General features: G+C 29.2%; 48 protein-coding genes, 3 tRNA genes and 1 riboswitch (1 of these 52 running past the window's edge). Of the genes, 20 read left to right on the forward strand and 31 right to left on the reverse strand.

The genetic code is table 4. The features are described from left to right. Positions 1 to 738, forward strand: a 738-nt coding sequence (locus ACXYRO_RS02235; protein WP_458614187.1) for a restriction endonuclease subunit S, incomplete at its 5' end; no start/stop codon positions are given. Further along, positions 738 to 4,157 (forward strand): DEAD/DEAH box helicase family protein, encoded by a 3,420-nt coding sequence (locus tag ACXYRO_RS02240; protein WP_458614188.1) that lies wholly within the window; start codon positions 738 to 740, stop codon positions 4,155 to 4,157. The genes ACXYRO_RS02235 and ACXYRO_RS02240, both read left to right, overlap by 1 nt. Positions 4,158 to 4,306: 149 nt before the next feature. Here the strand turns inward: ACXYRO_RS02240 and ACXYRO_RS02245 are convergent, their stop codons facing one another. From ACXYRO_RS02245 to ACXYRO_RS02285, 9 genes are all read right to left on the reverse strand, one after another. Next, on the reverse strand, positions 4,307 to 4,777 hold the full coding sequence (locus tag ACXYRO_RS02245; protein ID WP_458614189.1) for an MPN499 family protein: 471 nt from the start codon (positions 4,775 to 4,777) through the stop codon (positions 4,307 to 4,309). 2 nt (positions 4,778 to 4,779) lie between these two features. After that, on the reverse strand, positions 4,780 to 5,640 hold the full coding sequence (locus tag ACXYRO_RS02250) for an HAD family hydrolase (RefSeq protein ID WP_458597275.1): 861 nt from the start codon (positions 5,638 to 5,640) through the stop codon (positions 4,780 to 4,782). Further along, on the reverse strand, positions 5,621 to 6,340 hold the full coding sequence (locus ACXYRO_RS02255; RefSeq protein WP_458597274.1) for an L-ribulose-5-phosphate 4-epimerase: 720 nt from the start codon (positions 6,338 to 6,340) through the stop codon (positions 5,621 to 5,623). Before ACXYRO_RS02255 ends, ACXYRO_RS02250 begins: the two co-directional genes overlap by 20 nt. Then, positions 6,330 to 7,205: an L-ribulose-5-phosphate 3-epimerase gene (locus ACXYRO_RS02260; RefSeq protein WP_458597273.1), complete on the reverse strand. Its 876-nt coding sequence runs from the start codon at positions 7,203 to 7,205 to the stop codon at positions 6,330 to 6,332. The genes ACXYRO_RS02255 and ACXYRO_RS02260 overlap by 11 nt, the downstream gene beginning before the upstream one ends. Further along, positions 7,180 to 7,836: a 3-keto-L-gulonate-6-phosphate decarboxylase UlaD gene (locus ACXYRO_RS02265; RefSeq protein ID WP_458614190.1), complete on the reverse strand. Its 657-nt coding sequence runs from the start codon at positions 7,834 to 7,836 to the stop codon at positions 7,180 to 7,182. The genes ACXYRO_RS02260 and ACXYRO_RS02265 overlap by 26 nt, the downstream gene beginning before the upstream one ends. A gap of 8 nt (positions 7,837 to 7,844) precedes the next feature. Next, the gene (locus ACXYRO_RS02270; protein WP_458597271.1) at positions 7,845 to 8,315 is read right to left on the reverse strand and encodes a PTS sugar transporter subunit IIA; all 471 of its coding nucleotides are present in this window, start codon (positions 8,313 to 8,315) and stop codon (positions 7,845 to 7,847) included. Between the two features lie 2 nt (positions 8,316 to 8,317). Then, entirely contained in the window at positions 8,318 to 8,605 is a 288-nt protein-coding gene (locus tag ACXYRO_RS02275) for a PTS sugar transporter subunit IIB (RefSeq protein ID WP_458597270.1), read from the reverse strand. 100 nt (positions 8,606 to 8,705) lie between these two features. After that, entirely contained in the window at positions 8,706 to 10,496 is a 1,791-nt protein-coding gene (locus tag ACXYRO_RS02280) for a PTS ascorbate transporter subunit IIC (RefSeq protein ID WP_458597269.1), read from the reverse strand. An 18-nt stretch (positions 10,497 to 10,514) separates the two neighbouring features. After that, positions 10,515 to 11,570, reverse strand: a complete 1,056-nt coding sequence (locus ACXYRO_RS02285; protein WP_458607588.1) for a phospho-furanose lactonase — start codon at positions 11,568 to 11,570, stop codon at positions 10,515 to 10,517. Positions 11,571 to 12,036: 466 nt separating this feature from the next. Here ACXYRO_RS02285 and ACXYRO_RS02290 point away from each other — a divergent pair, with 466 nt between their 5' ends. Beyond that, positions 12,037 to 13,410 carry a M17 family metallopeptidase gene (locus ACXYRO_RS02290; RefSeq protein ID WP_458614191.1) on the forward strand — a complete coding sequence of 458 codons (1,374 nt, stop codon included), beginning with the start codon at positions 12,037 to 12,039 and terminating at the stop codon, positions 13,408 to 13,410. A 58-nt stretch (positions 13,411 to 13,468) separates the two neighbouring features. On the opposite strand, the gene ACXYRO_RS02295 is transcribed toward ACXYRO_RS02290, so the two are convergent. After that, positions 13,469 to 13,545: transfer RNA gene (locus tag ACXYRO_RS02295), tRNA-Arg, on the reverse strand. Positions 13,546 to 13,811: 266 nt separating this feature from the next. Between ACXYRO_RS02295 and ACXYRO_RS02300 the strand changes: the two genes are divergently transcribed. Beyond that, a complete protein-coding gene (locus ACXYRO_RS02300) occupies positions 13,812 to 13,961 on the forward strand; it encodes a hypothetical protein (RefSeq protein WP_458597266.1) in 150 nt (49 codons plus the stop codon). A 6-nt stretch (positions 13,962 to 13,967) separates the two neighbouring features. Here the strand turns inward: ACXYRO_RS02300 and ACXYRO_RS02305 are convergent, their stop codons facing one another. Both ACXYRO_RS02305 and ACXYRO_RS02310 read right to left on the reverse strand, forming a co-directional pair. After that, positions 13,968 to 14,192 carry a hypothetical protein gene (locus tag ACXYRO_RS02305; RefSeq protein WP_435130285.1) on the reverse strand — a complete coding sequence of 75 codons (225 nt, stop codon included), beginning with the start codon at positions 14,190 to 14,192 and terminating at the stop codon, positions 13,968 to 13,970. Next, positions 14,185 to 15,042 carry a DegV family protein gene (locus ACXYRO_RS02310; protein ID WP_435130282.1) on the reverse strand — a complete coding sequence of 286 codons (858 nt, stop codon included), beginning with the start codon at positions 15,040 to 15,042 and terminating at the stop codon, positions 14,185 to 14,187. The genes ACXYRO_RS02305 and ACXYRO_RS02310 overlap by 8 nt, the downstream gene beginning before the upstream one ends. A gap of 103 nt (positions 15,043 to 15,145) precedes the next feature. Here ACXYRO_RS02310 and ACXYRO_RS02315 point away from each other — a divergent pair, with 103 nt between their 5' ends. From ACXYRO_RS02315 to rsmI, 9 genes are all read left to right on the forward strand, one after another. Then, positions 15,146 to 16,756: an MAG5620 family putative phospho-sugar mutase gene (locus ACXYRO_RS02315; protein ID WP_458614192.1), complete on the forward strand. Its 1,611-nt coding sequence runs from the start codon at positions 15,146 to 15,148 to the stop codon at positions 16,754 to 16,756. Positions 16,757 to 16,780: 24 nt separating this feature from the next. Beyond that, positions 16,781 to 18,127 carry a histidine--tRNA ligase gene (hisS, locus tag ACXYRO_RS02320; protein ID WP_458614193.1) on the forward strand — a complete coding sequence of 449 codons (1,347 nt, stop codon included), beginning with the start codon at positions 16,781 to 16,783 and terminating at the stop codon, positions 18,125 to 18,127. Between the two features lies 1 nt (position 18,128). Continuing rightward, entirely contained in the window at positions 18,129 to 19,829 is a 1,701-nt protein-coding gene (aspS, locus tag ACXYRO_RS02325) for an aspartate--tRNA ligase (protein WP_458614194.1), read from the forward strand. Between the two features lie 385 nt (positions 19,830 to 20,214). Next, positions 20,215 to 22,194 carry a DNA polymerase III subunit gamma/tau gene (dnaX, locus tag ACXYRO_RS02330; RefSeq protein WP_458614195.1) on the forward strand — a complete coding sequence of 660 codons (1,980 nt, stop codon included), beginning with the start codon at positions 20,215 to 20,217 and terminating at the stop codon, positions 22,192 to 22,194. Positions 22,195 to 22,205: 11 nt separating this feature from the next. Then, positions 22,206 to 22,496, forward strand: coding sequence for a YbaB/EbfC family nucleoid-associated protein (locus ACXYRO_RS02335; protein WP_435130268.1), 291 nt, complete (start codon positions 22,206 to 22,208; stop codon positions 22,494 to 22,496). 5 nt (positions 22,497 to 22,501) lie between these two features. Beyond that, positions 22,502 to 23,092: a toprim domain-containing protein gene (locus ACXYRO_RS02340; RefSeq protein WP_458597260.1), complete on the forward strand. Its 591-nt coding sequence runs from the start codon at positions 22,502 to 22,504 to the stop codon at positions 23,090 to 23,092. Positions 23,093 to 23,101: 9 nt separating this feature from the next. Continuing rightward, the gene (gene tmk / locus ACXYRO_RS02345) at positions 23,102 to 23,749 is read left to right on the forward strand and encodes a dTMP kinase (RefSeq protein ID WP_458597259.1); all 648 of its coding nucleotides are present in this window, start codon (positions 23,102 to 23,104) and stop codon (positions 23,747 to 23,749) included. Between the two features lie 9 nt (positions 23,750 to 23,758). Further along, positions 23,759 to 24,610 carry a hypothetical protein gene (locus ACXYRO_RS02350; protein ID WP_458614196.1) on the forward strand — a complete coding sequence of 284 codons (852 nt, stop codon included), beginning with the start codon at positions 23,759 to 23,761 and terminating at the stop codon, positions 24,608 to 24,610. Then, positions 24,603 to 25,325, forward strand: a complete 723-nt coding sequence (gene rsmI / locus ACXYRO_RS02355) for a 16S rRNA (cytidine(1402)-2'-O)-methyltransferase (RefSeq protein ID WP_458614197.1) — start codon at positions 24,603 to 24,605, stop codon at positions 25,323 to 25,325. The genes ACXYRO_RS02350 and rsmI overlap by 8 nt, the downstream gene beginning before the upstream one ends. Before the next feature lie 28 nt (positions 25,326 to 25,353). Here rsmI and ACXYRO_RS02360 read toward each other — a convergent pair whose 3' ends face one another. The 5 genes from ACXYRO_RS02360 to ACXYRO_RS02380 are packed head-to-tail and all read right to left on the reverse strand — an operon-like array spanning position 25,354 to position 30,223. Next, positions 25,354 to 27,312, reverse strand: coding sequence for an MIP family Ig-specific serine endopeptidase (locus ACXYRO_RS02360; protein WP_458614198.1), 1,959 nt, complete (start codon positions 27,310 to 27,312; stop codon positions 25,354 to 25,356). 11 nt (positions 27,313 to 27,323) lie between these two features. Next, the gene (locus ACXYRO_RS02365) at positions 27,324 to 28,058 is read right to left on the reverse strand and encodes a type III pantothenate kinase (RefSeq protein WP_458597255.1); all 735 of its coding nucleotides are present in this window, start codon (positions 28,056 to 28,058) and stop codon (positions 27,324 to 27,326) included. 30 nt (positions 28,059 to 28,088) lie between these two features. Continuing rightward, the gene (locus tag ACXYRO_RS02370; RefSeq protein ID WP_458614199.1) at positions 28,089 to 28,919 is read right to left on the reverse strand and encodes an alpha/beta fold hydrolase; all 831 of its coding nucleotides are present in this window, start codon (positions 28,917 to 28,919) and stop codon (positions 28,089 to 28,091) included. Then, the gene (locus tag ACXYRO_RS02375; RefSeq protein WP_458614200.1) at positions 28,919 to 29,902 is read right to left on the reverse strand and encodes a lipoate--protein ligase; all 984 of its coding nucleotides are present in this window, start codon (positions 29,900 to 29,902) and stop codon (positions 28,919 to 28,921) included. Before ACXYRO_RS02375 ends, ACXYRO_RS02370 begins: the two co-directional genes overlap by 1 nt. 3 nt (positions 29,903 to 29,905) lie before the next feature. Beyond that, entirely contained in the window at positions 29,906 to 30,223 is a 318-nt protein-coding gene (locus ACXYRO_RS02380; protein ID WP_435130242.1) for a hypothetical protein, read from the reverse strand. Positions 30,224 to 30,432: 209 nt separating this feature from the next. On the opposite strand from ACXYRO_RS02380, the gene ACXYRO_RS02385 reads away from it, so the two are divergent. The 6 genes from ACXYRO_RS02385 (at position 30,433) to lpdA (ending at position 37,821) form a co-directional block, all read left to right on the forward strand. Beyond that, positions 30,433 to 31,392 carry a phosphate acetyltransferase gene (locus ACXYRO_RS02385; RefSeq protein ID WP_458614201.1) on the forward strand — a complete coding sequence of 320 codons (960 nt, stop codon included), beginning with the start codon at positions 30,433 to 30,435 and terminating at the stop codon, positions 31,390 to 31,392. 78 nt (positions 31,393 to 31,470) lie between these two features. Continuing rightward, a complete protein-coding gene (locus ACXYRO_RS02390) occupies positions 31,471 to 32,850 on the forward strand; it encodes an FAD-dependent oxidoreductase (RefSeq protein ID WP_458597251.1) in 1,380 nt (459 codons plus the stop codon). 43 nt (positions 32,851 to 32,893) lie between these two features. Further along, on the forward strand, positions 32,894 to 34,006 hold the full coding sequence (pdhA, locus tag ACXYRO_RS02395) for a pyruvate dehydrogenase (acetyl-transferring) E1 component subunit alpha (RefSeq protein WP_435130234.1): 1,113 nt from the start codon (positions 32,894 to 32,896) through the stop codon (positions 34,004 to 34,006). Then, on the forward strand, positions 34,006 to 34,998 hold the full coding sequence (locus ACXYRO_RS02400) for an alpha-ketoacid dehydrogenase subunit beta (RefSeq protein WP_435130232.1): 993 nt from the start codon (positions 34,006 to 34,008) through the stop codon (positions 34,996 to 34,998). Before pdhA ends, ACXYRO_RS02400 begins: the two co-directional genes overlap by 1 nt. 29 nt (positions 34,999 to 35,027) lie before the next feature. Next, positions 35,028 to 35,963: a 2-oxo acid dehydrogenase subunit E2 gene (locus ACXYRO_RS02405; RefSeq protein ID WP_458614202.1), complete on the forward strand. Its 936-nt coding sequence runs from the start codon at positions 35,028 to 35,030 to the stop codon at positions 35,961 to 35,963. Between the two features lies 1 nt (position 35,964). Continuing rightward, complete coding sequence (gene lpdA, locus ACXYRO_RS02410) at positions 35,965 to 37,821, forward strand: dihydrolipoyl dehydrogenase (RefSeq protein WP_458614203.1); 1,857 nt, start codon at positions 35,965 to 35,967, stop codon at positions 37,819 to 37,821. Positions 37,822 to 37,906: 85 nt separating this feature from the next. On the opposite strand, the gene ACXYRO_RS02415 is transcribed toward lpdA, so the two are convergent. The 3 genes from ACXYRO_RS02415 to ACXYRO_RS02425 form a co-directional block, all read right to left on the reverse strand. Then, the gene (locus tag ACXYRO_RS02415; protein WP_458597249.1) at positions 37,907 to 38,965 is read right to left on the reverse strand and encodes a zinc-dependent alcohol dehydrogenase family protein; all 1,059 of its coding nucleotides are present in this window, start codon (positions 38,963 to 38,965) and stop codon (positions 37,907 to 37,909) included. A 225-nt stretch (positions 38,966 to 39,190) separates the two neighbouring features. Beyond that, a tRNA-Arg gene (locus tag ACXYRO_RS02420) sits at positions 39,191 to 39,267 on the reverse strand. 9 nt (positions 39,268 to 39,276) lie between these two features. Next, positions 39,277 to 39,351 (reverse strand) — tRNA-Cys (locus ACXYRO_RS02425). Positions 39,352 to 39,677: 326 nt separating this feature from the next. Here ACXYRO_RS02425 and ACXYRO_RS02430 point away from each other — a divergent pair. Then, entirely contained in the window at positions 39,678 to 42,515 is a 2,838-nt protein-coding gene (locus tag ACXYRO_RS02430; RefSeq protein ID WP_458614204.1) for an amidase domain-containing protein, read from the forward strand. A gap of 36 nt (positions 42,516 to 42,551) precedes the next feature. Here the strand turns inward: ACXYRO_RS02430 and ACXYRO_RS02435 are convergent, their stop codons facing one another. The 11 genes from ACXYRO_RS02435 to hinT all read right to left on the reverse strand — a co-directional run. Then, on the reverse strand, positions 42,552 to 43,061 hold the full coding sequence (locus ACXYRO_RS02435; protein ID WP_458597247.1) for an adenine phosphoribosyltransferase: 510 nt from the start codon (positions 43,059 to 43,061) through the stop codon (positions 42,552 to 42,554). Between the two features lie 86 nt (positions 43,062 to 43,147). Then, a complete protein-coding gene (locus ACXYRO_RS02440; protein WP_435130212.1) occupies positions 43,148 to 44,317 on the reverse strand; it encodes a nicotinamide mononucleotide transporter in 1,170 nt (389 codons plus the stop codon). Next, a complete protein-coding gene (locus ACXYRO_RS02445) occupies positions 44,310 to 45,683 on the reverse strand; it encodes a dihydrolipoyl dehydrogenase (protein WP_458614205.1) in 1,374 nt (457 codons plus the stop codon). Before ACXYRO_RS02445 ends, ACXYRO_RS02440 begins: the two co-directional genes overlap by 8 nt. A 125-nt stretch (positions 45,684 to 45,808) precedes the next feature. Next, positions 45,809 to 46,264, reverse strand: a complete 456-nt coding sequence (locus tag ACXYRO_RS02450; RefSeq protein ID WP_458614206.1) for a hypothetical protein — start codon at positions 46,262 to 46,264, stop codon at positions 45,809 to 45,811. Further along, positions 46,252 to 48,660: an ATP-binding cassette domain-containing protein gene (locus ACXYRO_RS02455; protein ID WP_458614207.1), complete on the reverse strand. Its 2,409-nt coding sequence runs from the start codon at positions 48,658 to 48,660 to the stop codon at positions 46,252 to 46,254. The genes ACXYRO_RS02450 and ACXYRO_RS02455 overlap by 13 nt, the downstream gene beginning before the upstream one ends. Next, positions 48,653 to 49,702, reverse strand: coding sequence for an ABC transporter ATP-binding protein (locus ACXYRO_RS02460; protein ID WP_458614208.1), 1,050 nt, complete (start codon positions 49,700 to 49,702; stop codon positions 48,653 to 48,655). Before ACXYRO_RS02460 ends, ACXYRO_RS02455 begins: the two co-directional genes overlap by 8 nt. 8 nt (positions 49,703 to 49,710) lie before the next feature. After that, positions 49,711 to 51,066, reverse strand: a complete 1,356-nt coding sequence (locus tag ACXYRO_RS02465; protein WP_458614209.1) for an ABC transporter permease — start codon at positions 51,064 to 51,066, stop codon at positions 49,711 to 49,713. Then, positions 51,067 to 52,227, reverse strand: a complete 1,161-nt coding sequence (locus ACXYRO_RS02470) for an ABC transporter permease (RefSeq protein ID WP_458597242.1) — start codon at positions 52,225 to 52,227, stop codon at positions 51,067 to 51,069. A 55-nt stretch (positions 52,228 to 52,282) separates the two neighbouring features. Then, a complete protein-coding gene (locus ACXYRO_RS02475; RefSeq protein WP_458614210.1) occupies positions 52,283 to 55,282 on the reverse strand; it encodes an OppA family ABC transporter substrate-binding lipoprotein in 3,000 nt (999 codons plus the stop codon). 1 nt (position 55,283) lies between these two features. After that, positions 55,284 to 57,125 carry an oligoendopeptidase F gene (gene pepF, locus ACXYRO_RS02480; RefSeq protein WP_435130189.1) on the reverse strand — a complete coding sequence of 614 codons (1,842 nt, stop codon included), beginning with the start codon at positions 57,123 to 57,125 and terminating at the stop codon, positions 55,284 to 55,286. A 95-nt stretch (positions 57,126 to 57,220) separates the two neighbouring features. Further along, a riboswitch (Lysine riboswitch) is annotated at positions 57,221 to 57,387 on the reverse strand. Between the two features lie 187 nt (positions 57,388 to 57,574). Next, on the reverse strand, positions 57,575 to 57,671 hold the final stretch of the coding sequence (gene hinT / locus ACXYRO_RS02485) for a histidine triad protein HinT (RefSeq protein WP_435130186.1). 221 nt of this gene lie beyond the right edge of the window; 97 of the gene's 318 nt are visible here — the last part of the coding sequence; its start codon lies beyond the right edge, outside the window; its stop codon occupies positions 57,575 to 57,577.

Here is a 57,671-nt window from a genome sequence, read left to right on the forward strand (position 1 = left end):
ATCTCCCAACTTTTCACTTCTTTAGACTCCATCCTTTCACTTCATCAGCGTAAGTATAATTTTTTAATGAACATTAAGTCAACTTTGCTATCAAAAATGTTCCCTGATCAAAACTCAAAATTTCCCAATATTCGCTTCTCAGAATTTACTCACGCTTGAGAACAGGATCTTTTGGGAGAGTTAGGAAAATTTTATAGTGGTTTGAGTGGTAAAACAAAAGAAGATTTTGGAATTGGTAATGCAAAATATATAGATTATTTAAATATACTAAATAATACATTTATAAATTTGAATGAACTTAAATCAACAAAAGAAGATGAAAAACAAAATTTAGTAAAAAAAGGAGACATTTTTTTTACTATATCTTCTGAAACACCAGAAGAGGTTGCGATGTCTTCTGTTATATTAGAAAATGTTGAAAATACCTATCTAAATAGTTTTTCTACAGGATTTAGATTTAATGAAAATTTTAAAAATATAATAGAGTTTTTTGGTTTTTACTTTAGAAGTAAAAATTTCAGGGACAAAGTATTGTTACTTGCACAAGGTATTTCTAGATTTAATATAAGCAAAACGGGTTTAAAAAACTTACAATTGACATTTCCACCTTCTCTCCCTGAACAACAAAAAATCTCCCAACTTTTCACTTCTTTAGACTCCATCCTTTCACTTCATCAGCGTCAGTTACAAATAATTAAAAACATTAAGAAAAAATTATTAGAAAGGATGTTTATATAATGGAAAAATTTAATAATGAACTTGAATTTGAAAAATCTTTAATACAAAAACTTAAGAACTACGGATGAAATAACGAAAAAATCCAAAACTCAAATATTAAGGATACCCTAGAAAATATTTCAACTAAAGACTTAGAAGAAAACTGAAGAAATATTTTATTCGAAATAAATAAAGCCACTCTTAAAAATGTTCCCTTAGATAATGATGAATTCGATGAATTAAAAAACATTATCTTTAAATCAAGTTATAAAATCAAAGACTTTTTTGCTTTTTTACAAGGTGAAACAGTATCAATAAAAAGAACCAATCCAGAACTTTCAGAAGAGGATAAAAAAGAATCAGTTAACCTTAAAATATTCAGTAATAAAGAAATAAGAGGTGGAGATACTATCTATCAAACTGCTAGACAAATTAATATCGAAGGTGTTAGAAAAAGAATTGATGTTTTATTATTAATAAACGGATTACCTTTATTTTGTCTTGAATTGAAGCAAATTGCATCAGGAATTCAAGATGCTAAACATCAACTTATTAATTACGGAAAAGCAGGAGTATTTAATACAGGTGTATTAAATTTTGTACAAGTTATTGTTGCAATGACTGAAAATAATATGGAGTATGCAGCAAGAGTTGATGATTTTTATGAATTCGATATTAATTCATTTAGATATTGAAAAAATCATAACAACCAAATTGTTCATCAACTAGATGAAATAATTAGTTTGTTCTTTAAAATACCAGAAGCACATAATCTTATTTCAAATGGAACAATTATTAAAGATAACAAGTTGTTTATAACTCGTAATTACCAATTTTATGCTATTCGTTCTATTTTGGACCAAATTGAAAAAATTAAGTCAATAAAAGATAATAAATGTGGATTTATTTGACACACAACCGGATCAGGAAAAACTTTAACCAGTTTTCAAACAGCAAGAGTGTTATTGAAGCGAAAAATTGTTTCAACTGTTATTTTTGTAGTTGATCGGATGGATTTACACAAACAGAGTTTCGATGAATTCTGAAAATTCAAAAAAAGCGACGAAGATAAAATCGAAGTAAAAAAGGCACTTAGCATTTTAGACTTAGAACGAAAGCTTAAGAAGATTTCGCAAAAAAGTAATATGTTCGCTACTATTATTATTACATCAATTCAAAAACTCTCAAAAATTACAAAAAACTATTTTTCAGATAAAGATAAAATTGCTTTAATCTTCGATGAAGCACATCGCAGTGTTTATGGAGAAATGATTGCAAAAATACAAGAAGTATTTACCAATGGAATCTTTATCGGTTTTACTGGAACACCGATTCAAGATGTAAATCAAAAAAATGATTTAACAACTGAACAGGTTTTTGGTAAACAACTACATCAATATACCATCAAAGATGGATTAGAAGATGGAAATGTATTAAGATTTTACAATCACTATATCGATTTTAAACAAAAATACTTACCTATGTTTTTCTATAACTGTGTTGTAGCTAATAAAAATAATCCAAATAAAAAATTCTCTGCTAATGAAATAGAATTATTAATTGAAAATAAAGAAATATCTGCAAAGGATGTGAAGATTTGAAATTTAATCAAACATAAAGGTAATCTGCAAAATAAAGATGATACCCTAACAATTGAAGAATGATTAAAAGATAAAGGTTACTATGATAACAAATATTTTAAAATGTTAGTTGCTCATGATATACTAAAAAATTGAAACAGTACTAGTGGTAATCGTAAATACTCTGCTATTTTAGCTACCAAAAGCATTAAGGATGCTATTGAGTATTTTAAAATTTTTCAAAAACTCAAGAAAAAATATGATAACTATGTTGAGAAATTTAAGGTAACGGCTCTTTTTGATCCCAATCTTGACTCCTCTGAACAAGTATATGGACAAAATAATAACGAAATAATTAAAAAGTTCGCTATCAAATTTATCCAGGAACCTAAAAACTATATATATGAATTTAAAGAACTTATCAATGCCGTTGCTAAAACAAAATATACAGATAAAGAATTAGAAAAGATGAATGATGAGTTAAATTCACAATACCAAGAAAACAATTGAAATGATCCTAATGATATTACATACTATATTAAAAACAAACTCAACTTTAATTCCGACAAAGAAAAAGCTTTGAATGAAATTTATCAAAAGTTTGAACAAGATTATAAAAATAACAATCTTGTTCAAACCAGCAATTTAAAAGATAATTTTAAAATAGTTGTTTCTGATATTTTCAAAAAAAGAGATCCGAATAAAAAGGTGGTTTTGGATTTATTAATTGTAGTAAACCAAATGCTTACTGGTTATGATTCGAAATACATTAATACTGTTTTCTTTGATAAAATCCAAGAAAACGAACAACTTATTCAATCTATGTCACGGACAAACCGCTTAGATAATAATGATAAACCATTTGGTTCTATATACTTCTACCGTCAACCTGAAATAATGAAAATTAATTTAGAAAATGCTCTTAAAATATATTCAGGTGTAAAAGAAGAAGATATAAGTTATGATAAAGAGGATGTTTTATTAGAAGCAGTTAAAAAAGATTATGCACATATTTTTGGTATTTTTTCACAATGAAATGAACCTACCTTTGCACAAGTTCCGTTTTTTGATTTAAAAAATCCTGATGAAACTTTAAGAACTCAATTAAGAAGTTTTATCAAACATTATGCACAAATGCGAAAAAACATTACTGCATTATCAATTTTAAGAGTCGATGTTTATGATAAGCTAAAAGGTATAATCAATAAAAATAATATCGATAAATTATCATTGAGATTTAAAGAAATTGATCGTAGTGTGCTAAAAAGCACATCGATAAACAAAAATGAACTTGAAGATTTAACATTAAACGAATCCGATATAGAATGAGCATCAAATGCTAATGTATATGAGCAAATTATAGATTGAAAGTATTTTGATAAATACTTCCTTAATCATAATTACAAAAAACAAAATGAATATGATAAATATCTAAAAAACGAAGAATCCAAATTTAACGAAACACTAGCATATCTTGATCCAGAAACAAAAGGGATAATCTTAAAAATTAAAAACATGTTTGATAGTGGACTTCTTAATACAGAGATAATTAAACTGCAAGGAACAGAAGGTCTTGCTAATTCAATTAAAAGCAAAGAAATTAGAGACAAAAAACAAGCATTCAAGGATACTTATCATATATCAAAAGATAATAAAATTGAACGCATCTTTGATGAATTATGAGATCTAGAAGAATCTAGATGAAGCGAAAATGGTAGATTGGGTAAAATCTACGAACATATCAAAAAAATAGACTCTCCAGAATTTGAAAAATATATAAAAAACAAGCAAGGAAACTTTAGGGTATACAATATACAAGCACAGTTCCGTGAAGATTTAAAGAACAAGAAAATTGGTTAAAACACCCGAGAGGGTGTTTTTTGTATCTTGCTTCTTAGTTCTTTTCGTTACCTAGCTTGAATCTAGAACCTGGACTGCTATAACTACTGCTTTATTCTGCAAGCATCAATAAAATATGCTTAGCACAAATTAATTGCACTAAGCATATCTTATACATTTGAAAGAACCTCAAAACCTCATCTGGTTCATTGAACATATAATATTTTTAAACCTTTAACATTCTTTTGATAAAAGTCTTCAAAGTATTGCTTGGTAAAAAAGAAAGTTCTTCCATAATATAAATTTTTTATTGTCTTTATGTTAAAACGAATGATAAGATTTTCAATGATTTGATAGTCTATATAATCTTGTTCATCCATCTTTTCAACTTTATTGCGGTGTAATTGAAAGTCAAAACCACGAATTCGCATTAGCTTATTAAACAAATAAAAATCCTTATCAGAATTAAATGAAAAAATAATATTAGTGTTTTCTCATTGATTATATTTAATAATATCCTCTAAAGATTTAGCATGTTTGATAACAAAATTACGTGATTTTGGTGTCAAAACTTTTCATATTGGAGGAACAACTCAGTATCCGTTTTCCATATGATTAATTTTTATATATTTAACTTTCATTCTTATTCCAACATATTTAAAAAGTTTGCTATCCCTTGTTCATCATGTGAATTTGTGATAAATGTTGCTTTTGATTTAACATCATCTCGTGCTTGACCCATTGCAACTGAATATTTAGCAACTTCAAACATCGAAACATCATTATCTTCATCACCAAATACCAATGTTTTATTTAAATCGATGTTATATTTATCTGCTAAAATCTGCAAACTTTTTCCTTTAGAATTATTGATTGGCATAATATCATAAACATGTACTTGCGAGTTGATAATATATACATTGTCAATCTTTGAAATTTTCATCGCTGAAATATCAGTATTTTCAGCTGTACTATCACGCTTGATAACTAAGAACTTTAAAATATCATGTTCATCTGTGTTAAAGTTTGAATTTTGATGATTTAAATCATAATAGTCGAATGCAAATTGATTTTCTTTTTTGCGTTTAGCAATTGTGTCTTCTAATCAAGCAAATCAACTTGGTTTGCTTGCATTTTTATGAAAACCATAAATTTGATTACATGTATACACCAAAAATACTACACCTGATGCTATCAATGCTTCAAAAACTGCCTTAGCAGATGCTTTATTTATAGGATTTTTATAAACAATTTGATCATTTTGAAAATCGTAAATAAGTGAACCATTGCAGCAAATTGCAGGATAATCGCAATCTAAATTAAAAAACTCTTCTTTAGCTAAATAATGTGGTCTTCCTGTGATAACTGAGTATTTTTTACCAAGACTTCGCATTCTCTGGATGCCTTGATATGATTGTGGTGTAATATTTTTGTGTGAATCAAGTAAGGTTCCATCTAAATCAAAAAACAAATACTCAAAATCACTATTTTTTAATTTGTCCATAATATGCATTTGGTCCATGTTTGCGAAAGTGATGCTTGTTTTGTAAAGTCTGATTTGCAGGACCTTTATCGGGAACTAAAATTAAAGTGTGTAATGCCATTTTAGCAACTTCTTCCAAGGTAAGTGCTAAATTAACTGCATCTTTTGGATTTTTAATCGATCAAACAAATGGACCATGCTCTTTAACCAAGGTCGCACTAGTAGATTCAAAACTTATGTTGTTTTTAGTGAAATGTTCGATGATAACTAACCCTGTATTATGCTCATATGCACCATTTATTTCATCATCTGTTAGTTCTCGGGTGCAAGGAACGGAACCATAAAAATTATCAGCATGAGTAGTTCCAAAACACTTAATTTCCTTACCTGCTTGTGCAAAACCAACAGCATAAGGTGAATGGGTGTGAACGATACCTTTGATATTCTTATTTGCTTTATATAATAAAGTATGAGTAGGAGTATCTGATGATGGATTAAGTTTAGAATCTATTACATTATTATCCATATCAACCACTACCATATCATCGGCACTCATAGTTTCATATGAAACACCCGATGGCTTGATTACCATATATTTGCGATCTTCTGTTATTCCCGAAACATTTCCTCAGGTATGAATTGCGAGCTTATATTGATATAATAACATATTAGCTTGATAAACTTCTTGTTTAAGTTTTTGAATTTCGGCTTTATTCACCATTTGCTTCCTTTCATTGCATTTGATAAAATGCTTTTGCTTGTTTTAGCAATTCAATGTTTTCTATAGCAGTTTCATCTGGGTGGTTTTTTGATCACATTTCAATTAAAATCGGAACATTTAAGTCGTTTTTAGTTAACTGCTTTAATGAATGTACAAAATCAACACTTCCTTGTCCTCATGGAACTTCTTTGAATTTATTAGGTAAGGTGTCTTTAAAATGAAAACCAACGATTTTATCTGCACCCAAAAAGATTTCATTTTCTATATCTTTGGTAAATTGATTTAAGTTTCCTAAATCAGGATATATATAAAAATTAGGTGCATCGATTTGTTTTAAGAATGCTAAACATTTTGAAATAGTTCCTGCAAATGGTGTATCCATTGTTTCAAAAGCAACTGTTACAGAATATTTTGATGCAAGTTTAGCAACCTTTTTCATCCCTGCGATAAATCATTGCTTGGTTTGTTCATCCGAATCTTCATAATAAACATCGTAGGCAGCTAATTGAATAGTTCGAATACCAAGTTTTTTAGCCAAAATTAATGCTTTTTCCATTATCAGCAAGGCATGTTCACGAATTTTTAAATCATGTGATCCGAAAGGAAATTTACGGTGTGCTGACAAACACATTGAATTAAAGTAAAAATCTTTTTCTATCAAAAGTTTTCTTAATTCATTGATTTGTGTATTATTTCAATCTAATCTTTCAAGACGAAAATCTGATTCATCGACACTGAATTCAATAAAATCAAATCCTGCTGCCTTGGCAATATCGATTTTTTGACTTCAATCAAATTTATTATTGATTGCTTTTTCATAAATACCTAAAAAACGGGTTTTAGTTTCAGTATTTTTTAAATTCATCTTTGAATTCCTTTGCTGCTTGCTGTGGATCTTCAGCATCGCGAATCGATCTTCCAGCAATGAAAATGTATACTGGAATACCTTTAAAGAGTTTAATATCTTCAACTGTTACACCCCCTGTAACAGTTACTTTAAACCCCATATTAGCAAGTTTTGCGACTGTATCAATGTCTTTTTGACCTCATTTAACTCCAGCGGCTTGAGCATCACGGGCACGGTGTCAGACTATTTGTGGAACACCTGATGCTTGTCATGCCTCAACTTGATCCCATCTGAAGTTAGTAGTCATTTCAACTTGTATTTCTTTTTTAGTATCGAAAGTTTGTGAATATTTAACTAAATCAGCCATTGTTGCATTTTCAGCAGCACATATTGCAGTTGTAAAGTCTGCGCCTAATTCGAAGAACATTTTTGCAAATACTCTTCCTGCATCAGCAATTTTTCCATCAGCGACAATAATTTTATCTGGGAATGCTTTTTTGATTTCTGAAATAGCTTTTTTTCCTTCGGAAGCTAATAAAATAGTTCCAACTTCGATTACATCTATGTATTTTGCAGCTTTTGATGCTGACTCGATTGCTTCTTTAATTGTTAAGTTATCTAATGCGATTTGTAGTAGTGGTAATGCCATATTTTCCTTTATGCTTGTGCATCTATTTTGCTAATAATATCGATGACTTCTTGATTACTTTTTGCATTCATAATTGCTTCAATATTTGAATCTTGTTCAAAAATTCTAACAATTTGTGGTAATGCTTCTGATGTATGAACATCAGCTGATGTTGCTGCTAAAGCAACTAATAATGAAACTGGACGCTCGTCATTTTCAAAGTAAACTGGTTGTTTTAAAGTTACTAATGAAAATGAATTTTGTAAAACTCCAGCTTCGCTTTGGGCATGAGGGATTGCAAGATGGTTTGCAATAATATAATATGGTCCATATTTTAAGGTACTTTCAATCACAGCATCGTAGTATCTTGGTTCAACAAGCTTTTTATCAATTAAAGGTTTAATTGATAAATAAACTGCTTCTTTTCAGTCTTTTGCATGTAAACCTACATTAACTGTTTGATATTTTTTAAGTATTTCTAATAAATTAATTTTTTCCATAATTATAAACCTAGTGCTTTTTTAAGAGCTTCTCTAATTTCGTTTTCATCCATCAAATTTGTAACACCAACAATTTTTGCACGTTGGTTGTGATTAAACATTTCTGAAAGATGTTTTGATGAAATAATAATATCTACAGAATTTGTCATTCCTGTTGATTGGCCCATTGATAAAGCATCAACAGTTGCGCTTACTCCAAGTTCTTTCATAATTTTTTGAACTTTAAGTTTAATTATCATGCTAGTTCCCATTCCATTACCACATGCTGCGATAATTTTAAGTGTTTCCATAAGTATCTCCTAAATAATATAATAATATGTTTTTTACCTATATCATAGATAAAAAGATGTTTTTTTGAAAAAAGATTAGCACAAGGCTAATCTTAGTAAATTAGCTGTTAACTAATTTTGGTTGTAACTTAAGTATTTTTTGTAAAAATGTTTTTTTGGTTTGTGATCCATTATCTACAATTTGTCCTAATGCCAATAATCCAATTATTGCTAATATAACTAAAATTCAGGCAAGGATGAAATTATATGAAGAAATTCACATTAATAAACCAAAGAATAAGTTTCAGTCTGCCATACCAATATAACCATTTGCAACAGGTGAAACAAAACCACTTTTATCTATACCATCAGCAAATTGTGAGTGTTGTGTAATAATTGATTGGTATGAATTATCAATTGCTCTTGTCGCAATCGAAATAATTACAATTTCCAAGAAACCAAAGATTCCAGGAAGAAGTAATGCGGCTCTTCATCCACCTGATGCATTTGCATATACACCCAATGATCCCGAGTTAAAGAATAAGGTGATAAATAATGGTATTGCAATATTAAAGAATTTTTGGTTTGGAATTGCTGACAATCCACCAATAATTGCTACTGCGATAAATTGCCCAATTACCCCTGAAATAAATCCAAATGTAACAGAGTTGATTGAAAATCCATAAACTGCAGCTACATCGACAGCTACAACTGCACCAGGAATTATTTTTTCACTAATTCCATGGAATGATTGTTGTAGTTCTGTAATGAACATTCTAACCCCAGTAATAATTGCAACTAATGATGCAACTATTTTCAATGCTCCACCAAGGATATTTAACCCAAAGTTAGCACCACCAAATGAATTGTTTCATATTGCATAATTTGAGGTAAATTTAATGTGATCTGGAGCGATAACACTAAACGGATTAACAGATAACAATACAATAAATAATACTAAGAATAATAGCAAGATAATAATTGTTTGTGTAAAAATGTTATCTTCAAAGATTTTAAGATATGAAGGAAGTTTTTTGTTTTCAGCTGAATCTTCTTTTTTACCAAAAAATCTACCTAATTTATATGTTGTAGCGATTGCAAGCATTTGTTGGTGTCCAACTGCAAAACCTGCATTTTGTGTTACAGCATTTGTTCCTTTTACAGTTGATGCAGAACCAACTGCTCAGTAAATTCCTAAGAAAATACCTGACATAATTATAATTCCTGCTTGTTCACCTGCTGATAAAGCACCTGTAAAGATACGCATATCTTGGAATAAGATAATGTATAAAATGGTTGTAACAACAGCTGATTGTTGAATCATAACATGTCCTGTTATCATTAAACTATTTGTGTTTGTTCATCTTTTTAATGCTACCATAACAATATTTACAGCAAATCCAAGGATGAATGCAAATGAGATTAATGAAACATAATTATTTCCTAAGAAAGCTTTTTCAAAGAATGTATTTGAACTTGCTAATGCAAAATACGGATCTAATGGTACGATTCCTGCACCTTGACCTATATTTTTAACTCCTTCAAATACGGGTTTAGCTAAGGAAACTAAGGTTCCTGAACCAATTTGTAATAAGATAAATCCAATAACGGTTTTTAAAAATCCGATTACTGATTCACGAAAACCTCTTCCGATGGTTAGATAACCTACAAATGTAAGCGAACCTAATAACAATGCAGGTTGCTTAAAGAAGTTATCCATATAAACTTTGTTAAACATGAAAAGGAAGGCATCACCAGCAGCTTTTGGTGTTCATGGTAACACCTTTGGATCATTTGGTTGTGCTGATTTAACCAACATTGATACTAAAATAATGAAAACATTGATTAAAGCAAATATTGATCACCCAATGATTAATCCTTTCCTTTTCTTAGAGTCAATTTTTTTAATCATATTTGTCCTTAAATAAGGTTATTTTACTTTTAATAGTTTTTTTAATTCTAAGACTCTAGGATTTACTTTAGTAACATCGTATTTTCTTGGTTCATCAAAAGCCAAGATTTCTGCTGGGTTGTTTACTAACATATCTTGAATTGCTTCTTCGCTAACTCCAACTTGTTTAAGAAGCGGAATAAATCTATCGAATAAGTATCCCAGACCAAAAGTTTCTTTACCTCTTTCGGCTCCATAGTGTCTTTGATATAACACTCTACCAGCATCTAATGCAAGTGTAATGTGTTTTTGATACCCCTTGTCAACTAAATATTTGATGTTTTCTGCTAATGTTAAATCTGTGTAATATTTAACTCTATCAGGTCCATCAAAACATAAAGTTACCCCAAGTTCTGAAATAATTTTCTCATAGTAAAGTCTGTCAGGATTTTTATTTAAATGTGATAATTGAATTTTTCTTGGATTTGCTCCAAAATCAATTAAATGTTGTGCGGCTTCATATGCCATAGTTCCTAATTGTGTATGTACTAAAATTGGAGCTCCGGTCTCGATACTTGAACGAGCCGCAACCTCTAATGATTTAAGTTCAAGTCTATCAATAGCAGCATATCCTGTACCTGCTTTAATAATTCCTGCCTTTGCATTAGATCTTTTTACAACTGGTCCACTGTAGTTGTATTCATCCATACCAACTTCAATTTCTGCTTTAACCATTTCAACGATATCATCAATTGGTGCTAAAGCTAATCATGAAGCTCCCTTATCATAAAATGCTGCTTTATGAAAACCAGTAGCCATAATAATATGAGCTTTGTTTTTTAAAGCATTCGCTATTTCTAGCATCTTATGAACATCTCTACCTACATTGGGTGGGTCCATAGTAACCATACTTTTACCACCTTTTGCAATGTATTCATCCATTTCTTTTAATGCTGCATCGACTGAGAGCATAACAAAGTCAGGATGTTCGTGTGCTTCAGGACCATAATTTTTAATTAAATGATCATGGCAATCCACAACACCTAATTCTTTAGGATCAATATCACCTAAAACTGTTCTTGCGAATTTTTTCATTTATTCTCCTTTTAATATTATGAAATGTATTTTTATCATAAAACATTTTTTCATTTATTCTTGTAAAATATATTTATTTTAGTTTAAAAATATCTAAATACGGAAAAAATTGCGTATTTTTTCCATAAATTATTAAATTCTTGATAAAGCATATTTAAAAAAATTACAAAATGAAAAAAATAAATTTTTATTTTGTAGTACTGTAAAAGTAATAAATTTCTTTTTCAACTGTATATAAGGGAGAAAAGTTAGATAAAATTTGTAAATTATGTTCCTAAAATATAAAAGTTTTTATCTTTATTTATGAAATTCATTTCATAAATAAAGATAATTTATTCATTTTTTCTTTTTTTAATTCCTAAACTGATGACAAACTTACACAAGATAACAACTACATCAACAAACAAATACAATTTATAAGTGTAAAATAAATATTTTGATATAATCAAAACCAGAAAGGAAATAAATGGTAAAAGTAGAAAATACAAGAAATTCATCAATGCTTTTAAAAGCTGTTTTTAAAGGTGACAGTTATCCAAAAACCTTAGTTGAAAAAGAATCGGTTGTAACTGAATACTTTGACAGCAATGAAGCATTAGTTTATTTTGGAACAGAAGAAAAATATGACTATAATGTAGTCTCAAAATTCGCTAAGGGATTATTCGCATCACAAGTTCGCAACTTACAAATTGATCTCGATTCATTTGTTCGTGGAAAGGTTTGTATCCCTTGTGTTGTAGATGCGTTTACAAATGCATATAAATATGTAAATGCAGATATTTACAATGCAAAAACTTCTAAAAAACCAGAAAAATTTGCAGTAAGTTTTTTATCAACAACAGAGCCACAAAGATATGAACAAAAACTTTATAGCGCAAATGTTTTAGCAGATGCAGTTAATTACGCAAGAAACTTACAAATTATGCCACCTAACATTTGTAACTCTGAATATTTAGCTAAAACTGTTGTTGAAGATTTAACTAAATATGACAATTTAAAAGTAACAGTATTAAACAAAGCACAAATCCAAGAACTTGGAATGGGATTACTTCTTTCTGTTAATCGTGGAAGTATGTATGAACCTAGAGTTGTTGTGATTGAATATAACGGGAATCCAGATTCAAAAGCCAAAACAGTTTATGTAGGAAAAGGAATTACCTTTGATTCAGGTGGATATTCACTAAAGCCAAGTCGTTCAATGCTTGGAATGAAATTTGATATGTCTGGTTCTGTATTTGTAGCAAGTGCATTGAAAGCAATCGCTCAATTAAAACCTAAAACCAATGTTGCTGCTGTAATGTGTATTACAGATAACCGAGTAAATGGTGATGCATCATTACCTGATTCGGTATGAACCAGTATGAATGGAAAAACTGTTGAAATCAATAATACCGATGCTGAGGGAAGATTAGTAATGGCAGATGGGTTAACATATGCAGTTAGAAATCTGAAAGCAACAAGACTTGTGGATGTTGCAACTTTAACTGGAGCAATCCTTGTTTCGCTCGGAAGTACCTATACCGGAGTTTGAGCAACAACTGATAAAGCATGAGATGATTTAAAGGATGCGGCAGAATCTCAACATGAACTAGTATGAAGAATGCCTCTTGATGAAGCATTTGCTAAGGAAATTAAAAATTCAGTTGTAGCTGACCTTAAAAACACTGACTTATCTGGTGCAGGTGGTGGAAGTTGTTCAGCAGCAATGTTTTTAAAAGAATTTACCGAAGGGATTGAATATATTCATTTAGATGTTGCTGGGACAGCAGAACAAGGTGGAAAACCAACTGGTGCAATGGTTAAAACATTAGTTCAACTAGCGCTTAATGCAACTGAGTAATTAAAAAACCATCAATTATGATGGTTTTATTTTGCTCTATATAAAAAGTATAAAAAAATGGCGATCACGAGAGGATTCGAACCTCTGACCACAAGCTTAGAAGGCTCGTGCTCTGTCCATCTGAGCTACGCGACCACTAGTATTTATTTTATCATAATTTGATTGTAATTTAAATTATTTGATTATATTTTATAATTTTTTGTTCATGTTTTTTCAGCTATTTTCATAATTATTATTTTTCTTCTCTTTTCAATAATTCTTATTATATTGAATATCATTTTTAATACAAAATAATTATGTGTATAAACATAATTATAATTGAAAATTAATATATCAAAGCATACTTCTAATATTTATGATAACTTATTGTTGATACACAATATAATTAGCTTCAATTATGAATGAATATAAAATATCTTGATGAAAATGAAAATGTAAGTATTAACCAAAATATCTCAAACGATAATACAATTGAGTTTTATGAATATCTAAAAGATTTATATCTAAATACTACTAATAAACCAAAATTATCTATAATAAAAATAGCATAATTTCTGCTATTTTACATGCACAATAATTTGTCAAATAATTATTCCTACAATTACGATTAAAAGCAAAATTGAAATAATTGAAATTACATATATTCAAGTATTTCTACGATATTTTTTTATTGCTTCTTTAGGTAATGTATTTTCTTTAATAATTGAATTTACTAATGTAGTATATTGAAGATCTATTTTATCTTTTGTGTCTGTATTTATATTTGTTTGTTTTTTACTCATTTTTTTCTAATTCTACCATCACAGATACTGCAAATGCTTCTGGACCAGTATGTGCTGCAATAGGTAATGGAGTTGTTATTTGTGTGCTTGCCTTGATAAATTGATCAGATGTAATTGCTTGATTAACTTCATCATTAACACCTGAAATTAAATCAACATAATATTTAGCATTTTTATCTATGTTTTTTAAGCTATCTATAAACTCATTAACTAAATCAAATGCCTTAGCAGTAGCATTTTTAAAGTTTCATTTTGTTGCCACTGATTTAACTTTACCTTCTTCGTTATAACTTAATACAGGGTATACTTTTAATTTAGATAAAAGAAATTTTTTAATACCAGACAACCTACCACCATTAATTAAATATTCTAAACGATAAGGAACAATAAATGTTCTTGATGTTTCATTAATATTATTTAATGTTTCAAAAAGTTGGTTAATGCTCGCACCGTTTTCATACATTTTTTTAAGATGTGCAACTGTTCGAACAATTTGATTGCCAAACAAGTGATTTTCCATTATATGCACATTTGACAGTTCCATTGAAATACTACGAGCTTGCATAAAAGTGTTAGATAAATGCTGTGAGATACCTAAATAAATCACATCATCATAGTTTTTTGCTGCATCTTGAATGATTCGAGTCATCTTGTCTATTTTTGGTAATGAAGTTTTAATTTTAGATGTAACCGATATCTTTTTTAGTATTTCTAGATTTGATACATATCCATCCTCAAAACTTTCTCCATCGATTTCTACTTGTAAAGGTAAAAATTTATAACCTAGTTCATCTGCTTGTGCAACTGATAAACCAGAAAAAGAATCTACTATTATTCCCAATGTTTTCATATGATAATTATATTTAAAAAATATAAAGATATAAAAACAAATTCAAAAATTTTGAGCAAATGAAATATGAATAAATTTATGATAAAAATATATAATATCAAAGATGAAATTTAGTGAGCAGAAAATCAAAAATTGACATTCTTTTTATTATAACGAAGGAATTGAAATAATTTCACTTCCTGATTTTTTCAATCATATAAGACTTGCTAATTCTAATCCTGAATATAAAGTAAAAGCAACTAATTTAGGTATCGAATTTAACTGTGATAATCCTTTTTCAATGCATTGTTTTAACATATATACACTAATAGCAATTACCAAGAGTTTGTTGATAAATATTAAAAAGCGCAATAAAACTCTTTTGTTAGGACACTCTGAAGGTATTGATGCAAAAATATATGAGTTATTTAAGCGATCTTTTTCACATAAAAGCATAAAGCTACTCGAATATAATACTAATGTTATAAATGAATTTATTATTATAAACACAACATTAGGTATTGATGTTGATTATTATATTTATTTATATAAAAATCCATTTAATAATAATTACTACATTAAAATTTATCATGATTTATTTTTAATTTCTGTAAACGAACAAAAGCAACTGTTAAATAATGTTTTTGAATTTGATAAACAAATTATATTGCATAATTTTTATAATTTGTTTATCTTAAAAATAGATAAATTTTTATCTTTTTACAAATTAAAACTTGAAAATCAAAAACATCTTTTCCTTGAAAATCAAATTGATCGCAATAATTTAAATATTAAAATTGCTATAAACAATCCTGCTGATAACAATATCTTACAGAGTTTGCTAAATTCGCTAGGTTTTAATGTAAAAGAAGCTTCAAATCTAAGAATCCAAGAACGAAGTAAAAATTTATTTTGAATTTTTTTTAAATGAAACCTTTTTTCCTATCAAAAATCTAAAACTGATTTTCTAATTACTTCTGATAAAAAAAATCGTTATAATTTTTTTTTCAATATTAATGACAGATATATAAAAATAAATAACGAAGAATTAATTTATTTTTATATTAACTATTTCTTTTTACAGTGAAAGAATGAAAATAAACTTCAGCAAAATAAGGTTATAATAACACATAGTGTTAGTAAAAATATCATTAATTTATTAAATAACTTTAATATTCCTTATGAATTTGCTGAAAAATCTGATACTAAAAATGTTTTATTTGCTAATATTTTAGAACATTTTGGTGCAAATAATAATCAAGCATTAGAATTTAGTAATTTACAGTTCATTATCAATATTTGTCAGATGTTGCTTTCTTATAAAAATAACAATAATTTACTTGATTATAAATACTTGAAGATGCGTAATTATTTTAAAAATACTATATATATAGTTAAAAAAATCAAAATACCTTTTTTTAAATCAACTAATCTTGCTACATTTTTTCAAGTAAATCAATCCATATCAAGAAATTATCGAATATCTAAAATGGAACAACTAAATGCATATAACACCTATAGTTATGAATTTTTAAACCTTGAAATCCAAAATAAAAAGCAGCAAGTTTTCAATATCTGCATATATTATGATTTTAATCGAGAAAGTTTGATATTTAAGCAAGAACATAATTTTGAATACACACAAATTGAATATTATTTAAATAAATTTAAAGGTTCGCATCTAAACAACATAATCATTAAATATGTAAAGAAATATCTTAACAAACAAAATTAAAGTAAAATATAATAAAGGAGAAATATGATTTCTAAAGTAAAGGGAACAAAGGATTATGATATTGTAGAATATCAAATTAAAGACTTAGTAAACTTGGTATTTTCAGATATATGTGCAAATTATGGTTTTAAAATGATTGAAACACCAGTACTTGAAACATCTGAATTATTTAAACGTTCTGTTAATGAATCAGAAATTGCTAAAAAAGAAATGTATGAATTTTTAGATAAATCGAATCGTTCATTATGTTTGCGTCCTGAAGGAACTGCATCTTTTGTGCGTGCTTTTATTGAAAATAAGTGATATACATTAGTAAACGAAAAATTCGCATACAATATGCCAATGTTTCGCTACGAACAACCACAAAAAGGACGCTATCGACAGTTTTATCAAGCAGGAATTGAGTTTGTTGGTCCTAAATCATATTTAAAAGACTTCTTAGTTGTGCAAGTTGCTATTGATATTTTAGAAGCATTAGATATAAAATATGTGCTTAAAATTAACTCAATTGGAGATAAACAAACTAGAGCAAATTATGAAAATGCCTTAACTGAATTTTTAACAAAATACCAATCTCAATTAAGCGAGATTTCGCAGCAGCGTCTTAAAGATAAAAAAGTTCTTAGAATTTTAGATGACAAAGTTGATTCTAAACTACCTTTTATGCATAAAGCTCCAAATATTCAAGATTATTTAAGTAAAGAATCGAAGTTATATTTTGAAGAAATTAAAGGTATTCTAGATTTTTATGAGATTGAATATCATATTACACCTGAACTTGTAAGAGGACTAGATTACTATGATGAATTTGTTTTTGAAATAACAGTAAAATCCGATAAAGCAGGTTCTCAGGACACATTAATCGGTGGTGGTCGTTATTCAAATTTAGTCGCTGAATTAGATGGTCCAGATGTATCAAGTGTTGGTTTCGGATTCGGAATAGATCGTTGCATTGAATTAATTCGAGAAAATATTATTAAAAATACAGAACCGTTACAACAAATGCAAAATCAAAAAGTCGATATTTATTTTGCTGCATCAGTAAGCAACGAAAATCTAGAAAAACTTTTTCATTTAGCTCACTACGATTTAAATGGATTAACTAATTTTTATCATATGGATTTTCATCTAATGAAATCCAAAAAAATATATGAAAAAGCAAAAAAATTAAATGCAGTTTTTTTAATTACAGATGACAAATTACTACCTCATAACTCTTTTTATATCAAAAATCTTATAACAGGTGATAAAATGCAATTTTATTTAAATAGTGATGGTGTTATTGATTTACTTAAATTTATCAATGATGCAGATGTTTTTGAACCCGAAGTAGTGAGTGATTTTATTGCTCAATATGAAAGTGAAGTATAGTATGAATAAGACAATTAAAAATAATGAGTTAAATATCCACAATATAGGACAGCAAGTAACTTTATATGGTTGAGTTGCAAATAAACGTCGTTTTGGTGAATTAAATTTTGTTGATTTACGTGATAAATACGGTATTACTCAACTGGTTTTCAATCAAGCAATTAACTTTGCAAAAGAAAGTGTTTTAGAAATTACAGGACAAGTTGTTAAACGTAAAGATCCAAATCTTCAAATACCAACAGGGCAAATAGAAGTAGTGGTTTCAGAATATAAAGTTTTATCAACTGCAAAAGAATTACCATTTCAAATCCGAGATGATATCGATGTCAAAGAAGAAATTCGCCTCAAACATAGGTTTTTAGATTTACGGAGACCAATAATGCAAAAAACAATCGCTTTAAGAAATAAAGTGATTTTTGCGATGCGAGAATATTTGCAAAATAACGAATTTTTAGAAATTGAAACACCTATTCTATCTAAAGCAACCCCTGAAGGGGCACGCGATTTTTTAGTTCCCACACGTGATTTAAATTCTTTTTATGCACTGCCACAATCACCACAGCTATTTAAACAACTGTTAATGATTTCGGGTTTTGAAAGATATTTTCAAATTGCTAGATGTTTTCGTGATGAAGATTCAAGAAAAGATCGACAACCAGAATTTACCCAGTTAGATATAGAAACATCTTTTTTGGATGTTGAAATTTTTCAAAGGATAGTTGAAGAAATGTTCCAATATTTAATGAAGAAAGTTATGAATGTTGATATTAAAATACCATTCGATCGTGTCAGTTATGATGATTGCATCAGAAATTATGGTAGTGATAAGCCGGATTTTCGATATGAGCAAAAAATAGTTGATATTAATAGTTTTTGTAATAATTCTTATTTTGATATCATCAAAAATGCTCCTGCAAAAAGACTCTTGAAAATAAATGAAACACTAAACAAAAAACAACTTAAAACATTAGAAGAGATCTCAAAGAAAAATAAGGCAAATGCTTTATTTTACTTGGTGGTAGAGCAAAAAATAGTTACAGCAAGTAATTTTGCTTCAAAAGCAGGCAATTCAGTTGAACAACTCTTAAAAGAGTTTAATTATGCTGATGGAACATATTTAATTGTTGCTAATACCTTTGAAAATGCTTCACAAGCACTTGGTGCGTTACGGGTAGAACTAAACACCTGATTTAATTGAGCTAGAGATGAATTTAATTTTAAATGAATTACTAAATTTCCAATGTTTGAATATGATGTAGAAAACAACAAATGAGCAGCTGCACACCATCCTTTTACACAATTTGATCACGATTTATCGCAAATCGATGTAATGGATAAATCTGATATAAAAGCTAAAAGTTATGATTTAGTATTAAATGGTTATGAATTAGGTTCGGGTTCTGCACGTATTTATGATAAAGATGTGCAAGAAAAAATGTTTGATTTAATCGGTTTGGATAAGCAGGCACAAGAAAGTAAATTTGGTTTCTTTTTAAAGGCTTTAGATTACGGAGTTCCACCACATTGTGGAATCGGACTCGGTATCGATCGAATCGTTATGATTTTAGCTAATTTAAACACAATACGCGATACAATTGCATTCCCTAAGAATTCTAAGAATCAAGATGTTTTCACTAATGCGCCTTCATCAGTTGAAACTCAACAACTAGATGAATTGTTTTTGCAAGTAAAATCAAAATAGTAAATTAATAAATTAAAAATGATTTGTTTTTACTTCTTTTTTTGGTAAAATTAAAGAACTTGTTTTAAAATAAACTTAATATATAATAAAAAGGAAATTTATGCGTAAAGAAGTTAGACTTAAAAACAAAATGATCGCAGAAAAAAGAGCTAAAAAACTTTCTAAAGAATATGCAAGAGATTTAAGAAGACAAGAAAGATTAGCACAAGCACAATAATTTAACCCAAACGGGTTTTTTTAAACTTTTTTACTTACTTATCAAGGATTTATAGCAATTTATGAAAACAATATAAATTATTTTTTCTTGTTATTTTTATAGTTTTTTATAAACTTAATAAATTTAATTTATAATTTATAAAATACAAAATAAAAGCAAAGGAGGATAATGGAACATAAGGCACTTTATCGAAAATATCGACCTAAAACTTTTGCTGATGTTATAGGTCAAGAACATATTATTGAGACATTAAAAAACATACTTAAGACTCACAAAATACATCATGCTTACTTATTTAGTGGCCCAAAAGGAACTGGTAAAACGTCAGTTGCTAAAATATTTGCTAATGTACTAAATTGTATGCATACACACGATTTGACTCAGGCTTGTGAAAGTTGTTTAGCAAACTATAATGATAATTTTGACATTATTGAAATGGATGCTGCTTCAAACAATGGAGTTGAAGAAATTCGTGATTTAAAAGAAAAAGTTGAACAGGTTCCTATCAATGGGCACTTTAAGGTATACATTATCGATGAAGTGCATATGCTAACTAAAAGTGCCTTTAATGCTTTGCTTAAGACACTTGAAGAACCTCCAAAACATGTGATATTCATCCTTGCAACTACTGATCCACAAAAAATTCCTTTAACAATTTTATCTAGGGTTCAAAGATTTAATTTTAAGCGAATTAACGAACAACAAATCGTCAAGCAACTTAAAAGTATTTTGATAAAAGAAGATATTAAATTCGAAGAAAATGCTCTTAAAACACTTGCTTCTCTTGCTTCTGGGGGGATGCGTGATGCACTTTCACTTGCTGAACAAGCTAGTTCATTTAATGATAATAAAATCTTATTAGAAGATGTGGTAAACAATTTTGGTTTGATGTCTTTGCAAAAAATTATTGATTTAATTATTTATTTAAAAAACAACGATATAATTAATATTTTAAAATTGATTCAGCAAATGCAAGAAGATGGAATTGATCCAAAACATTTTCTAATATCAATTTTAGAAGTTTTAAAGGAATGAATTATTTTTTCTAAAACTTACGATATGCAAATATTGCATCATATTAATCAAGATGATTTTTATAAACTTCCTTTAAATAATGATTTAGCAGTTAAAATATCAAAGAATATTTATGATATTTTAACTAAAATAACAAAAAGCGAAGAACCTTTTAAACTAATTGAAACAGGATTTATTAATATAGTTGATTTGGATAATTCACCTAAAATTAAAGCAAATCACACTCAAAATCAAGGAAAGAAAATACCTGAAAAAAATGATGAAATAAATTTTATTAATCAACCATATAAAGAACAGGTAACTGAGTCCCCTATTTTAGAAGAAAATAAACTAAATGAATTATTCACAGGTGATGATTTCTTAAAATCCAAGTTTAATAATCTTGAAGTTGAACCTAAGACAAATGCAGATATCAACTACACTGATGTAGATGAAACAATGCAGCATACAAAAGAATTGTTACTGAAAACTAATGAATTTATTCTTTCATCTAACGAACATAACGGAAACAAAGAAGATTTAGAAAGTAATATACTTACTGATATTGATACATCAGAACAATTATTTAACAATACAATTGAGATTAATATCCCACATAATCATCAACCGATCAAATATCAGTGAGAAGGTGAAGACGAAATGGAAAGTATGCTGAATTTAGTTTTATGAATCCAACAAGATCGTAACAATCGCAGCACAAAAGATGTTTATAACAAACTAAAACAAGATGCTGAATTTACTAATAATCGAGTAGATTTAAATCGTTTTTTTGAATGATTTAGAGTAATTGATATTTTAGTAGCAACAAAAAATGCAATTATTTTTCAGTGTAATGATGATAAAATGATTGAATTATTAAATAAAAATAAATATAAAGTAGATTTTCAGAAGTTTATAGATTATGTTTATGGTGATGGATATAAATGATTATATTTTGTAAATTCTAATGATCGTGAAAATATTAAAAAACTTGTCACTGAATATCGTAGAGGTAATTATAAACTCAAAAATCCTATACATCAACCTGAAAAACTTATTAATGTTATTCCGAACGATCGCGAAGATCAAATTGAAGCTTCGAAATATATCTATAAAAAAACTTGAAAATCATAGAAAGGCAAATTATGAATGCAGATTTTATTAAAAGAGTAAAACAATTACAAAAAGAAATGCAAATTAAACAAGATGCATTTTCAAAACAAGAATTTGAGGTAGAAAAACAAGGGATTAAAATTGTGGCTACTGGTGATATTCAAATAAAAAGTATTGATATTGATCCAGTTTTAATAGATCCAGATGACAAGGAACTACTTGAAGATTTATTAATCGTTACAATTAATGCTTTAGTTGACAAAATCAATGAAGAACAAGATAAAATAGCACCAAAAGAAATGCCTGGTGGGCTTCCTTTTTAATTACTATGTTTGATTCAGATGATATAATAAATCTTTCTCAAAAACTAAGTAAAATACCAGGATTTAGTAAAAAAACAGTTGAAAAATTTATCTACTGGATTTTTGAAAATGATCAAAGTAGTGTTAATTTACTCGCAAATGAAATTAAAAAAATTAAGGAAAAAACTAAATTTTGTCCAAATTGCACTAGTATATTAACAGAAAATCAAGAATGCAAAATATGCACAGACTTCGATCGCAAAAACACTCTTTTAGTTATTGAAAGTCTTGCTATTTTAAACAAGATAGAAAAATCAGGTATATACTTCGGTAAATACTTTGTTTTTGATAAAAAAATCGAAAATGAAATACAATACAATCAAAGCATTACAGAGATAAAAAAATTTTTAGACTATGCGCAAACCTTTGATGAAATTATTTTAGCACTTTCTCCTACTTTAAAAGGTGAAATTGTAACTAACATACTTAAACAATCATTAAAAGAAAAAGGTTTAAATGTTTCACAAATAGCAATTGGAATACCATTAGGTGCTTCAGTTGATTATATCGACGAAACTACCTTAAAATTCTCAATAAAAAATCGTCAAAATGAATAGAGGACATTTATGTTTATTACATTCGAAGGATTAGACGGAAGTGGAAAGACCACTATTTTAAACCTACTTATTCAATATTTCAAAGAAAAATATCCAAACTTACCTTTTATTTCAACACGCGAACCAGGTGGACATAACATCCCTGAAGCAGAGCGGATTAGAGATATTATTCTTGATAAAAATAGTGATTTATCCCCTGTTGCAGAAGCGATGCTATATTCAACTAGTCGCAGGATTCATCTTGAGAAAGTTATTTGACCTGCATTAGAAAAAGGTGAGTTAGTGCTTTGTGATCGCTATATTGATAGTTTCTATGCTTATCAGGGGTTCGCACGTAAGTTAGGATATGATTTTGTTAAACAACTAACAAATTTAATTATTGATAATGCAATACCTGATTTGACTATTTTCTTTGATATCACACCTGAAAAAAGCAAGGAACGCCGTGATAAAAATCGTTTAGTTCAAGATCGTCTCGATAATGAAAAAATGCAGTTCCATCAAGATGTTTATTTAGGTTATCAAAAACTTATTTCCGAAAATCCTTCAAGATTTATTATTGTTGATGGTTCTGAAAATGCTGATGTAGTATGCAAAGAAGTTGTTGATAAACTCCATCAAAATCCTAAATTTTTAAGTTATATAAATAATAAATAAATAATAAAAATGTACCAAATACTAACTAAATTCGATGAGTTAAATAAAAAAAATAAATTGTCACATTTATACCTTTTTAAAACTAATTCAGATAATGTTAATATTTTTTTATTGCAGCTTATTAACATCATTAATAATACTAAATTTGCACCAGACACAGATTTAAGCAAACTTACAAATAATATTTATTTAATCGATGGAAGCAAGGATATAATTAAAAAAGATGATGTTCAAGCAGTAATTTATCAAGCACAATTTCAACAAAATAATAATCAAAAAACCATTATAATAATTAAAGATATCGATCATACTACACATATTACAATAAATAGTTTTTTAAAATTTATTGAAGAACCAAATGATAATACAATTATTTTTGCTACCACCAGCAAGATAAATAAGGTTTTACCAACAATTATTTCACGATCTCAAATTATTAATCTTATCCCTTTTTTAAAAAAACCAAATAAGGAAAATTGATACCAAAATTTTAGCGAAAACGAGCAGCATATAGTAATTTTGAAACAATTAATAACTTATTTTGAACAACTATTACAAAATAATTCAAAATATACACTTAATTTATTTTTAGATTTTTTAAATGAAAATCTAAAAAAAGAAAATATTTTTTTCTTTAATGCATTAAAATACCTATTTCAAACCAGTAATTTATTAAATTATAAATATAAAGAATTGGACAAAATATATAGATTAATAAATAGAAAAACACAAAATATTCGACAAGTTAATTCTGCTAATAAATTAATGCTTGAATTTAACAAAAATTTATCAGATTATAACAGTAATTTTGAGATGCAAAAAGTTGCTTTATTAATTAAACTTAGAAGGTTATATGAGTAAGTTATATATAATAGGAACTCCAATAGGTAATCTTAAGGATATAACGTTTCGCGCTGTTGAAACTTTAAATAAAGTAGATATAATTGCTTGTGAAGATACCAGAGTAACTACCAAACTATTAGAACATTTTAGTATAACCAAAAAAACATTGATTACTAATAATGCTTTTAACGAAAATGCTACTGCTAAAATTATTTTAAACTTTCTGCAAGCACAAAAAAATGTCGGATTGGTTTCTGATGCTGGGATGCCTGTTGTTTCTGACCCTGGTTTTAGTATTATTAATCTTGCAAGAAATAACGGATATGATATTGAAATAATTCCTGGTGTTTCTGCAGTAACAACAGCGTTTGTTGGTTCTGGATTTTCTAATAATTTTACTTTTTTAGGTTTTATCAAAGATAAAAGTCAGCAGCGAAAGAATCAACTTACTAATTTATCTGAAGGAACATATATTTTCTTTATATCACCACATAAACTACTTCAAACCATCAAAGATATTTATAATGTTTTTAATGATAATGTCAATATATGTTTAGCTAAGGAACTTACAAAAATTTATGAACAATGATTTTTTGATAAACCTTCTGTGTTAATAACCAAGTTTCAAAATATTGAAAAAATAAAAGGTGAATATACCTTAGTTATTAACATCCCAAAAACAAAACATATTAAGGTGAATAAATATCCTAAAATTAATAAAAATATCGTTTAGCACTGCTATATAGTGCTAAACGATTTATTTATTTAAAACCATTTGGAAATAATGCTGTCTTAAACGGTGTTTGTGAATTATCAAAACCGTTTGGATAAATTAATAATAAATTTTGACGATACGAAGCTGTTTGTGCCGGGTATTTCTTCTTATCACTCCCATCAATTAAATTATATGCTTTTAATTTACCAAAATCATGTGATAGAAAGAACGGTGCAAATCCAGCTACCTTAGAAAAGTCATTCTTTTGAACATCTGAAGCAACTGCATCATATATACCTATCATTTGTCCAAATTCATTATACACAAGCGAACCAGATGCTCCATAATATAATGATGAAAATCAAATTGAATAATTATAACCATAATAATTACCTAGCAATCTTCCTTGTGCTGAAGTATAAGGTGTATAATTACCACTATTAATCTTTTCTTCTGCGCTATTTGTAGGTAATGCAAAAGTTTTTTCATTTGATTTACTTCGTGAATTTCATTTTAAAGAAGTTGAATTTCTTTCAGTTGGATTATTAATACTTCATGCTGCTGTTCCTGATGCATCAGCTTGTGGATAGCCACCTATATATACTTCTTTTGAATTAGTTAAACTGTTTTGGTTTTTTTCATTAAATGCACTCATATAATCAACAGTTTGCATATATACAGAAGTTTTTTTATCTTGATTAGGTAATTGATTTGTTGCATTTAGTCTAGCTAAATAAGAATCAACACCTGCTATAGCCAATTTAAACATTTGCTGTGCTTGAGTATTTAACTTAGACATATCAATATCTATTTCAAAAACAGCAAAATCTGTATAAAATGGATAAAAATTCTCATCTTTTAATTGTTGCTTTAAAATATGTCCTTCATCGCTTTCATCATCGGGATCAGCATCAGTAGTATAATTTTTTAGTCGTTCTTGTGCTAATTTCTTTAAATTATCTTGAAATGGTTGAATATATTTGTGATCAATAAAATCAAAACCTGCAAAAATTAACTTTGGAGATGATATACCTACTGCTTTTGTAGTTTCTGATGCGGCTGAATCAGACTTATTTGCATCCAAAAATTCATCTGCTGATGCGAATCATTTAACAGTATTTGCGCTATCTGCTTGATAATTATAGTTATTTTCTTTGATTGTAAAATCAGTTTTTTTTGCTGCTTTACCTATTGAGATTGAACGAGCTTTAATATTTCTTGGATCAATATAATTAAGTTTATTAGCAACATTTTCATCTAATGTATTTGATAAATCAGCTGCAACATGTAAATTAGTTGCTAAGAAAAGTTTATATTTATTATCGTCTTGTTTATGATAATCAAGTAATCATGCTGTCCCACTATCTGTTGAACGAAAATCATTACTGTGATCACCTGTCTTATTACCAACACCGAATTTTATAGCAAAACTGCGATCAAAAATTTCATTATATAACTGTTTTCTATCTACTACCTTATATTGCTTAACAAAATCTGGATATTGATTATTTTTACTATAGTCTTGTGTAGGAATATGAAAATCCGGTGGTAAAGGCGGGGGGGTCACGGGTTCTTTTGGTTTATCTGGTTTTGATGGTTGTGGAATTGGGTTCGGTTCTTGTTTTGGTCTTTGTTTTTTAAAAACCAAATTAGTACTTATTTGATTGGTATCTACAATTAATTTTTCAATCTTATAATCTTTATCAAAGTCTAAATTAGTTACATTAAATTTAATTTCCCTTGAATTTTTATCAAAACTTATTGCTGTCAATTTTTCAGTTAAACCACTTATTTGTATTTGTATTTTATCAGTTGTTATATCTGACGAAATTGGAATTTCATATGCTTTTAATGTTAAAATATACTTATTTGCTTTATTTTCAACACCAGAAACAAGTATTTTATATTTTTGTGGTTGCTTTTGTTGGTTAGTTGTCCCACATGAAATTGCAAGTGCAGATGTTAGCAATGAAACAAATGTTAATAGAGATAATTTTCTCTTCATATTTTCCTTTCTTATATACTTTCTTTGAGTTTATTATTAGTAAATAAAATTAAAGATTTTACAACAATTTCCTCTTCAATATTATTAAAAATTTCTTTATTAAAGAAACTTAAATCTCCTCCGGTGAAAATTATTTTATAATTTTGCTTATTTATATAATTTAAATACATAATTAAAGATAAAATTCTAAATTGAATCCCTGATGAAACTGCATCAGAAGTATTATAACCGATATTTTTTATATCTTTATTTAATTTGATTTGTTTAACTAATGAAGTATTATCAAAAAGTGCATTTAAACCTTTTTTTATCCCGGGCATTATGCTAACACCGATTATTTTTTTATTTTCAGTTTTACTTAAAACTAATGCTGTCCCTAATGAAACTACATAACCACTTTCATATTTATGCCCAATATAATATGCAGCCAGTAATATATCATTTCCCACTTCTTCTTTTGCTATTTTTTTATTGAATGTTAAATCATTTTCATTGAAATCCAAATATGAAATAAATTTATATTTTATTTTTAAAAAATCAAATACTTGCGATAAAATGATATTTTTTTCTGGTTTAACAGAAGAAATAATAATACTTTTAATATTTATTTTGTTTTTTATTTGAACAATTTTTTCTTTCAATGAATCAAAACTTAATAATTTCACCTCTAATTTTTCAATTATTAAGTTTGAATTCAAAAAATAACCAATTTTAATTAATGTATTACCAAAATCAATATATAACATAAGACTCCAGAATAAGAAAATAAAAGGTTATTAACCTTTTATATATAAATACTCAACAAGTTGATTAATTTTTTTATTTATTGCTTCAGGTTGCTCAAAAAATAAGGCATGTCCACAATTTTGCAAAAGTGTTACATTTTTTTGCATCTTATTTGCAATATTTTTTATAGTAAAGTAAGGAACAAATTTATCATTAATACCAGTAATAAATTCATAGTCATTATTTGCTTGATATAAACTTTTAATGCTTGTTTTTAGGTAATTGAGATTTAAAATCTGTGATGTAACCATATTTAAAAACATAGGTCGCTTTCTATCCATTAATTTCAAAAACATCGTAGCAACTTTTGATAAGTTTTTACGATAATCCAGTTTATCATTATAAATCAAATTATCTGAACTTTCATAAGCTGAATCATAATTTTCAGGTATGAGTCAACTTTTCATTCTTTTGATTGCTGCTTCAACACTTTCACCTAATTTATTATCCAAAATTTCATAATTTATCGGTGCTGCTAGTAGTGCTTTTTTAACTAAATTATTATTTAATAAATACAAAGCACTTGCTCCTCCAAGTGAATGCCCAATAACAAGTTTAAAATCATAATTATATTGCTTTACAAATTCCAATGCAACCTGCTGATATAACTCAATTGATATTGCTTCTTTAGCACTACTGAAACCACAACCGGGAAAATCGATAGCAACTACATCATAATTACGATTTTTCTGTAAGTAAACTTGGTTTGCAAAAGCAGCAGAGGAATTAAATCCGTGTAAAAATAAAACTTTTGGTTTACCGGTGTTTTCTTCTATATAATGTATTCTTTCGTTTAAAATCTCTATATATTTACTTTCCATTATTCACCAAACATAATATCAACTATTTCTTGTGGACTAATGCTTCCAAAATAGTTATCTAAATTAGGTACTGATTTTAAAAATTCTAATATTTTATTTTTCTCAAAATCAAGTCCAACTAATGCACTTTCGATGCTTTCGGTTCCTAGTAAGGTAAGAAAATCACCTTCAAATTTAATTTCAACTATCTTGTTTTCTTTTACATTAGCACTTATTTGTAAAATTCCACCATCTGTTTTCTTTTCGCTATAAAAGGAAAATTCCGGATTCTTACCTAAAACTCACTCATTTGATGATCTAATTTTGCGCAATTGTGGAACTAAGGTAGTATATTTTTCAGGTATATCAAGCAATTTTGCATCATATTTATGCATTAAATATTCGATGAATTTATTTTTAAATTCATCAATGCTCATTTTTACTGGTAATTCATCTAAAATGTTTGTCACTCTTTGTCTTGCACTATTAATTCCTTTAGATTCCATTTTCAATTTACTTGGATTTAAAACAGTTGAAAGTCTTGTTAAATCAACATTAAATAATATAGTTCCGTGGTGTACAATTTTATTTTTATAAATAAATTGTGCATTACCTGAAAATTTTGCACCATTTACTACTAAATCATTTCTTCCTTTAAATTGTGCATCTAAACCAAGTGATTTTAAGAAATTAAGAACCGGCTCTAAAAACTTTTGATAACTATGCTCTGTTTTATCATTAGTAATAAATGAGAAATTTAAATTACCAAGGTCATGATAAACAGCTCCACCACCTGATAAACGACGATATAAACCTATTTTATCACGCTCTAAAACATCGAATTTAACTTCCTTATATGCATTTTGATTACGTCCAATAATCACATCATTAGCATGTTGATAAAGATAAATAATATCTTCATGATTATCTTCATCTTTAGCCATTATTTCTTCAAGAGGAAGTGTGTAAAATGGTGTAGTTTCCTTACATACATATATTTTCATTTTTTACTCCTTATTTACTAAATCAAAATTTGTTATACTTTTAAAAAGTTTAACAAATTTTGTTTCATTTTCCTTAAGATTTAAATTTGTAACACCAAAAATATTGATTTGTCCATAATCTCAGCGTTTTTGGTATCGATTTTTATCAAGCAAAAATAATAAATCTTCGATGAATCAGTCAAAATATTCATCAGAATACTTTAAATTACGAAGTAATCCATTAATTTTTATATCCAAAATACGATTTTGATGATTTAGAATCTCGAAATCAAAAGATAAATTTAATTCTTTGCTTGTTACTGTTTGAAATTGCTTCTTCATTATTTAATTATATCACTATATAAATACAAATGAAAAAGTTAATAAAAAGCAGTATTTTTAATTATAAAATAAACTTTTAATGACAAATTGAGCAAATTTATTGCATACATTTTCATATTTAAAGCAGATTTTGCAAAAATACTGCTATATTAAGGATTTTTATTTAGAATATATTATAATATAATCGTATTTAATATTTAAGGAGAAGGATGAATTTCCAAAAACAATTAGAAAATACAATTTATCAAAAAAATACTCAATTAAAGAGTAAGAAGACTATTTTGCTTATTGATGGTGAAGATCAAAGATCGATTCAGGCAGCAGCTAAAGTTGCTGAAAGTGATTTAGTAAATATTGTGTTATTAGTTTCACAACACAACTGCTCACTTACACCTAATATCAAGCAGGAAGTTATCTCAGATGAGAAAAAATCAGAATATGCAAAGCAATATTTTGAATTAAGAAAAGGAAAGGAAACTTTAGAAGCATCAGTTAAAAACCTTAAACAAGCACCTTTTTATGCAATGATGATGCTTAAAAACAAAGAAGTTGATGGGGTTGTTGGTGGATTAAATTACACAACAGCTGATATTTTACGGGCTGCTTTTAAAGTAATCGGACCTAAGAAAAACATCAAAACTATTTCTTCTGCTATGATTATGCATAAGGATGAACAAAAATACCTATTTTCAGATATTTCAGTCAACATCAAACCTAATGCAGATCAATTAGCAGAAATCGGATTAAATGCCACCGAATTTGCTAAAAGCCTTGGTTTTGATCCAAAAGTAGCTTTCTTGTCTTTTTCAACAGATGGTTCAGCAGTTAGCGATGAGTCAAAATTATCTGCTGAAGCAACAGCAAAATTTAACGAACTTTCAGATACTAAAGCAATAGGAGAAATCCAATTTGATGCAGCATTTGATGAAAAAGTAAGACAATCAAAATACAAAAAACCTGCATATACAGGAGTTACAAATGTTTTTGTGTTCCCTAATTTAGATGCAGGTAACATCGGATATAAGATTGCACAACGTTTTGGGGGATTCGGTGCAATCGGACCAGTTATTACAGGGATTGCTGAACCTGTAAACGATCTATCAAGAGGATCAACCACAGAAGATGTTTATAATACAGTTTTAATTACTGCATTACAATCTTATAAATAATATGAATGCTTTTTGTTATTCTGATAAAGAATAAAAAAATTTATAATTATTCATATTAAATAAAACGGAGGTTATTTAATGAAAATTATATCAATAGGAGCAAACCATGCTGGGACTTCATTTTTAAGAACAATGAAGAAAATTGCTCCAGACTCACATTTAGTGGCATATGACAAAAATACTGACATTTCTTTTTTAGGATGTGGTATTGCTCTATGAGTTGGTGGGGAATTTTCTAATCCAGATGGATTATTCTACTCAAGTATTGAACAACTTAAATCACTTGGAGTAGACATCAAAGACGCTCATGATGTTATAGAAGTAAATCGTGAAGAAAAATATGTTGTAGTTAAAGACTTAAGAACTGGACAAGTTTTTAAAGACTACTATGACAAACTTGTATATGCTGGAGGAACTTGACCAATTATTCCACCTTTTGAAAACATTCACTTAGACAACATTTTAGTTTCTAAAATCTTTGCACATGCAAAAGAAATTAAGGCTAAGGCAGAATCAAAAGATGTGAGAAATGTTGTTGTTATTGGTGCTGGATACATTGGTGTGGAAATTGTCGAAGCATTCCATAAATATGGAAAACATGTTACCTTAATTGATATGCAAGACCGCATTATACCAAACTACTTTGACAAAGAATTTACTGACAAAGTTGAAGCAGCTATGGTAAAAAACGGAATTCAATTACAACTTAATGAAAAAGTTCAAAGATTTACAACTAAAGACGGAAAATGTGTTTCTGCTGTTGTTACAGACAAAGGAACATACGATGCTGATTTAGTAATCTTAGCTATCGGATTTAGACCAAAAACCGAATTAATTCAAGGTGTTGACAAACTACCTAATGGTGCAATTAAAGTTGACAAATTCCAAAGATCATTATCAGATCAAGATGTTTATGCTATCGGTGATGCAGCTTCAATGATTAGCAATGTTTCAGATGAATATGTAAACATCGCTTTAGCAACAAATGCTGTTAAAACTGGTATTGTTGCTGCTTTCCACTTAGCAGGAAACGAAACTATTCCATTTCCTGGATACTCAGGAACTAACGCTATTAGTGTGTTCGATTTCAACTATTCATCAACAGGACTTTCAGAAGTAGCAGCATCTAGACATCCAAAATTCAAAGATTCTTATGCTGTAGAATACTTTGAAGACAATGATCGTCCTGAATTTATGCGTAAACACTATAAAGTATGAATGAAAATTACATATGACAAAAACACACTTAGACTTTTAGGAGCACAAATTGGTTCAGTAGGTAAAGAAGCAAACCACACCGAGGTAATTTATATGCTATCATTAGCAATTCAAGAAAGATTAACCTTACCACAAATTGCATTAATGGACTTTTACTTCTTGCCACACTTTAACAAACCATTTAACTTTGTAATCCAAACCATTTTAAATGCTTTAAATCTAAATTACAACAAAAAATAAGGAAATTTTCCTTTAAATCAAACATTAAATCAGAAAGGATGTTATGACTTTTAAATTTGTAAAACCTGGATTAGTAATGTCTAAAAAAGAAGAAATTGTTCGTTTCTTAGACATTGATGGAAATTTAACAGCCGAAGGTAAAAAACACGACCCTAAATTATCAAAAGAAGAATTGTTAAAAGCATATAGATTCATGGTTCTTTCAAGAAGACAAGATGAATATATGACACAACTTCAAAGACAAGGGAGAATGCTTACTTTTGCACCTAACTTTGGTGAAGAAGCATTACAAGTAGCGTCTGCTATGGTGTTAACCAAAGACGACTGATTTGTTCCAGCATTCCGTTCAAATGCAACTATGCTTTATATGGGAATGCCTATTAAAAATCAATTATTATACTGAAATGGAAATGAACGTGGAAGTGTAGTTCCAGAAGGGATTAATTTACTTCCTGTTAATGTTCCTATCGCAACACAATGTTCACATGCTGCAGGAATTGCTTATGCAGCAAAACAACTAGGTAAAAAAACTGTATCAGTTTCTTTCGTTGGAAACGGGGGAACAGCTGAAGGTGAATTCTATGAAGCAATTAATATTTCTTCAATTTGAAAATGACCATCAGTTTTCTGTGTAAACAATAATCAATGAAGTATTTCAACACCTGAAAAATTTGAAACTGGTTCTGAAACAGTTGCTGCTAAGGCTGCTGCTGCTGGAATGCCAGGAGTTCGTGTTGACGGAAATGACTTGTTAGCTTCTTATGTAGTAATGAAAGAAGCAGTTGAATTTGCTCGCGAAGGAAATGGACCTGTTTTAGTCGAATTCATTACTTGAAGACAAGGACCACATACAACATCAGATAACCCTAGAGTATATCGTACTGTTGAAGAAGAAAAAGAACACGAAAAATGAGAACCTATGCACCGTATTGAAAAATATCTATACGATAAAAAATACTTAACCGAAGCAGAAAGAGATCAAATGTGAGAATCTGCAATGGAAGAAGTTAAGAAAGCATACAACGAATCATTAGAAGAATTAGATGTAGACATCAATGAAGTATTTGACTACACCTATCACACACTTACACCTGAATTAGAAGAACAAAAACAAGAAGCTTTGGCTTACTATGCAAACTTAAAGGAGAGTAAATAATGGATAAAACAGTTACATTAAATAACATTGGTGCTTTAACTAATGCTATTGATTTAATGATGGAAAAAGATCCAACCGTTGTTCTTTGAGGACAAGATGCAGGGTATGAAGGTGGAGTTTTCAGAGCAACCGAAGGATTACAAAAGAAATACGGGCTTACCAGAGCTTGAGATTCACCTATTGCTGAAGCATCAATGTGTGGTGTTGGAGTTGGAGCAGCTATTTATGGACTAAAACCTATTGTTGAAATTCAATTCCAAGGATTCTCTTTCCCTGCATTTCAACAACTTTTTGTGCATGCAGCTAGATATAGAAACAGAACTCGTGGAAGAGTAACAGTTCCAATGGTATTAAGAATGCCTATGGCAGGTGGAGTTAGAGCTCTCGAACATCACTCAGAAGCGATTGAAGCACTTTATTCACACATTCCTGGATTAAAAGTTGTTATGCCATCAACTCCTTATGATACAAAAGGATTAATGATAGCAGCTATCAATGACCCAGATCCAGTTGTATTTTTAGAACCAAAGAAAATTTACCGTTCATTTAAACAAGAAATTCCAGCTGAAATTTATGAAGTTCCAATTGGAAAAGCAAATGTTTTAGTTGAAGGAAACGACTTAACTCTTGTAACATACGGAGCACAAGTTCACGAATCACTTGAAGCACTTAAAAAACTTCAAGCATCTAATCCAGAAATCAGTGTAGAATTAATTGACTTAAGAACTATTAAACCAATTGACACTGAAACTATTGTAAATTCAGTTAAGAAAACCGGAAGATTACTTGTGGTTCATGAAGCCGTTAGATCATTTTCAGTTTCAGCAGAAATTATTGCTAGAGTAAATGAAAGAGCATTTGAATACTTACAAGCTCCTTTAGCACGTTTAACCGGATACGACATCACAGTTCCTTTAGCACGTGGAGAAAAATATCACGCAATTGATAGTGATAAAATTGTTGCTAAAATTAAAGAGGTTGTTTCTTTTTAGGTTATAATTAACTACTAGAAAGGAAATTTATGGAAAGAAAAATCGCAACTCCTATTGCTCGTGCTGTAGCGAACAAATTGGGAATTGATATTAATTTAGTAATTGGAACAGGGCCACAAGGTAGAGTTACTGAAGCAGATGTTCGTGCATTTGCTGCAGCACCTGCTGCAAAACCTGCTGCCCCTGCTACCGCTGCACCTGCTGCTACTTCTGCTGCTCCCGCAGCACATGTTGATGTAGTGAGCAAACCTGCACCAGTTACCTTAGACGGAAGAAGAGAAAAAATTACTCCAATCCGTAATGCTATTGCTCGTGCAATGAAAACTTCACAAGCATCTGTTGCATACTTTTCATTAGTAAATGAAATCGATGTAACTCGTCTTTGAGATTTAAGAAAATCAATCGTAGAGGATGTGCAAAAAGCTACTGGGGTAAAATTAACATTCTTACCTTACATTGCAAAAGCAATTATTACTGCTTTAAAAGAATTCCCTATTTTTGCTGCTAAATATGATGAAGCAGCTAACGAAATCGTTTATCCTACAACTATTAATTTAGGAATTGCTGTTGATACAGCAGCTGGGTTAATGGTTCCTGTAGTAAAAGATGCCCAAAACCTTACAATCGTGGATTTAGGTAAAGAAATTATCCGTTTAGCACTTGCTGCTAGAGATAAAAAAATTAAACCTAATGAAATGTCTGGTGGATCATTTACCATTACTAACTATGGTTCAGTAGGTGCTTTATTTGGAACACCTGTTATTAACTGGCCTGAAATATCAATCGCTGGTGTCGGAGCTATTCTTGATAAACCAGTTGTTAAAAATGGGCAAATTGTACCTGGTAAAGTAATGAACTTTACCGTCGCTGCAGACCACAGATGAATTGATGGTGCTGCTGCCGGTAGATTCGCTGCTAGAGTTAAAGAATTACTTGAAAAACCAGAAATTTTAGGAGTTTTATAGTATGCATAAATTTAAATTTGCTGATATAGGAGAAGGATTACACGAGGGAACAGTTGCTGAAATTTACAAAAAAGAAGGTGATGAAGTAAAAGAAGGTGATTCGCTTTTTTCTGTTGAAACCGATAAAGTTACTTCAGATATCCCTTCACCTGCAACTGGTAAAATTGTGAAGGTTTTAATGACTGTCGGGGATGTTATCCATGTTGGCCAAGAAATATATTATATCGATGATGGAAGTGGAGATGTTGAAGAAGCAGCCCCTGTCGCTGCTCCTGCACCAACTAAAGAAGAACCTGCTGAAGAAGGTGGGGGGGCTTCAGTTGTAGGTGAAGTTAAGGTTTCAAATCAACTTTTTGACCTTTCTTCATTCAAAAGACCAGCAACCGCTACCAAACCTGCACCAGCAAAACCTGCCTCAACATCTGCTGCACCTGCAGTTGAGGCAAAGAACACAGGAAAAGCATATACAGGTAAAGTTGAAGAAGAATTTGATTTAATTGTTATTGGTTCTGGGCCTGGTGGATATTTAGCCGCTGAAGAAGCAGGTGGCGCTGGATTAAAAACTTTAATCATCGAAAAAGAATTTTGAGGTGGAGTCTGCTTAAATGTTGGATGTATCCCTACAAAAGCATTATTAAAAACTACTGAAGTTTTATCAAATATTAAACATGCACACGATTTTGGAATTGATGGAACAATTGATGTTAGTGTAAACTGAGAAAAAATGCATGCCAGAAAAGCCGGTGTGGTAAAACAACTTACCAATGGTGTACAAGCTCTAATGCGTATGAACAAGGTTAAAACCATCCTTGGAACAGCAAAATTTGTTGGAGCCCATGAAGTTGAAGTTGATTCAAAAGTTTACCGTGGGAAAAATATTATCATTGCAACCGGTTCATCTGATCGTAAAATACCACTTCCTGGATTTGAAGAAGGTTATAAATCAGGTAAGTTAATTACTTCAAAGGAAGCAATTAACCTTAAAAACAAACCACAATCATTAACTATCGTCGGTGGAGGTGTAATCGGGGTTGAATTTGCCCAAGTATTTTCTGCTGCTGGAACAAAAGTAACTATTTTACAAAACCTTCCAACTGTTTTAGCAATGCTTGATAAAGATATTATCAAACAAGTTACTGCTGATTTAAAAGAAGCAGGTGTTACAGTTATTGCTAATACAAATACAACAAAATTTGAAAACAACAAAATTTTCTATACTGTAAATGGTAAGGAAGAATCAATTGAATCAGAATTAGTTTTAGTTTCTGTTGGTAGAGTTCCAGAATCACTTGGTTTAGAAGAAGTCGGAATCAAACTTGGAGATCGTAAGCAACTTTTAGTAGATGAATTCTGTAAAACCAATGTTGATGGTGTTTATGGTATCGGTGATGTTGTAGGTCAATCAATGTTAGCACATGTTGCTTACAGACATGCAATTGTTGCTGTATCTAACATTCTTAAAAAAGAAGTTAAATACTCTTCAAAAACCGTTCCTGCTTGCGTTTACACCCATCCAGAAATTGCAACTGTCGGATTAACTGAAGAACAAGCAAAAGAGCAAGGTAAAGATTTTATAGTAGCTAAACACCAATTCACATTCATTGGTAAAGCATTAGCAGCACACGAAGAAAAAGGTTTTGCTAAATTTATTATTGGAAAAGAATTTGGTGAAATTCTTGGATGTCACATTATTGGTGGAACAGCAACAGACTTAATCTCAGAGGTTGTTTTAGCTATGGATTTAGAATCAACTATCTATGAAATAGCTTCTGCTATACACCCACATCCAACTTTCTCAGAAGTATTATGAGAAGCTGCACGTAATGCAGTACATCAATTAAACAAACTAAAAAAATAAACAAAATAAAAGTATAAGTTCTCACTTATACTTTTTTTTCTTTTTAGGACTAGAATTAAAAACCAAGGATAATCCTTGGATTTTGTTATTTAGTTATATCATTTTCAATAATAACTTTGAGCGCTTTATTGTCTCCAGCATGCTTAAAGATGTTATATGCAGTTTCCATTTCTGAAAGCTTAAAGTGGTGTGTTACCATTTTGCTTGCATCGATTTTTCCTGATTCTAAGACATCTAAAAGCATTTGTGTAGTTGTTGCATTTACTAAACCTGTTGAAAAAGTAATGTTCTTAATTCATAGTTTTTGCAATTCAAAACTTACTGGTTTACCATGTACTCCAACATTAGCTATGTGTCCACCGATAGCAACTATATTTTGTGCTACATCAAATGTTGCTGGATAACCAACACATTCCATTGCCACATTTACTCCACGTCCATTAGTAATTTCCGAAACTTTTGCTTTAATTTCTTCTAAATTACCTGATTTAATAGTATGTGTTGCACCGAATTTTTTTGCAAATTCTAGTCTTGATTCTGATAAATCAACCATAATAATCTTTGATGGTGAGTAAAATTGTGCTGTCAGTAAAGCAGCTAAACCAATTGGTCCTGCTCCAATAATTGCAACAGTATCTCCTGGTTTAATATGAGAACTTTGTACCCCGATTTCAAATGAGGTAGGGAAGATGTCAGATAACATTACTAAAGCATCATCAGATACTGTTTTAGGTGCATGATATAATGAACCATCAGCATGTGGAATGTGTACAAATTCTGCTTGTGTTCCATTAATATTATGTCCTAAAATTCATCCACCTGTTTCACAGTGTGCGGGAAGACCACGTTTACAGTAGTAGCATTTATTACATGATGTGATACATGAAACAATAACTTTATCACCTACTTTAAAGTTAGATACTGCTGAACCTGCTTCCTCAACTATACCAATTCCTTCGTGTCCTAAGATTTTACCAGGTTGTGTTTCAGGAACATCTCCACCTAAAATGTGTAAATCTGTTCCACAAATAGTAGTTTTCAAAATCCGAACAACTGCATCGGTAGGTTTAATAACTCTAGGTTTGTCAAAGTCAACTAACTGTACTTTTCCTTCTTTATTAAATGTAATTGCTTTCATTTTCATAATAATTTCTCCTTTATTTTAAATAACTATTTGATAGTATTATACTCTTATCTATATAAGTTGTTGAATTTTTTAGAAAAAATATGAAATTCATTTCATGTTTTTATCAAAACTGGTTTACTTTTTTGTTTTGAATATATTACAAACTAATACCAACAATGCATCCAAATTTATATAAAAGTGTATTAAAATACCCCAAAACGGGGTTATATGGTATTAAATATATGGCGCGCCCGGCAGGAGTCGAACCCGCAACCTTTAGGGCCGTAACCTAACACTCTGTCCAGTTGAGCTACGGGCGCATTTAATTATGGAGGCACTAACGGGATTCGAACCCGCACTCAAGGTTTTGCAGACCCATGCCTTGGCCATTTGGCTATAGTGCCTATAAATTGCTAAATTATTATAGCGAAAAACAACAAAAAACAAAATATTTTTATAGATTTTTTATAATTTTAATACATAAATATTTTTATTAATTTCTATCTTGTAAAATGTGGAAATACTTTTATATATATATTCTTATATTTATAACATATGATATAAGAAAGCAATATGAGATATTATTACTCTATAATCGTTAAATAACGATATCTTTTTATGGAAATTATGAAAATATTTATTTTATATAAAATTACATACTTTTTATATATATAATTAATTATATACATATAAATTATAAAATATTTCTATAAGGAATTTAAGGGAAATTATGAAAAAGCACAAGTTATCAAAATTATTCTTATCAATTGCATCTTTAACTATAACTCCTATTGTTATTGCTGTAAGCTGCTCACCAAAAATAAAAGAAGAAGCAAAACCAGTTGATTTAAATTCTCCAAAAATGCAGGTTACAAAAACTACACCAACACATCCTATTGAAAAACCTAAACCTAATAACCCACAATCTCAAAATCTACCTATCAAAAACAATCCTAATCCAAGTGATGAAAAAAATAAACCTGATAAAGTAGATTATTCAAATGCTTTAGTTAAAAAACCAAATATAAGTGATCAAGTAATTTATAATAAAATATTAGAAAAACCTTTTAAAGGATTACAAAGATATAAAGATCCTGATTTTATAGGGATAGCTGGTGGAGGTAATGGAACTGATAACCAATTATTTTCAGTTAGAGATGGATTGGATATTAGTAAACTTACATCAGATGGAAAAGAGGAAACTAAAAGCAATAGAGTGTTCGATAAATCTACATGAGATCCTAAAACTAAAACTATTACATTTAAATATATGGTAATTGGTTATACAATGCAATATTCACAAACCATAACTTTAACAAATATAGTTGAAAAAACATCCGAACAAAATCCGAATAACCAAACAGAAACAAACATAGATTATTCAAATGCTTTAGTTAAAAAACCAAATATAAGTGATCAAATGATTTATGATAAGATATTAAAAAAACCTTTTAAAGGATTACAAAGATATAAAGATCCTGATTTTATTGGTATAGCAGGTGGAGGAAACGGAACTGATAATCAATTATTTGATGTTAGAGATGGATTGGATATTACTAAACTTACATCAGATGGTAATCCTGAAACCAAAGATAATCGCAAATTTCTAAATTCAACCTGAGATCCTGCTACTAAGACAATTACATTTAAATATATGGTAATTGGTGGCAAAACAGAATACACACAAATTATTAAATTAAATAATATAACAGAACCTTCTACAAAAGATAATGGGCAACCTACTAACAAAAATGGAACATCTGCTCCAAAACCTGATTTAGATAAAACAAAACAAGAAACTCAAAGTTCTGAACAAAAACCAACATCTGGAGCGAGAAGTAGTACCCCTCCAAAAACTCCAATTACATCTGAAACAGATGAAGACAAAAAAACAAACAAATCTGAAAATACTGAACCTCTTTCATATGAAAATGCATTAGAAAAATTACCTAATGTTACAGATGAAAAAATTTATAATAAGATTAAAGAAAGATTGTCAACAAAGAAAAATGTATTCCCTGGGTTACAAAGATATAAAGAGACTAAAGCTGGAAAAGCAGAAAATAGCACTTACTTTTTTGGAATAGCAACTGGTGGTACAAGTGATGATAATAAACTCTTTAAAACAAAAGATGGACTTGATCCACTAAAATTAAAAGATATCCCAAAAACACAAACCTCTGAAACTAAGAAAACTAGAAAGAAGGGACGTAATAAACATAACAATAATGTATTTGAGAGTTCAATTTGAAATGAAGAAGACAAAACATTAACATTTAGATATATAGTTGATGGTAAAAATAAAACATACGAGCAAAAAATCAAACTTAATATAACAACACAAGAACAAGATCCAAAAAATCCTAATACATCACAAACAAATAATACTCCATCTGATAAGGGTAATCAAAAAACAAACTCAACAGGTAAAACTGAAGAAAAGGTTAGTTCTGCAGAGACAAAGCAACAAAATACAGAACATCAAGATTCTTCAAGAGAAGAATCACCTAATGATGTAAATTCTAAAACTGACAACGAACCAAAAACCACAGATTCTACAAAAACTCCGCAAGGAAAACCTAATTCATCGGATACAACAAATCCAAAAACAGAAAGTGATTCACCAAAAAACTCTACTCAACCCACAGGTAATTCTGATTCTGAACAAAAAAATAACAATGAACAAAATATACAATCTGGTTCAGGTGAAACAGTCCATGAAACACCCCCTGCTCCAGCAGCATTAAAGACTGAAAAACCTAATGCAAATGCACAAACAACATCAAGTGAAACTTCTAAAAATCAACCAGAAAACTCAGAACCAACATCTAATGATAATACAAATGATCAAAGTGCAAAAACACCAACAAAAGAAAATAATCAGAAAGATACCCCTTCAGAAGAACCTACATTAAAATCTTCTGAATCACAACCTAGAGTTGTAGCAAGCCAAAATAACCAACCTAATCCAAACGAAAATCACGAACAGCAACATGAACAAAACCAACCAAGTGATTCAACACAAACAGGAACTCCATTTAACGGAACCGAAAACCCACAAGAACAACCAAAATTAAAAACTGAAACTTTACCAAAAAATAATCTAACTAGTGAAGAAACATCTGATAATACAAAAGTTGTAGATGGTAATGAATCAAAAAATGTTGACAATGAAAATGAAGAAGAAAGTCCAAAACAAAGTGAAGACACTATTAAAACTGCTCCATTAAAATTATATGATGGTGTTACAAAAGAAAAAGTCAAAGAACAAATTCAAAAAGCACTCGAAAAGAAAATAAAGCCAAAGAAAAATAAAAAATTTCCTGGTTTACAAAAATACGGAACCAAAGGAAATGAATATGTTGGTATATCAGGTATGGGACGGCAAAATGAAAATAAATTATTTGCTTTTGCAGATGCGTCATATGCAAATAGAATTACATCAAAAAAATCAGATGCTAAAAAATTCACCGATTCAACTTGAGATCCTAATACAAACACATTAACATTTAAATACCATATTGATGACGACAATAAAGAATACTCACAAACTTTTGTGTTAAGTTAAAAAAATATCACAAATTAGATGCCTAATTTGTGATTTTTATACCTTAATTAATGAAACTACTTCGGTATGTTCACCTAATAATTTTCTTCCATGCAATTCTTGTAATTCTAATAAAACAATTACTTTTTTAACTTCTACACCTTGCGATTCTAATAACTTAATAATTGCTTTGGTAGTCCCACCAGTTGCAAGCACATCATCTACAATTGCAGCCTTTTGACCTGGTTTAACAAACCCTTTTTGTAATTCTAAACTATTGCTTCCATATTCCAAATCATATTTCATCGCAATAACTTCACCTGGTAGTTTATTAGGCTTACGAACCATAATAAATGGTTTTTTTAAAAAAGCAGCAGCGGGTGTACCGAATAAGAATCCTCGCGCATCTGGGCCTACAATGATATCAACATCTTTGCACTCATCAGCAATCTTTGAAATTGTATAATTTAAAGCCTCTCCGTTTGCTAATAAAGGTGATATATCTTTAAACATTATCCCTGGTTTTGGAAAGTCGGGAACATTTCTGATTAATTTTGCTATATTCATATTTTAATTATAAACTATTTGCTTATTTTTTGCTATATTTATCAAAAAAATAAAACACATAAAATTTTTATGTGTTTTATAAAATCCTAGTTATATGTATAACTGTGATCAAAAGAAGTTAATAAATGTGGTAATTTTTCAATGTTAGTTGTATAATCCATTTTTGGTCTAAGGAGAATTGAAAGTTGATAAATTTTCTTTCTAAATGCTCATTTTAACTTAGATATTTTACTATCCAACACAATGCGCGATTCGATGGTATGAAGTAAGGACTTCATATCTCATAAAATAATATTCTTCATATTTCCATAGGTAGGTTTAAATTGATAAATTGATTCTTTTAATAACTTTTTAGCATCTGCATATGAGAGCTTATTAGCAACTTCAATTTTATCATAGATTACATATCCGTTTTCTTTTAACGAAGCAGCCATATGTGCTGAGAGAACCGAATTTGCTTCTGTTTGTAGTTTAACTCTAACTTCTTGTTTTCTTGAAGTTACATAAAAGTAGAATAATGACATATTCATATACACTGCATTTAATAAAATTACAACGATGCTAAAGAAACCAACTCCACCAAAGAAGACGAATGAAATGATGTTTTTAACAATTCATACATATCAGTTTTCTCGAAAACCTAATGAAAGCATCATCAATGCTACAACTGAAAGTGAATTAATCATTGATAATAGTATGTTTCCATCAAGTTTATATTTATAAAAGGTCCCAAAAGCATTTTGCACAGGATCGAATCCAAAAGTGATGTTGTATAAATAAGTAACTTGTGGATTTAAGAAGTAAAAAGCAATTGATAAAATAATAAAAATCATTCCAAAGAAAGTTCATGTATGAACACCCGAAACAAAGTATTCAAAGACAATCTTTTTACGAATATATGTTTTATGGAAGTTAAAAATTAAAATTGGTATATATATGAATAAATTAATTAACCCATCGATAATTAAATAGTTATAGAAAGCAAAGCAGATAAAGAAGATAATATTTATCAAGCTTAGCAAATAAGCGATTTTATAATGCTTTGAAAAGAAATAATTAGCTAAAATACCAAAGATACCAGAAAATGAAACTAAAACATTGATAATTGCAACCGAACGGTTCGGGTTTTGTCATGCTCACACTTTATAATCAAAATTATAAAGTGAAACATATACCAACACTACTATGTTAATTACAATATAACATTTCTCTATTACGTCACGATGTTTAAGAACTTGTTGCTTGAACTTAAGCATTTTTCTTTAAAGCCACAGTACGTGATGAATAATAAAGTGCTTCAGCAATAGTTGGGTGTGTGTAAATAGATTCTTGTAGTTGTTTAAAGGTAACTTTTTGTTGCATTACGAATGCGACTTGGTTGATTAAAATGTGTCCACCTTCTAAGAACATAAAACTTCCTAGAATTTCTCCGGTTGATTTAGAAACAAAGAATTTAACGAAAGCCAATTCATTTGCTAAACCATCAGCATGCATTCTTGGTAATGCCATACCAGGAACCATTACTTCATTAAATTCAACACCCTCTTTTTCTAATTGAGCGGCTGTTTTACCAACACCGGCTAATTCAGGGTTTAAATAAATTGCTCATGGAACATTGTTTAAGTTTAATTTTTCAGGTTGTAATCCTAAAATATCTTTAGCAATCACATCTGCTGTTTTGTAAGCAACAGTAGAAAGCATAAATAATCCAGTTACATCACCTAAAGCATAAACGTGGTCTAAACTAGTTTTCATCAATTCGTTTACTTCAACAAATCCACGAGCATTCAATTTTAATTTAAGTTCATCTAGACCAGATAGGTTTGCTATTCTACCAATTGCTACTAATGCATTTTGTGAAGCCAATGAGTGTTTTTGCTCTTTTCATTGATAACTTACAAATCCATTAGAAACTGATTCTAAGTTCATTTCATCAACAATTATAACACCTTTTGCTTCTAAGGTAGCACGAACCGCCTTAGCAGCGTGTGGATCAAGATGTGCTAAGAATTTAGTGTTACATAAAATAGTAACTTTAGTTCCTAATGTGCTATAAAAATAAGCAAATTCTAATGCAATAGGTCCTGCTCCAATAATTACTAGTGTTTTTGGTGCAGCATCTAGTTTCATTGCTTGTTCAGAATCGATTAAGTATCCTAATTCATATGCTTCCTTAGCACCTTCGATGCTTAATGCACGATTTGATGAACCAGTTGCTACAACTAATTTATCAAAGTGTAATGTTTCTTCATTAACTGTTAAACTGTGTTCATCTACAACAGTACCCATTCCTTTGAATACATCAACATGAGCACCTGCTAAAAAGTTGCTAATAGCACCGTTCAAAAGTTCTTTGTTTGCTTTACGACGGTTTTGCATTACTTGGAAACTATATCCAAGGTATTTGTTGAAAACTCCATATTTTTCAGAATTTTGGATTGTGTCTAAAACTTTTGCTGACTTAATTAAAGTTTTAGTAGAGATGCAACCTTTGTTAACACAGGTTCCACCTAAATCTTCTTTTTCAACTAAGGCTACTTTAAGCCCGTTGCTTGATAGAATACCAGCCAAAGTGTACCCACCAGGTCCAGCACCTAATACTACGACATCATAGTGTTTCATATTTCTCCTTTATTTTTAAATATATACATATATTATAAACAATATAATAATAAAAAGTGTAAAAAAATCATTTTTTTTAATATGTTTTTGCATTTTTTAAAAACAAAAACACAACTGAGTGTGTTTTATACATAAGCGATGATTACAACTATTAAACTTGCAATAAAATAAATTATTAAGTTAAAATAAAACGGAAAATTAGATTTTTTGATTTTGGGTTGCTGTTTTTGTTTTTTTTGCTCTAAATATACAACTTTTTCAGCATGAGTCATTCTTAACATCTTTTTTTCTTCTTTATATCGCGATGAAATAGACTTATTTTCACGAAATCTTTCAAATGTTCGTTCCATAAATCCTCATTTAAACACTAAAATAAGTAATACAAATGCTAATGTTATTAAGGCAGAAGCAGTAAAAGCATTAATAATTCAATTTACATCTTTTTTATGGTTTATTCCTGCTGAAATAGCAAAAATAAGCCAGAAGATAAGAAAGTATGCTAATAAAATGTAATAAAATCGTTTGCTTTTAAACTGTGATTTAATTAAATTAGTAAATTTTGCTCACATTATTTGCTTCATTTTCGGATTTGCTCATCTGTTGCATAAACATAATGAGTTTGCTCATTTTCGCTAATATCTTGATTTTTAGGTAGATTTGGATATTTTTGCTCATCCATATATGAAAGTTCAAATTTTACATCCTTAAATTTCTCATTAGCATTTGAAATTTTAGGAATTGCTTTAAATAAATTAATTGTATATGGATGAATTGGGTTTTGATAAATTGCATTAGTATGCCCTGATTCAACAATTTTACCTAAATGCATTATTAATACCCGATCTGCAATATATTCAATCATTGATAAATCGTGTGCAATAAAAATCATTCCAATGTTTTTTTGTTTACATAAATCCTTAAGCAAGTTAACAATTTGTGCTTGAATCGAGATATCCAAAGAAGCAATTGGTTCATCAGCAACAATGATTTTTGGTTCTGTGATTAAAGCACGAGCTATCACAATTCTTTGACGTTGACCACCTGAAAATTCATGTGGATAACGATAGGCAAATTGTTTTAACAAACCAACATCTTCTAAACTTTTGTATATTGTATTACGTGTTAAAAGACTTGATATCTTATGAATCCGTCAAAATTTAGTGATGAAATTAATTGTTTTTTTATAAAATTTATTTTGCAGGAAAATATCATAATTGGATATACCTAAAAATAAATAAATAGCTTTTAAGTCTTTATTTAAATACCTACTTTCAATTTCAAAAGATTTAATTCCATTTAACTTATCATATACATTTGAAATAAAAACTTTATAATCAACTTTATATTGCTTTAATGTTGCTTTAAGTTTATTATGTAAATGCAAATCATCTTTTTTGTTAATAAGTTGCTGCTTAGTTTTATCAATATAATTTGCTTTAAAGTATGCTAAAAATTCTTTATGGATTTGGTTGAATTTACCTATCAATCCTTTATCAATAGCAATAAATGATTTACTAATATCTTCTTGCTCTTGAACTTGCTTTTTAAGTTCTAAAACTCTTAATTTATATGAATCCATATAAGTTTGAAGTTCTTTATCGAAGTTTTCTTGTGTTTGTTGCAATCTTTGTTTTGCTTGGTTAAAAGCATCTTTATTTATTTTTGGTTTAACAAAAAATCCTTTAATGGTTGTTTTTAAGCTTTTTACAAAGGTTTTTCACTTACTTTTAGCATCACTTCGATATTGATCCTGGATATATTTAGATTGCTTTAAATAATCCGATAAATCAAAGTTGAAATTTGAAACCACAATATTTTTAATAGTTTTTGAAAATTCAGAAAGTTTATTAAAATCAAATGGATTGGCATTAAGTTGATTTTTAAAAAACTCACTTGATTTGTCTTGCAAATGATTAATTAACTGTTGCAACTCGTCAAAATCTAAGTATCTAAGTTTAGATTTATGCTTTATAAATATCTTTTTAATATGATTATTTAGATGATATATTTTTACCTTATAAGCAAAATAATCAATATATGGACTTCCATATGCTTCATTAAAAAGTAATTTTGATTCATTTTTTAACTCTGAAATAAAGTTATTTAATGAGTTTTTTGAATCCAAATACTTTTCTCTTCAAGAAAATAAAGATTTTTTTAGTTCGCTAGCAGCATTAAAAGTATTTTGTTTAGATTCAAAATACTCATATGTGTGTCAAAGCAGTTGTTTTTGTTTTTTATATTCAGCCCTTGCTTGTTTTAGTTCAACCTCATCTAAATCAATTTGTTCATTTCGAAATTGCTGTTTCTTCTGATCATATAAACTAATTAATTTTTCAGTGTTCTTGTATAAACTATCAATAATCAGTGAGTTATTTTTACTTTTTTCTTCTAAGTATGCAAAATATGCATTAAATTTATCTTCAAAACTTCCTTCAACTGCATCTAAGTTGAAATTATTAAAATATTCACTTCATTTATTATAAAATGGTTGGTTTAATGAGTTTGCTATTTTTAAATTCTCCAATTTTAATTTCAGCGCTTCTTCTAAAAAAGAATAATGAAAGTTGTATTGAACCGATTCTCAATCCTTTTTAATATCAGAAATTTTATTTTTTATAACACGGTTTACCACTAAGGGTTCTTTTAGAATACTAAAGATATTATTTTGTCCATTTAATGAAGCCATAGGGTCTTGGAAAATCATTTGAATATTTTTACGCATAAAGCGATTTGTCTTACGCGAGATTCGATTCCCTGATACTAATTTACCATTAATTCGAACAAAACCGTTATAATCATCATATAAACGAAGCAATGAACGTCCTACGGTTGTTTTACCAGAACCAGATTCACCAATTAAACCAAGGATTTCACCTTCAGAAACATCAAAACTAACATCGTCGACTGCTTTATTAATATGATTTTTATTAATAAAGAACTTTTTTAAATTTGTAACTTCAAGTATTTTACTCATCTTTAAATACCTCTTTAAAGCTTTTTAATCGTGATGTTAATTCGGGACTTAATGAAACTTTGGGTGCATCAGGATGCAGCAATCATGTTGCAGCTGCATGGGTGGAAGAAACTTCAAATAATGGAGGTTCTTTAATAAAATCAATTTCTAATGCATAATCATTTCTCGGAGCAAAAGCATCGCCAAGTGGTAAATTATTCATATCAGGCGGTGTTCCTTTAATTGAATATAAGCGATCTTCTTTGTTTTCTGGGATCGCAGAAATCAACGCTCATGTATATGGATGTTTTGGATCGGTAAAAATATCTTTTTTGCTTCCTTTTTCAACTATTTTTCCAGCATACATAACATAAATATAATCACAAAATTTAGCTACAACTGAAATATTATGACTAATTAAGATAATAGCAATATTCATTGAACTACGGATTTCATCAAATAATGCTAATACCGATGCTTGCACTGTTGGATCAAGTGCTGTTGTTGGTTCATCTGCGATTATTAAGCTTGGCTTTAATGCCACCACCATCGTAATTACAACTCTTTGCTTCATCCCACCCGACAAAGTATGTGGATACATATCAAAGACACTTTCACAATTACGGATTCCAAATTTATCAAGTAAACCTACTAAGTATTTTCTTTTTTCACTATATGGCTTACTTTTTCATTCTGGATTTTTATTTAAAGCATCTAAAAGTTGTTTTCCTACCTTACGGGTTGGATTTAATGATGTAAGTGGGTCCTGTGGGATGTAACCAATTTTGTGTCCACGAATCTTTTGTCAGTAACTTTCTTTTTTTGAATCAATTAAGCTAATTCCATTAATTTGCATAATTTCAGCAGAAACAACTGAATTATCATTAATATTTAAAAATGCTTTTGATGTAACTGACTTACCAGATCCTGATTCACCGACTAAACCAACTATTTCTCCACGGTTGATAGTAATATCAACTCCTCGCACTATGCTGATGAATTTGTTATAACCGGTTTTAAAACTAACTTTAAGATCTTTGACAACTAATAATTTTTCTTGCATAAAATCTCCTATTTAGTTTTGATTACTTTTGGATCAAGAGCATCATGAACACCTAATGCGATAAAGTATAATGATACTGAAATTGAAAGTAAAATTAAGGCAGGTAGTAATAATGATCAAAAGTTTTGTGCTGCTTCAGATGATGCTGAAAAGATTATTTCTCCTAAGTTTACATCAGTGTCACTACTAAAAAATCCTAAGAAAGCAAGTGATGAAACTGAAAGAATAATTGATGGAATTTGAGTTACATAATTAGTAGCAATTTTACCAATTATTCCTGGTAATGCATGTTTATAAATCAAACGAATTTTTGAAGCACCTACTGATTTGGATGCAGTTATAAACTCAGAATCTTTAACAGTGATTATAAATAAACGAGTTCCCCCTACTGATCCAACTCACCCAACCACAACCAATGCAATTCCTAAGGCTAAATCAGATGTACCGAATAAGGTAACTGCAATTAATAACCAAATAAGAGTTGGTGGTGCTGAAAAAATATCAATAAAACGCATCATGATAGTATCTATTTTAGAACCAACATGGAATCCTAAATATGCTCCTATAATAACACCAATAATAGTTTGAATTGATGCTACGATAAATGCTAAACGTAGTGCTTTTCAAGTTCCAACTCATGATCGAGTTCAAATATCGATACCTTTTGCAGTTGTTCCTAAAAAAGTATCTAATTTTGTTTGTGGATTTAAAGCAAGTGCTTGATCATATAAACTTTGATATTCGTTTTGATTTAAATTTTGTGCAATATTTGATTTATCAAAAATCAAATATGCACTGTATACTCGGTATCAACGATACATATCAATTAATATTTCAGATTGCTTTGTTGGTCCATTAATACCTTGCACTGTATATTCTCTTGTTTTTAAAACCGAAGCGACAGTTGCATCTTTTGAAATATCTAAAAACTTATCAAAAAAGCCTCCATAATTTTCGTGAAAAGCTGCTTTGTATTTTGGAATATCTTGTTCAAAACCAGCGCTTTTTAGTGTTATATAAGGTTGATACGAAGCTGGTAAAGATTTTATCGAAGGAGGACCAAAAATAGTTTTACCTTGTTGATCTGCAATTAAATTTAAACTAATTGTGTCTGAAATCGATTCATTTGCTGAATATTTAGAACTAATAGTTACAATAATCGAAATTAAAAGCACGATTATAAAGACAATTAAAAATAATACGGATGGTCAACTTTTAAAGAATCTTTTGAGAATTTCTAAAAGTAATTTTTTTGGTTTTCCAGCTATATTAGAAAATGTTTTTTGGTTATTTGCTAGTGCAAAAGGAGTTTGTATACCATTAAAAGATAATTTATATTTTTTATTAAATTCTTTTGCAGTCATCTATATTCCTTTCGCTTTCATTCTAGCAAATTCTTCGTTTCTTTTTCTGGTAACTAAGAACAGTTTTCATAAGTTAGAACCTTTTGTTCCATATTTAATGCGTGGATCTAAAATGGTATATGAAACATCAACTAAAACGGATGTAAATACCCCGAGTAATGTGAAAAAGAAGGTATTAAACATAATAATATTAATTTCACCATTCGGAAATGCGTTAGCAATAATTTGTGATGTCCCAGGAACTTTTCAATATCTTTCGATTACTATTCCACCAGTTAACAATCCAATATATGATGGAATGATAATTGCAGCAAGTGGAATTGAAATATTACGTAATACATATTTAAAGAATATTTCAACTCTACTTAGTCCTTTTGATTTTGCTATTAAAACATAATTTGATGTTAGCACAGTAATAACTTGATTTCGAGTGTAACTGATATAACCTGATAATGAACCTAAAACAATAATCACAATTGGTGGTAATCACGAAATAACAACTTGACTTTGAGTCTGTGCTGCCGCTTCTGCCGTTCCAGGTATCGCAACAGTTGGTGAAACACCAGATGAGGCTAAAATAGTAATTAAAATTGGTGCTACTATAAATGAAGGTAATGCAATAAAAATTAATGAAAAGAAATTTACCACTGCATCAACTCATGTACCACGTTTATAACCAGCAAAAATTCCAAACAATATCCCTAAAAATGCACTAATAACAAATGCTGGTAAAGTGATAATAATTGAGTATTTTAAGCGCGAAAAGAATAATTGTGGGATGCTATTTACCCCTAAACTTGCAAATAATTTATCATCAAATGGTAAACCAAACGGATTCGCTTTATTAGTAAATAAATCATTTACCCAATAACCAAAACGAATTATTGGATTAAGTTTATAGGTTTTTCAAACATTTTGATATTGGTCATACTTTCCACGTCAATCACTTGGTAGAAAATGATAATCAATACTTTTTTCAAAACTTTGTCTAGATATATTCTGTAATGCTACCTGACTTTGACCTTCAGCACCGTTCTTTGAATTTGCAGTTTGTACAAATGGATTATCAGCAAACTGTGCTGTAAGTGTATATACAACAAAGATAATGATAATCAATGTTAATAATGCAAATCCTATCCGTTGTAAAATGTACTTAGTCATTTATCTCCTTATTTAATAATGCAAAGACAATTAACTTGCGTTAATTGTCTGGATATTATTTGGTTGCAACTTCGTATGAACCATAGTTGGTAGCATTATCAAGTGTTGCAGGTATGATAAAGTTTGGATTGCTCAATCCTTTTACAAATGAATCTTTTAATGTTCCAGTTGTTATAGTCATATTCATTCCTGTTAAATTACGGAATTCAGCAACCATATTTAACAATGCTTTTTTATTAAATACATCTTTTGTTTCATCTGATGTATTTAATCATAATCAGAAGTTTGCTGAAATTGTAAGAGGTGGTAAGTATTTTGCCTCATCTTCTTTGCTTAAAGGAACTAATTGTTCTTTTCCGTCAACTGTTTTAAGTTGATATTGATTTAAATAAGTGGAAATATCGTTTGTGTATTTATTTCCCAACTTAATTAATTTTTCAAGTGGAATCGAGAATTTAACATTGTTTTTAGGATCCTCAATAAATTTCTTTCAGTATTCAGCTGCTTTAACAAGGTTTGGATAATTTACTTGAAGTTTAGCTTTATAATCTGCATCAGTGTTAATTCAAGTAAATAATTGAATTAAGTTACCTTGAAACATATATCCATCAAAACCTGATCCGACTAAATTATAATCATATCCTCAACCAGTTACTGTGTATGGAGTTGATCCAAAATTAAAAAATTCATCAAAGTCTTTTCTATTATTATTTTTTTCAAATTTAACTTCAAAACGATCAGGATATAAACTATTAAGAACTTTTTGCATTCCTTTATAAACATTTTCATGAACTGAATTAATATTTGTAAATCGAGCACGAACTGTGAATCTTACTTTCTTTGTATCCTCTACTTTATCAAGATCAGGATGTTGTTTATAAAATTCATCCAATACTTCTTTCATCTTTGTTTTCAATATATCTAATGCACTTGAACTAAATTGATCATCAGCAGTTTTACCAACTATCGAATTTTCAGATGGTGATAATTCGGTTCCGATTTTTTCACCAAGATTAACTTTTTGTCCTGTTTTTGAATCTACTACAAACACAGTTGATAATTGGTCTCAATATGGACGTAATGTATTATATTGCAATGATGTATCTGAGTCGTTATTACGGATGGTTACATCTTGTGCAAAACCCGAAATTCACGGAATTGTAAGATTAGGTGTTAATAACTCTTGAGCAACATATGCTCAGTTGATTGAAGCAGTTAGAATATTCATAAATTCTGCTCCTAAACCTGTGGTAGCTGCTTTTAATGTATTAGTTGCAGTTCCGGCTTTGATATCAGTCAATGAAGCTCCATAAACTAATTTTGTATATGCATCATTCATAAATGAAGCAGTTGTTGATTCTTGTTGATTTTGCGGAATTCATGTAGGTGTAAATCCATTATTTGAATGACTTGTATTTCTAGATTGAACATCTCTTAAACCTCATTGCACAGGGTTTGCTGAAATTTCTTCGTGGTATGCCTTTAAATTACTATAATTTGCACTTGCTGTTAAACCTGCTTTAAATTGCTCATAATTAAATTTTGCAAAACCATCTCCTAATGGAGTTGTAGTGTAGGTATTTTGAAAAAGTTTTACACGTCTTGGATTATTAACAAACTTTTGATTTCAATAGTTTGGATTTAACTTAAAAGTATCAGTTAGCGAGGTTCCATCATAACCAGCATAGTAATATTTACCAGCAAATAAAGCTGAATCCATTGACATTCCATATCAGTATATCCCAGATTCTTTAGCTAAACCATCTTGTAAATTGTTGATTTTGTTTTTGATGTCTGTTTTATCTGAATCACTTATATCACCACTTTTATAGAAGTTTGGTAGTTGTTTACTTGCCACAGTTTCTTCGATATATTGTGATGGAGCAGGAATTAAATCATAACTGTTAAAGAAAAACTTATCATATGCTAAATCAAATTTAGATTCTTTTTTTGGATCTAATTCTTGTAAAACAAAGAATTCACGTTGGTCATCACCTGTTCCTTCAACATGTACTGATTGTGTTTTATCTAAAATTTTATTTACATCAATGTTATAAAGTTCATATAAGTATTTATTAGTTCAACTATTTCCTTGAGCTCTAAAGTATAAATCTCCATTTACAACATATTTTTCACGTGCTAATTTTTCAATTTCTTCGGTTCCTCCATTATTTAAACGAAATAGTGAATCCTGTCCAGCATAGGTACGTAATACTCCCATTCAAAAATCTTCTGCTTTAATTGGATATTTTGTTACTTCACCTTTAGAATTAATTCATTTTTGATTTTTTCGGATTCTAAATGACATCTTAGTTGCTTTCTTTAAAGCATGTCTAAATGTATCGGAGTTAATTGATCTTGGATTATCACTTTGCAATTCAACTAAACTCAATGAATAACTACCATCTGGTTTATCGGGTTTTGGTAGTAATGGAGCATCATCTTGATCAAAAACCATATCTTTTGTTGTTCCATCATCTTGTTTCACTGTCAAAATAACTGCATCTGCTAATTCTAATGAATATCTAGAAACCGATGGTTTATGAATTGTGCGAGTCTTAATTGTTTCTAATGTGTTTGTATCTTGCACACTAGTTTCTGTGACTTCTGGACGACCATAAAAGTTTAATTCAACTAATCTTGGAATTTCTGAATCATATGTAGATTCGGTTAATCCACCTGTGGTAAATGAAAGGTCGTAAAAATTTCTTGAATCAGAATGGGTAGAATCGTATTTAACTGTATATAATCCGCTTGATGCTTGTTGTGAAAAAGAGGTTTTCCCATCAAGATTAATTGTTTTTGCAGGTGGATTAATAATTCCTAATAAAGTATCAGTCGATTGATATTTTTGTGTATCAATTTGCTTGCTAGGATATGCAAAAGCTGTGTTATATTTATCATCTGCAGGTGGTTTCGGTAAACCGGTTTCATTGCCTGGGGTTATTTCTTGATTACCTACTGATGTGGTCGAACCACCACCACAAGCAACAGCAACTGGTAATACCAGAGAACTTGCTGACAATCCTAATCATAAAAATTTCTTTTTTTTCATATTATTTTCCTTTTTTGTCTACTTTAAAAATTTTCTTACCTAAATTAATTCATTGGTCTACTATTTCTGAAAGAAATTGCAATCCATCATCATAAAAGTTATCATTCATTAAATCTACACCCACTTTTTTTAAAATCTCAATTGGATAATCACTACCACCTGCTGATAAAAAGTTGTTTATGTAGTTATCTAAAGCAACTTTACCTGACTTTTTATATTGTCTAAAAAAGTAGGTAGCAACTAGATGTCCTATAGCATATTTATATACATAAAATCCATAGTAATAATGTGGGACATAAATAGATTGGATGGTATTAGCAACTGAATATGGTTGCTTAGTTAGAGTGTATTTTAAATTATTTACATAATAGAGCTTACTAATTGAATCATAACTACCAGATACTTTCCCTTGTGAAATCGCTTGGTAAAGATCATATTCGTAGTTAGCTCAATTGGTTTGCTTTAAAACAGTACCGACAAATCCTGCGATCATTGAATCGAGAATTTGAAATTTTAATTTGTCGTTTTTTGAATTAGTTAACATATAATCTGCTAACATAAATTCATTGTATATTGAGGCTATTTCAGCTAAGAAGATGGGATACATTGAATTAGGTAAGTTTTGCCGAGTATCTGAAAAATACGAATGCATTGAATGTCCTAACTCATGTACAAGTGTTTCAACACTACGCAGTGTCCCTTCGAAGTTCATTAAAATGTATTTTTTGTCAATTCCATAGGTTCCACCGATGCTATAAGCACCACCTCGTTTGGTATCGGTGCTCATATAATCAACTCATCGCTCATCGATTGCTTTGCAAACTTGCTGATAATACTCATCTCCAAAAGGTTTTAATGCTGCTTTAGCAAGTTCATTCATTTCGGAAACTGTATAAGAAGTTTTCACATTAACTAAATCGCGAGAGTAATCTCATTTTTGACGTTTGCTATGAAATTTAAGATAATAGAACTTATCACTTCATTGCTTATATTTTTTTAATATTGTTTTACTTGAAGCAACTTTTTCAAAAAGTTTCATCAAGATTTGATTTGATACCTTATCTGAAGCTGTTAGCATTGCTACAGTAGAATCATATTTACGTAATTTTGCTTCAGTAGTCAATGCTTTGAAATGTTGGAATAATAATTCGGCAAATGTATCTTTGTGGTTAGTAAATGCTTTTCAATAATTTAAATATGCTTGCTTACGCACATTAGCATCATCGGATTTAAGAAGTTTTTGATAAATAGTGGGATTAAGTTTAATTTTCTTACCTTTTTTAGTTTTAACTGTTCCATAATATAACTCACTATTTGAAAGAATACTAAAGATATTATGTGGATTTGGTTGCCCGAATGCTGAATTAACTAAGTATTCTTCAACTTTATCATCTAATTTATGTTCATATTCTTGGATTTGATCACAAATACTGCGACGATACGATGCTAAGCGAGGATCGTCTTTTCATACCTTCATTTTTTCCATATTAGCATAAAAACGATTCGATTCAGAACCAAACTCGGTATTGAGTGTGTGTGATAAAAATTGAAATTCTGATTCTAATTGTTTAAATTTCGCATTAACTAAATCGGTATTTAAATTATTTGAAATATAATTATCAATTTTAAATGCTAATTTGGTTTGTTGCTCCGATAACATCACATCAGTTAAATAAGATTCGATGCTATCATATTTGCTATCTTTATTTAAAATTCTGCTTTTATATACCTTTTTATACTCTGAAATTAGTTCTTCTATGCTGCTACCACTAAGAATATCATCTAAATCTCAGGTATATTCACTCGGAATATCCTTATGATTTTTAAATTGCTTTGCTTTCATATTGCTCCTATTGTTATGAAAAAAGTCTTGTAACTTATAAATTTACAAGACTTTTTAATCAGTATTTAATATCATACTATCTAAAATAAGAAATGTAAATCTATAGCACCAATGGTTCAACCAAAGAGTAGAAATCTTTTATGCTTTTCTACCAACTTAACTTACTGCCATAAGTTAGGTTTCGGCTTTTATACCCTTTCATTAACTTTTTAGCATGCCTGCAAGGTTAATTACTCTTGTTAAAAGCTCCTCTATAGTTTAGCTCACAGATTACTACTATGTCGTAATCTGTTAAACTAACAACAACAGATTATGACAAAATTAAACGTTAATAATATTGCAACGTCTATTAATATATGTCATAATAATTTGTTGTGTTCCTTTTTTCATAGAAAGTAGTATACCAAAAAAATCATTAAAGCAAAATAAAAAAACACAATTGCTTGTGTTTAATCAAAAGGAATGATATGAATATGAGTATGAAATACCATCTGACCTGCTGAAGCACCAGTATTAACTAATAATTTAAAACCACTTTTATTGTGT

It is taken from the genome of Mycoplasma sp. 4013, assembly GCF_054353875.1.